This window comes from Streptomyces sp. NPDC044064, from assembly GCF_056434245.1.
This window is the reverse complement of record NZ_JBWKFN010000049.1, coordinates 1-55,689: the sequence shown is the minus strand read 5'-3', so window position 1 is coordinate 55,689 and position 55,689 is coordinate 1. Positions and strand designations below refer to the sequence as shown.

Genomic DNA, 55,689 nt, shown 5'->3' with positions numbered 1-55,689 from the left:
ACCAGGGTGACGGCGTACGACTCGAACAGGTCGGCCGCCATGCCGGCGCAGTCGCCGACGTTGTCGCCCACGTTGTCGGCGATGGTCGCGGCATTGCGCGGATCGTCCTCCGGAATGCCCTGCTCGACCTTGCCGACCAGGTCGGCGCCGACGTCGGCGGCCTTGGTGAAGATGCCGCCGCCCACACGCATGAACATGGCGATCAGGGCGGCACCGAGGCCGAAGCCCTCGAGCACCTTCGGCGCGTCGGCCGCGTACACCAGCACCACACAGGAGGCGCCCAGCAGGCCGAGGCCCACCGTGAACATGCCGACGACGCCGCCCGTGCGAAATGCGATCTTCATCGCGGTGTGTGAAACGGTGGTGAGATCCTTTTGCGGTTCACCGGGGCCAGGGGTCGCTTGCCGCGCCGCCGCGGCGACCCGGACATTGCTGCGCACGGCCAGCCACATGCCGATATAGCCGGTGGCCGCCGAGAACAACGCGCCGATCAGGAAGAACACCGACCGGCCGGCGCGCTGATTCCAGTCGTCCGCCGGCAGCAGCATGAGCAGGAAGAAGACGACGACGGCGAATACGCCGAGCGTGCGCAGCTGCCGGGCGAGATACGCCTTGGCGCCCTCCTGGACCGCCGAGGCGATCTCTTTCATGCTGTCGGTGCCCTCGCCCGCTGCCAGCACCTGGCGCACCAGGACACCCGCGACCACGAGCGCGGCCAGGGCAACGGCCGCGATCACCGCCACGATGATCCGGTTGTCGTCGGTCAGGACCGCTGCTGCGAAGGTTGTGGGTTGGCCCAACTGATGAGGGGTAGAAAGCCCCGCCATTCGTCCTCCTTGACGCTTGGGCTGAGCTCAAGATGTGGACGGATTGTAGGTACCCGAACGTGATCTAAACAGGGCGCGGTAAACGGAATTGGCCTTCTCGTGCTCTTCAGCAAATGATCGAGGTCGCGCCAGGGAACCCGAAAGTGGTAATGCCTCAAAGGCATTGACGGACACATTGATGCTTGATCGAATTATCAGGCTATCGATCGTGAATTCATTCACGAATTCCAGGGTCGCCGGAAACGGTGCTGGAAGCAACACGAAGGGCCCTGCTCAGCAGGGCCCTTCGATGCGCTGTGCGCGGGGGTCGTTCAGGCGAGTGCCGCGGCCGGCGGGGCAGTGGGCCAGCTCATACGGATCAGCCCACCGTTCTCGCCCGTGGTGACCTCCACGTCGTCCACGAGGCCGCTGATGACGGCGAGGCCCATCTCGTCCTCCTCCGCCTCCACGTCCGCGTCGGCGGCGGCACCGCCGGCCACCCTCTCGGCGGGGGCGGCGTGCGGGGCCTCGTCGCCGACCTCGATGGAGAACTGTTTCTCCTCCTCGATCAGCGCGACCTTCACGGGTGCCGTGATGGCGTTGATCTGGTGCAGTCCGACAGCACGCGAGCAGGCCTCACCGACGGCGAGCCGGACCTCGTCCAGGACGGCCTCGTCCACTCCGGCCCTGCGCGCCACCGCAGCCGCCACCAGCCGGGCGGTACGGACGTGCTCGGGCAGCGCGCTGAAGCGGAGTTCGACGGTGGCCATGCATCCCCCTCACGACTACGGGCGTGCGATCCGGGGGCGGGGCGCCGAGAGCCCACACCCCCTGATGAACTTCTGGGCCCCGGACACACCGGCCCGGGGCGGGACCGACCGGCGCCCGGACCGATGCACGGTCCGGACCCGGCGATCGGCCCGCTGTCAGTCGGTGGCCGCCACCGCTTCCTCGACCGAGGTGTGGATCGGGAACACCTTGGTGAGGCCGGTGATGCGGAAGATCTTCAGAATGCGCTCCTGGTTGCAGACCAGGCGCAGCGAGCCCTCATGGGCACGCACCCGCTTCAGGCCGCCAACCAGTACGCCGAGCCCGGTGGAGTCGAGGAAGTCCACGCCCTCCATGTCGACGACGAGGTGGAAATTCCCGTCGTTCACCAGCTCGACCAGCTGCTCGCGCAGCTTGGGCGCGGTGTATACATCGATTTCGCCACCGACCTCGACGACCGTACGATCGCCGACGGTACGGGTCGACAGGGACAGGTCCACGGATCCTCCAGCACCTTGCTATCGAGCGGTCGTCCCTAGGGCACCTCGGCTTGCGGCCCCCGGGACGCATCGCCAGCCGCGATGGCATTCAATCACTTACTGGCAGGCGTGCACGACGCCTTGGCTCCATTGTCCGCTACGCCAGTGACACACTCGGTGCCGATGGCCAAGAATCACCGACCCGATCGACCCCTGGCGGACCCGGCGTCCCGCCCGTCTCCGGGCACCGTTCTGGACCGGCTCGCCTCCGGGCCGAGCCGCTCCGCGCGCATCACTCATACGGAGCACTTGCCCCCGCGCGCGGGTCGGCATGCCGTCTGGCCTGATCGAATTCGCTCGGAAGTGATCGCGGCCGTGCAGGCGGGCGGCATCGAGCACCCCTGGGCCCACCAGGCGCTGGCCGCCGAGCACGCCCTGGACGGCGATTCGGTGGTCGTCGCCACCGGTACCGCCTCCGGCAAGTCCCTCGCCTACCTCGTGCCCGTCCTGACCGCCCTCCTGGACGGCTCGGAGGCCCCCAACGGCCGTGGCGCCACCGCCCTCTACCTCGCGCCCACCAAGGCGCTCGCGGCGGACCAGTGCCGGTCGGTGAAGGAACTTTCACAACCGCTGGGCACCGCGGTACGCCCGGCCGTGTACGACGGCGACACGCCGTTCGAGGAACGCGAGTGGGTCCGTCAGTACGCCAACTACGTCCTGACCAACCCCGACATGCTGCACCGGGGCATATTGCCGTCCCACCCCCGCTGGTCCTCCTTCCTGAAGTCGCTCAAGTACGTCGTCGTCGACGAGTGCCACACCTACCGGGGCGTGTTCGGCTCGCACGTCGCCCAGGTGCTGCGCCGGCTGCGCCGCCTGTGCGCCCGCTACGGCGCCTCGCCGGTCTTCCTGCTGGCCTCCGCGACCGCCGCCGAACCCGCCGTCGCCGCCCGCCGGCTGACCGGCCTGCCGGTGGTCGAGGTCGCCGACGACGCCTCCCCGCGCGGGGAGCTCGTCTTCGCCCTGTGGGAGCCCCCGCTCACCGAGCTGCACGGCGAGAAGGGTGCGCCCGTCCGGCGTACCGCCACCGCCGAGACCGCCGACCTGCTGACCGACCTCACCGTGCAGGGCGTGCGCTCGGTCGCCTTCGTGCGCTCCCGGCGCGGCGCCGAGCTGATCTCGGTGATCGCCCAGGAGCGGCTCGCCGAGGTGGACCGATCCCTGGTCCGGCGTGTCGCGGCCTACCGCGGCGGCTACCTCCCCGAGGAGCGCCGTGCCCTGGAACGCGCCCTGCACTCCGGGGAACTCCTCGGCCTGGCCGCCACGACGGCCCTGGAGCTGGGCGTGGACGTCTCGGGCCTGGACGCGGTGGTGATCGCCGGGTACCCGGGCACGCGCGCCTCCCTGTGGCAGCAGGCGGGCCGCGCCGGCCGCTCCGGGCAGGGCGCCCTGGCGGTGCTGGTGGCCCGCGACGACCCGCTGGACACCTTCCTCGTCCACCACCCCGAGGCCCTGTTCGACCAACCGGTCGAATCCACGGTCCTCGACCCCGACAACCCGTACGTCCTCGCCCCGCACCTCTGCGCCGCCGCCGCGGAGATCCCGCTGACCGAGGAGGACCTGGACCTCTTCGGCCCCGCGTGCGAAGAGCTGCTGCCGCAGCTGGAGGCCGCGAAGCTGCTGCGCCGGCGGACGAAGGCCTGGCACTGGACGCGCCGGGAGCGGGCCGCCGACCTGACCGACATCCGGGGCGCGGGCGGGCGGCCGGTGCAGGTCGTGGAGGAGGGCACGGGACGCCTGCTCGGCACAGTGGACGCGGGCGCCGCCCACTCCTCGGTCCACGAGGGTGCCGTGCATCTGCACCAGGGGCGCACCTACCTCGTCCGCTCCCTCGACCTGGAGGCCTCGGTAGCCCTGGTCGAGCAGGCCGACCCGCCGTACTCGACGGTCGCCCGCGACACCACGTCCGTCTCCGTCCTGGAGACGGACATCGAGGTGCCCTGGGGCTCCGGCCGCCTCTGCTACGGCTCCGTCGAAGTCACCAACCAGGTGGTCTCCTTCCTCCGCAGACGACTCATCACGGGCGAAGTGCTGGGCGAGACGAAACTCGACCTCCCTCCTCGTACGCTGCGCACACGCGCGGTGTGGTGGACGGTCACGGAGGACCAGCTGGACGAGGCCCGGATCGGCCCGGAGATCCTCGGCGGCTCCCTGCACGCCGCCGAGCACGCCTCGATCGGCCTCCTGCCCCTCTTCGCGACCTGCGACCGCTGGGACATCGGCGGCGTGTCGGTGCCGCTCCACCCCGACACCCTCCTGCCCACGGTCTTCGTCTACGACGGCCACCCCGGCGGAGCGGGCTTCGCCGAGCGTGCCTTCCACACCGCCCGCGACTGGCTCGCCGCCACCCGGGAGGCCATCGCCTCCTGCGAGTGCGACTCCGGCTGCCCGTCCTGCATCCAGTCCCCCAAGTGCGGCAACGGCAACGATCCGCTGCACAAGAGGGGGGCCGTACGGCTCCTCACGGTGCTGTTGCGGGGGGCGCCGCAGGAGAAGCCGGACGAGGGCTGAGGGATGCGGCGTCCGGGGCGTCCGCCGCGCCCGGCACGGCGGACGGCAGGGGTCCCGGCGGCACCGGCCCCGCCGGCCCTGCTCTGGCCCTGACCTCCGCCGCGAACGGCCCCCGTCCCGACGCCGCCGTCACGTCCGAGGTCTCGCCCACGATCGCGCACCGCACCAGCCGGGCTCCCTGCGCGGCCGCCACCCGCTCCGCCCGGGCACAGGCCTCCGCACCGCCGTCGGCCCAGTGGTCGGCCGCCGCGAGCGCCGCCAGATCAGCACCGCCGGCCGCCCGGTGCCGCACGACGACGGCCTGCCCGAGGGCCAGCACGGCTCCGAAGACCGCACAGAGCACGGCGATCGCCCCGAGACTCCAGATGGTGGCCGACCCCCGATCCGAGCCCCGGAGGCCCCGCCTGCGGCGCTTGAGGCCCCTGCCTCCGAGGTCCTCAGGGCCGGGACGGCGATCCTCGGCCCCACCACCAGGGTCCACACGGCCGCCACGGGGCCGGCGCGTCACGGCTCCACCCCTTGGATCCCCGCGGCCAGGGTGGCGTTTCACGCTCCCGCCTCCCCGGTCCCCGAGACCGGGGAGGGCCGCGAATCCGGGCCGGGCCACGAGCCCGGGCCCGCCCTTCACGGCCCCGCCTCCGCGGCCCCCGCAGCCGCGTCCGGCCCCGCTCCGACCGCGTCCTCCGCCGCCGCCACGGCCTCCTCCCGTACCTCGAACGGCAGGCCGGTCAGCAGTGGCGGCTCGGCCACCACCGTCACGTGGATCTGGTCGCCCTCCCGGCCGACCGTCACCCGTGCCCCACGCGGGGCCGCCTCCTGGGTAACCTCCACGACCGCGCCGGGCGGGTCCTGCCGGGCAGCGGCCCGAGCGCCCGTGCGGGCGGCGTCCACGCACTGGATCTGCGCCGCCACCACGAGCAACGCCCAGACCAGCGCCATGGTGAACGCCACCAGCACGGACAGCACGATGGCCGACTCCGCGGTCACGAACCCCTGGTCCGCCCCTCGCTCACATCCGCGCACTGAGGGCTCGCTTCACGATGGCCTGCAACTCCGCCTTGACCTGGCCGCTGGTGACGACCTCGTAGAGCAGCAAGGCGAACCCCACTGCCGCGACGATCCCCATCGCGTACTCGGAGGTCACCATTCCCGCGTCCCCGCGGCACCGCTCCCGCAGACGTAGCCACAGCCGCACGGCCCTGTCCCGCACCTTGAGGTTCCGCACCTCGAACTCCCTTCGTTCCGACTCTGTTGTCCGATGTCCGACTCACCCGCAACCTGCGCCGCCCGTCAGCCCCCACCTCCTCCCACCACTGCGCCGGCCAGCCCGATCACCACGGGCAGCACGCCGATGGCGATGAACGCGGGCAGGAAGCACAGCCCCACCGGCGCGGAGACCATGACGGCCGCCCGGCGCGCCCGGGCCGTGGCATCCCGGGCCCACTCCCCGCGCGCGTCCGCGGCGAGTCGGGCGACAGGCGCCGCCGCCGGCAGCCCCGACTCGTCGGCCCGCCCCAGCAGCCGCGCCAGGGAGCCGGCGCCGGGCAGCGCGGCCAACCGCCGCCAGGCGTCGGCAGGTTCGCCGCCCAGCCGCACCTCCGCAGCCCCCCGTGCCAGTGCGTCCCCGACGGGTCCCCCGAGGGCCTCCCCCACCGCCTGTGCCGCAATCACCGGACCGGCGCCGGCCGCGATGCAGGCCGCCAGCAGATCGGCGGCGAGCGGGAGTTGGCGGGCGGCCAGGCCCGTGTCGGTCTCCTCCGCCGGGCTGTTCTGCGGCTGCCGGCGCCGCCATCGCCACAGTCCGGCGGCGACGCCGAGCCCCACGACCCCACCGGTGACCCCGCCGACCAGCACCCACGCACCGCACACCGCTCCGGCCAGAGGCAGCCACCGCCGTACCGCCGTGCCGATCTCGAAGAACGGTCCCGACTCGGCCGTCTCCAGGGCCAGCAGCTCGGCCGCCCGGCGCCTCGCCCGGCGTCTGCGCAGGGTCATGTCCAGCCGCCGGACCGCCCAGCAGAGGGCCAGCAGAGCCGCCGTGGCCGTCCCCAGCCTGTGGACGACATCCCCGCTCATACCGCCTCAGCTCCCCGCACGATCCGCCCCGCCCACCAGATCCCGGCCCCTTCGAACACCGCCCCGGCCACCAGGCAGCCCAGCCCGGCCCCGCTGTGCAGCAGCACCCGCAGCGGGTCGGCACCCATGGCCGAGCCGAGGAGCAGTCCGAGGGCGGGCAGTGCGGCGAGCAGCAGTGCCGTGGCCCGGGCGCCCGCCAACTGGGCACGCAGGTCGGCCCGCCGGTCCCGTTCGGCGCGCAGGGCCGCGTCCAGCCGGTCGAGCCCGGCGGCGAGTCCGGCGCCCTGGTCCACGGCCACCCGCCAGCAGGCGGCGAGCCCCAGCAGCCCTTCGGCGCCCGGCCGGCGGGCCGCGACGGCCAGCGCACCCGGCACGTCCCCGCCGAACCGCGCCGCCGCGACGACGGCCGCCTGCGCGTCCCCCAGCCCGCCGGAGTCCCGCGCGGCCCGCAGCAGTGCCTCGGCGGGTTGCCGTCCTGCGCGTACCTCGCCGGCGAGCGTCCCGCACAGGCCGATCACCGCATCCGCGCACCCTTCCCGGGCCCGCCCGGCCGCTCGGGCCAGCCGCATCCGGCGCAGCACCGGCACCCCCGCCGCCCCCGCGACGGCCGGAATCACCGAGGAACCCAGCACGGCGAGCAGCAGCCCGGCCGCGAGCGACCACCACTCGGCACCCAACCTCCCGTACAGCCGCCGCAGTTCGGCCGCGGCCTGCTCCCAGGTGGGCGGCCCGGTCGCCACCGTTCCACCGCCGGCCAGCAGCAGCCGCGCCCGCCGCACCCCGTAGTGCCGCCCGCCCAACAGCCAGGCCGCAGCCCCGACGCAGGCCGCAGCCGCGCTCATGGCCGTCTCAGTACTCACTTCCGTCGCTCCTCTCGCTCCCGAACTCACCGCGCAGCAGCTCCCGCAACCGCTCCCAGCCGCGCTCCCGGACGAAGGCCCGCTCGCCCCACCGCAGCGCCGGCACCGTCCGCACCAGCCCCGAGGCGTCCCGCTCCAACACGTGCACCTCGGCGATCCGGCGCCGCCCGGACCGATCCCGTACGAGGTGGAGCACCACGGACAGCGCGGCCGCCAACTGGCTGTGCAGTGCGGCCCGGTCGAGCCCGGCAGCCGTCCCGAGCGCTTCCAGGCGGGCCGGTACGTCGGTGGCCGTGTTGGCGTGCACGGTGCCGCAGCCGCCCTCGTGGCCGGTGTTGAGCGCGGCCAGCAGGTGGACCACCTCGGGGCCGCGCACCTCGCCCACGACCAGCCGGTCGGGCCGCATCCGCAGCGCCTGCCGGACGAGGTCCTCCAGAGTGACCAGGCCGGCTCCCTCCTGGTTCGCCGGCCGGGTCTCCAGCCTTACGACGTGCGGGTGTTCCGGTCTCAGCTCGGCCGAGTCCTCGGCGAGCACGATCCGTTCGCCGGGCCCGACGAGGCCGAGCAGGGCGCTCAGCAGGGTCGTCTTGCCGCTGCCGGTGCCGCCGCTGACGAGGAAGGACAGCCGGGCCGCCAGCAGCGCCCGCAGGATCCGGTCCCCGCCGGGCGGGACGGTGCCCGCCTCGATCAGTTCCTCGAGGGTGAACGCCCGGGGGCGCACCACCCGCAGGGACAGACACGTGCAGCCGACGGCCACCGGCGGCAGCACCGCGTGGAGCCGGGTCCCGTCGGGCAGCCGGGCGTCCGCCCAGGGCCGCGCGTCGTCCAGCCGGCGTCCGGCCACGGCGGCCAGCCGCTGCGCGAGGCGTCGTACCGCCGCCGCGTCGGGGAAGGTCACCGGGGCCCGCTCCAGACCGCCGCCGCGGTCCACCCACACCCGGTCCGGGGCGGACACCAGTACGTCGGTGACGCGCGGGTCGGCGAGCAGCGGCTCCAGGGGGCCGGTACCGACGAGCTCGGACCGTAACTGCTCGGCCGCGCCGAGGACTTCGGCATCGCCCAGCACGCGGCCCTGTTCGCGCAGCGCCTGGGCCACGCGCGCGGGGGTGGGGTCGGCGCCGCTCTCCGCCAGCCGGCGGCGGACTCCGTCGAGCAGGGCCGCGCCGTCGGCCCGGTCCAGTCCGGGAAGCGTCATCGTGCGCCTCCCGCCTCGACCAGCGCCTGCTCCCAGAAGGTGGCGCAGAAGCGGGCCAGGGGGCCACGTCCGGTCGCGCCGGGAGGTTTCGCGGCGCCCTGAGGGCGCAGCAGGGCCGGTTCGACGGGTACCTCGCCGGCCAGGGGCAGACCGAGCAGCCGGGCCACCTCGCGGTCGTCCAGGCCGGGTGCGTACGGCCCGCGGACCGCCAACCGCAGGTCCCGGACGACCATGCCGACCGCCGAGGCCACCCGGCCCGCGGCCGCGACCGAGCGCAGTTCGGCCGGGACGACCAGGAGTGCCAGGTCGAGTTGAGCGAGGGCTTCGGCGACGCCGTCGTCCAGCCGGCGCGGGAGGTCGACCACGACCGTACCGCCGCGCCGCCGGGCGGCGGCGAGCACCGCGCGCACGGCCTGGGGCGGGATGGCGACGCAGTCGCCGCGGTCCCAGCTGAGCACCCGCAGGGAGTGCAGCTCGGGCAGCGACTCCTCCAGGGCGCCACCGCCGACCCGGCCGCGCGAGGCGGCGAAGGCCGGCCAGCGCAGTCCCTCGGCGCTCTCACCGCCGAGGAGTACGTCGAGTCCGCCACCCAGCGGGTCGGCGTCCACGAGGAGCGTGCGCAGTCCCTCGCGCGCGGAGGTGACGGCGAGCGCGCAGGCGAGCGTGGAGGCTCCGGCCCCGCCCCGGCCGCCGATGACCCCGACGGTGAGGGCCGGGCGGCCGACGCCCTCGGCGACGTCGGCGATCCGGTCGACGAGCCACTGCTCGCCGTCGGGCAGCATCAGGACGTGGTCGGCGCCGATCTGGACGGCCCTTTTCCATACCCCGGAGTCGTCCTGGTCGCGGCCGACCAGCACCACACCGCGCCGGCGCGCCGTCCCGCGCACCCGGCGGGCGGCGTCGTCGCCGACCAGGACGAGCGGGGCCGCTTCCCAGCCACCGCCGTGGTCCGGCACGCCGGGGTGGACCTCCGGTGTGGCGCCCGCGGCCGCGCACAGGCGCAGCAGGTCGTCGAGCAGTTCGGCGTCCTCGGTGACGATGAGCGGCCGTCCCGGCCGGCCTCCGTTGGCGGGCGCCGGGTCGTGGGTGACGGTTCCGGTCACGTGTGGTCCCCCTTCGCTGTGTCTTCCGCGCAGCCTCTGCGGCCTCGCGATTCCCAAAGGTGTGAAGAACCGGCAACCGGCCTCCATATGAACGGCCGATAGGAACCGGCCATACGCGCCCGGGCAATCAGAACCGGCCATGAACTCGCCCGGTCGGAGCGCGCAGGAATCACGGTGCAACGAACCGGGAAATCGTGTGGATCTTGGTCAAAAACCGTGGACAACTCAGCGGTTGTGAATATCGCTGTCACCCATACCGGTGACCCGCGTACTGGTCTCTGTGCGACTTCCACAGAGCAGTGCTGCGATTACCGTGAGTAACGACGTCTGGGCGTGACGAAGGGGCGGCCCATGCCGCCCGCTACCGGCCTCACGACCGTTGAAGAGAGAAGAAAACCCACCCGGACATGCGACGACCCCCGCCGGGGGGGAGAGCGGGGGTCGTCCCCACGGCCGACTCGGGGGGGGAGGAGTCGGACCGGGTTAGCACGGTCGCGAACGATCCGTGACTTCCATGGTGTACCCGAGAGCCCTCTCAGGCAAACCCACGCGCCCCACCTTACGCCGAATGGTGGGCGCCTATGCTCAGGGGCGTGGAAAACCACTCCTTGCCCCGCGCAGCAGCCTTCTTTGACCTGGACAAGACGGTCATTGCGAAGTCGAGCACGCTCACGTTCAGCAAGTCGTTCTACCAGGGCGGCCTGATCAACCGCAGGGCCGCACTGCGTACCGCATACGCCCAGTTCGTCTTCCTGGTCGGCGGCCTCGACCACGACCAGATGGAGCGCATGCGCGAGTACATGGCCTCCCTGTGCCGAGGCTGGAACGTCCAGCAGGTGCGGGAGATCGTTGCCGAGACCCTGCACGACCTGATCGATCCGATCATCTACGACGAGGCCGCCTCCCTCATCGAGGAGCACCACACGGCCGGCCGCGACGTCGTCATCGTGTCCACCTCGGGCGCCGAGGTGGTCGAGCCGATCGGCGAGCTGCTCGGCGCCGACCGAGTGGTGGCCACACGCATGATCGTCGGCGACGACGGCTGTTTCACCGGCGAGGTGGAGTACTACGCCTACGGCCCGACCAAGGCCGAGGCGATCAGGGAACTGGCCGCGTCCGAGGGGTACGACCTCGACCGCTGCTACGCCTACAGCGACTCGGTGACCGATCTGCCGATGCTCCGGGCCGTCGGGCACGCGCACGCCGTGAACCCGGACCGCGCGCTGCGCCGCGAGGCCGTCGCGCGGGGATGGCCGGTCCTGGAGTTCCGCCGGCCGGTCCGGCTCAAGCAGCGGCTGCCCGCGTTCTCCGTGCCGCCCCGCACGGCCCTGGTCGCGGCGGCGGCCATAGGAGCGGCGGCCGCCACTGCGGGCCTCGTCTGGTACGCCAGCCGACGCCGCGGCGTCACATCCTGACCGATTCACCCCCGTTTGAACCCTAAAGTAAAGAACTGCAGGCAGGGGTTCCGCTTGCTTCGGGGCTGCAGTACAAAGGACTCAACGGCCCGCGTGACCAAAGGACATCCGAGAGGATCACCTACCACTACGCACATGGCCCCACGGACCGCGTATGGGCATTGGGCACCCACGCGACGTCGACCCGTCGATTACGGGCCAGCCGCACCAGGTGACGGGCAAAGCTCCCGACCTGATGGGCGACATATCGAGGACGCTTGGTAACCCGGTGAACATGCCAGCGGCGGTACGAGTCCTCGTACCGCCGCAACTCCTGTCCGGGAGGATTTCTCAGGCCGCCCCGCGCTGCAGCGCCTCGCACACCGCGGTGGACTCGCGCACGCCCAGTTCGACCGCCCGGCCGCAGTGGGCGATCCAGGCAGCCACGCCCTCGGGGGTACCGGAGACGTACCCGTCCAGTGCGGCGAGGTAGGAGGCGCGGCCAAGTTCGGCATGGCCCACCTCGGCCGGGCAGACCGCCTTCGGGTCGAGGCCGCTGCCGATCAGGACGATCCGCTCCGCCGTGCGCGCCACCAGGCCGTTGTGCGAGGTGAAGGGCCGCAGCGCGAGCAGTTCGCCGTGCACCACGGCGGCCGTCACCAGCGCGGGCGCGGAGGTCCCCGCGATGATCAGGTCCGCCAGTCCCTCCAGGCGTCCGGACACCTCCCGGGCGTCCGGCAGCGGCAGCTCGATCAGCGGCTCGTCGACCGGCTCGCCTGCCTGGCGCGGCCGTCCGACCTCGTCGCTCTTGTCCGCGGCGGCCACCAGGTGCAGCCGGGCCAGCACCCTGAGGGGCGACTGCCGCCAGATGGACAGCAGCTGGCCCGCCTCGGCCGTCAGCCGCAGCGACGCACCCATGACACGCGCCTCGGCGTCGACGCTGAAGTCGGTGCGCCGCCGCACCTCCTCCAGGGCCCAGTCGGCGCCGGACAGCGCCGCCGAACCGCGGGCGCCGCGCAGCGCGGCCTCGGAGGTGATCGCGTTGCTGCGGCGCCGCATGACCCGGTGCCCGTAGACCCGGTCCACGGCCTTGCGCACGGACTCCACGGACTCGGCCACGCCGGGCAGCGAGCCCAGGGCCCCGAGCGGATCGGCGGTCGCGCCTGTCGTACTCATGAGTACGACACTACGCACCCCGGCCACCCGCCCCACGAAGGAGTGGTCTTCTTCACTCCGACTGACACATACAGCTATCACCTGACTACGCTTGGTGAACATGAAAATTGCTTTCGTCGGAAAGGGCGGCAGCGGCAAGACCACGCTCTCCTCCCTCTTCATCCGCCACCTCGTGGCCGCCGGCGCCCCGGTGGTCGCCATCGACGCGGACATCAACCAGCACCTCGGCCCCGCGCTCGGCCTCGAGGAGGCGGAGGCCGCCGCGCTGCCCGCCATGGGCGAACGGCTGTCGCTGATCAAGGAGCATCTGCGCGGCTCCAACCCGCGCATCGCCTCCGCCACGACGATGATCAAGACGACCCCGCCCGGCGAGGGCTCACGGCTGGTCCGGGTGCGGGAGCCGAACCCGGTGTACGACGCCTGCGCGCGCCCGGTGGAACTCGACGGCGGCGCCGCCCGTTTGATGGTCACCGGCCCCTTCACGGACGCCGACCTGGGGGTCGCCTGCTACCACTCCAAGACGGGAGCGGTGGAGCTGTTCCTGAACCACCTCGTCGACGGCCCCGACGAGTACGTCGTGGTCGACATGACCGCCGGTTCGGACTCCTTCGCGTCCGGCATGTTCACCCGCTTCGACATGACGTTCCTCGTCGCCGAGCCGACCCGGAAGGGGGTCTCCGTCTACCGTCAGTACAAGGAGTACGCCCGTGACTTCGGCGTCGCCCTGAAGGTCGTGGGCAACAAGATCCAGGCACCGGACGACGTCGACTTCCTGCGTGCGGAGGTCGGGGACGACCTGCTCGTGACGGTCGGACACTCCGACTGGGTGCGCGCCATGGAGAAGGGCCGTCCGCCCCGGTTCGACCTGCTGGAGGAGGCCAACTCCCGCGCCCTGCAGACCCTCCGGGCGGCCGCCGACGCCACGTACGAGCTGCGCGACTGGGAGCGCTACACGCGCCAGATGGTGCACTTCCACCTGAGGAACGCCGAGTCGTGGGGCAACGAGCGCACCGGGGTCGACCTGGCGGCGCAGGTCGACCCCGGGTTCGTGCTCGGCGAGAGCGTGGCAACTCCCGCCTGACGCCTACTGCTTGACCGCCGGCGCCCCGGGGACTCCCTTCGGCGCCGGAGCCTGGTGACCGGAGAGGAAGGACGCCCAGCCCTGCCGGGGCGCCTGGCCCACCTCCAGGGTGCGCAGCTTCGCCAGCGTCTGCGGATCCTGGGCGTCCAGCCAGTCGACGAGCTGGTGGAAGGAGACGCAGCGCACCTCGGACTTGTTGCACACCTCCTTCACCACCTCGTCGACGGCCCGCATGTAGGTGCCGCCGTTCCAGGACTCGAAGTGGTTGCCGATGATCAGGGGCGCGCGGTTGCCGTCGTAGGCCCGGTAGAAGCCCTTGAGCAGGCCGTCGCGCATCTGGTCGCCCCAGTAGTCGTACATGTCGGGGTCGCCCTGGGTCTGCGTGCCGGACTGGTTGACCATGAAGTTGTAGTCCATGGTCAATTGCTCATAGCTGTGCCCCGGGAAGGGGACCAGCTGCATCGACACGTCCCACAGGCCCTGCTTCTTCTTGGGCCAGACCTGGTCGTTGACTCCGCTGGAGTCGTAGCGGAAGCCCAGCTGGCGGGCCGCCTTCGTGAAGTTCTTCTGCCCTTCCAGGCAGGGGGTTCGAGCGCCGATCAGCTCCTTTTCGTAGTCGAAGGGAAGCGGGGCCGTGTTCTTCATCGCGGTGTTGGTCTTCCAGGTCTTCACGAACTCCTTGGCCTGGGCGATCTCACTCTTCCACTCCTTCACCGACCACTCGCCGACCCCGCCGTCGGGGCCGCAGAAGTGGCCGTTGAAGTGGGTGCCGATCTCGTTGCCCTCCAGCCAGGCCAGCCGTACCTGCTTGAGGGTGTCGGCGATGCCCTGCTCGTCGTTGAAGCCGATCTCCGAGCTGCCCGGCGAGTGCTGCGGGGGCCGGTAGAGGTCGCGCTTCTCCTCCGGAAGCATGTACACACCGCTGAGGAAGTACGTCATCGTCGCGTGGTTCTCCTTGGCGACCTTGCGGAAGTGGGAGAACAGCTTCTGGCTGTCCTCCCCCGCTCCGTCCCAGGAGAACACCACGAACTGCGGGGGCTTTTCACCGGGCTTCAGCCGCTCGGGGCTGGGCAGGTGCGGTTGCGCACCGGTGAACGCGGTCGATCCGTCGCCGATCAGACGCAGCACGCTGTTGGGCGCCGGCACTCCCTTCTGCGGGCCGGACGACCCTTCCTTCGAGCCGCTGGAACTCGCGCAACCGGCGAGCGAGGCGGCGCACGCCGCGGCGACCATGGCGCCGGCGGCGATCCTCTGGTTGGCGGCCATGTTCCGCCCACCTTCTTCCTTCTCTCAGGCAAACGCTGGCGAGGGCGTTTTGTGGTGATGTGCCGGTTGATGCCGACAGCGCCGCCAAGGTCGCACGAGGCCGAGAAGGAATTAGTACGACAAGCCGATGAAATGCTCGCTTCACTCGTCGGAGTGACCTGATGCGCTATTTGCCCCGAAAAGTTATGTAAGTTCTTTGCATCGCATTACGGTTCATTTACCAAGCATTGATTTCATCCCGCCGCTGCACGCCGTGACCCCATGGCCGCGACCCTGCCCCCACCCCGCGGGGCACCCCAAGTCCGCGACCGCGCCGCCCGGAGGAGACGGGACCATGCCAGCCAGCGCACCCCATCGCACCCACCACCCCCACCCGCCGCACAGCCCCCCGCCTGCCCCGCGCCGCCGCTTTCTCGTCGAAGGCACCGATCTGTCCGCGTCTGTCGCGGTGTTCCTGATCGCCCTTCCCCTGTCCCTCGGTATCGCCCTCGCCACCGGCGCCCCGCTCCAGGCCGGCCTGGTCGCCGCCGCCGTCGGCGGACTCGTCGCCGGCCGGCTCGGCGGCAGCCCGTTGCAGGTCAGCGGCCCCGCCGCCGGGCTCACGGTGGTCACCGCCGACCTGATCCACCGCTACGGCTGGCAGGCCACCTGCGGCATCACCGTCCTCGCCGGGCTCGCCCAACTGGGCCTCGGCTGCCTGCGCGTGGCCCGCGGGGCACTCGCCGTGAGCCCCGCCGTGGTGCACGGCATGCTCGCCGGCATCGGCGTCACCATCGCCGTGGCCCAGCTGCACATCGTCCTGGGCGGCAGCCCCGAGAGTTCCGTCCTCGCCAACCTGCGTGCCCTGCCGGCCCAGTTGGCCGGCCTGCATCCGGCCGCCGTGTCGATGAGCGTGCTGACCCTGACCCTGCTGCTGGCCTGGCCGCGCGTCCCCGGCCGCGCCGGCCGTCTGCTGCGCCGGGTCCCGGCCGCCCTGGTCGCCGTCGCCGGGGCCACCGCCACCGCCGCACTGACCGGGCTGACCCTGCCCCGGGTCGACCTGCCGTCCTGGAGCAGCCACGCCCTGGCCGGGCTGCCCGAGGGCCCGGTGCCCGGCATCGCGGCCGCCGTACTCACCACCACCCTGGTGTGCAGCGTGCAGTCACTGCTCGGCGCCGTCGCCGTGGACAAGCTGGTCGCCGCCCGGTCCGGGGCCCGGACCCACGTCGGGCGCTCGGACCTCGACCGCGAGCTGCTCGGCCAGGGCGCCGCCAACATCGTCTCCGGGGCGCTCGGCGGACTGCCCGTCGCGGGGGTGGCCGTGCGCAGTTCGGCGAATGTGAGATCAGGTGCCGTGAGCCGGAACTCCACGATGCTGCACGGCGTTTTCGTAGTAGTCGCCGCGCTGCTGATGGTCCCGCTCCTGGAGCAGATCCCGCTCGCCTCGCTCGCCGCCCTGGTGATGGCCGTCGGCATCCAGATGGTGTCCCTGCACCACATCCGCACGGTGACCCGCCACCGCGAAGTGCCGGTGTACGCCGCCACCACACTCGGCGTGGTGTTCCTGGGCGTCCTGGAGGGTGTGGCCCTCGGGGTCGCCGTGGCGGTCGCCCTCGCCCTGCACCGCCTCACCCACACCCGCATCACGCATGCGGAGAAGGAAGGAGTCCATCACGTACATGTACGAGGCCAGCTGACGTTCCTCGCGGTGCCCCGGCTCAGCAGAACCCTGCATCTCGTACCCCAAGGCGCCCACGCCGTCGTGGAGTTGGACGGGTCGTTCATGGACCACGCGGCGTACGAGTCACTGCAGGACTGGCGGAGCGCCCACACCGCGCGAGGCGGTTCCGCCGAGCTGGCGGGCCGGCGCAGCGGAGTGACGACCGCCGACCCGGCCCCGTCCGCCCTGTGCCGGTGCCGGCCCTGGACGCCCTGGCGCAACCACCGGGCCTGCTTCGCCGGGACCCCCTCGGCACCCTCGGCCCCCGCCGCCCCGGCGGCCCGTGAACTGGCCCGTGGCATCAGCTCGTTCCAGCGCAACACCGCCCCGCTGGTGCGGGCGGAGCTGGCACGGCTGGCACGGGAGGGGCAGCAGCCCGCGCAGCTCTTTCTCACCTGCGCCGACTCCCGGCTCGTCACGTCGATGATCACCTCCAGTGGTCCCGGCGACCTGTTCGTCGTCCGCAACGTGGGCAACCTGGTGCCGCCGCCGGGCGAGGAGCACGGGGACGACTCGGTGGCCGCCGCGATCGAGTACGCGGTGGAGGTGCTCGGGGTCCGGTCCATCACGGTGTGCGGGCACTCCGGGTGCGGAGCGATGCAGGCGCTGCTGACCGCCGAGCCCGGTGGGCCGCAGACCCCGCTGAAGCGGTGGCTCAGGCACGGGCTGCCGAGCTTGGCGCGGCTGGCAGGCGACCGCCGCGTCGGGCCCCGGCTGGCCGGGCGGGCGCCCGCCGACGCGGCGGAGCAGCTGTGCCTGACCAATGTGGTCCAGCAACTGGATCATCTGCGGGCGCACGACTCGGTCGCGCGAGCCCTGGCGGCCGGTGCGCTGGAGCTGCACGGAATGTACTTCCACGTGGGCGAGGCGCAGGCGTATCTGCTCGGCAGAACCGGCAAGGTGTTCGAGGACGTGAAAGACGACGGGAGCGCGGCGGCGGAGCTGCGCAGTCCGGTGTGACCTGCCGCCCCAGACAGGTCTAAACCAATTTGGCCGTCGACCCTTGTCATCGGACCCCCGCGTCTGATGAGCTGTGGCCTGGGACACAACGGACACCCTGGGAAAGGGAGATGTCGTGAGCAACGAAAGCCTGGCCAACCTCTTGAAGGAGGAGCGACGCTTCGCGCCGCCGGCTGACCTGGCCGCGCACGCCAACGTCACGGCAGAGGCGTACGAGCAGGCCAAGGCTGACAGGCTCGGCTTCTGGGCCGAGCAGGCCCGCAGGCTGACCTGGGCCAAGGAACCGTCGGAGACGCTGGACTGGTCGAACCCGCCGTTCGCGAAGTGGTTCAAGGACGGCGAGCTGAACGTCGCGTACAACTGCGTGGACCGGCACGTCGAGGCCGGGCACGGGGACCGCGTCGCCATCCACTTCGAGGGCGAGCCCGGCGACAGCCGCGCGATCACCTACGCGGAGCTGAAGGACGAGGTCTCCAAGGCCGCCAACGCGCTGCTGGAACTCGGCGTCCGAAAGAGCGACCGGGTCGCGATCTACATGCCGATGATCCCCGAGACCGCGATCGCGATGCTGGCCTGCGCCCGCATCGGCGCCGCGCACTCGGTCGTCTTCGGCGGCTTCTCGGCGGACGCGCTCGCCACCCGGATCCAGGACGCGGACGCCAAGGTCGTCATCACCGCCGACGGCGGCTACCGGCGCGGCAAGCCGTCCGCGCTCAAGCCTGCGGTCGACGACGCGATCGACCGGGTGGACAACGTGGAGCACGTGCTCGTCGTCCGCCGCACCGGGCAGGACGTCGCCTGGAACGCCGAGCGGGACGTCTGGTGGCACGAGCTGGTGGAGCAGCAGTCCGCCGAGCACGCCCCGGAGGCGTTCGAGGCGGAGCACCCGCTGTTCATCCTGTACACCTCCGGCACGACGGGGAAGCCGAAGGGCATCCTGCACACCTCCGGCGGCTACCTGACGCAGGCGGCGTACACGCACCACGCGGTGTTCGACCTCAAGCCGGAGACGGACGTCTTCTGGTGCACGGCGGACGTCGGCTGGGTCACCGGGCACTCGTACATCGTGTACGGGCCGCTGGCCAACGGTGCGACGCAGGTCATGTACGAGGGCACCCCGGACACCCCGCACCAGGGCCGGTTCTGGGAGATCGTGGAGAAGTACCGGGTCACGATCCTCTACACCGCGCCGACCGCGATCCGGACGTTCATGAAGTGGGGCGACGACATCCCCGCGCAGTTCGACCTGTCGTCCCTGCGGGTCCTCGGCTCCGTGGGCGAGCCGATCAACCCCGAGGCGTGGGTCTGGTACCGCAAGCACATCGGCGCCGACAGGACGCCGGTCGTGGACACCTGGTGGCAGACCGAGACCGGCGCGATGATGATCTCGCCGCTGCCCGGCGTGACCGAGACCAAGCCCGGTTCGGCGCAGCGCCCGCTGCCCGGCATCTCCGCGACCGTCGTCGACGACGAGGCGAAGGAGGTGCCCAACGGCGGCGGTGGCTACCTGGTCCTCACCGAGCCGTGGCCGTCGATGCTGCGCACCATCTGGGGCGACGACCAGCGGTTCATCGACACCTACTGGTCGCGCTTCGAGGGCAAGTACTTCGCCGGTGACGGCGCGAAGAAGGACGACGACGGCGACATCTGGCTGCTGGGCCGGGTGGACGACGTCATGCTGGTGTCCGGGCACAACATCTCCACCACCGAGGTGGAGTCGGCACTCGTCTCGCACCCGTCGGTCGCCGAGGCGGCCGTCGTCGGCGCCGCCGACGAGACCACCGGCCAGGCCATCGTGGCCTTCGTCATCCTGCGCGGTACGGCGTCCGAGGACGACAAGCTGATCGGCGATCTGCGCAACCACGTCGGCGCCACCCTCGGTCCGATCGCCAAGCCGAAGCGGATCCTGCCGGTGGCCGAGCTGCCGAAGACCCGCTCCGGCAAGATCATGCGCCGGCTCCTGCGGGACGTGGCCGAGAACCGCCAGCTGGGTGACGTCACCACGCTGACCGACTCCTCGGTCATGGACCTCATCCAGAACAAGCTCCCCGCAGCGCCGAGCGAGGACTAGGGCCCACGGCCGAAGGGGCGCCCGGCGACGACTCGCCGGGCGCCCCTTTTGCACGCAAGGCGCATATCGTACGGATCGCCGGATGCATCCCGCGGCAACCTTAGGTAAACTAAACAAAGCCCCAACGCGAAACGATCCTCCAGGTGTGCCGGGAAGTCTGGTCGGCAAGCGCTCCGTCCTGCCCACCGACCCGGAGGTCCCCACCGTGGCCGCGCCCCGCACCCCGAACACCGCCCGCAAGGCTCTCGGACGTCTGTCCCTGCCCGAGCGGACCTTCGTCGCGGACGCGCTGCGCACCGAGACCGTCGGCGGTGTCCTGCTTCTCGTCGCCACGGTGGCCGCGCTGATCTGGGCGAACATTCCCGCCCTGCACCACAGCTACGAGGCGGTCAGCGACTTCCACTTCGGCCCGAGCGCCCTCGGCCTGAACCTGTCCGTGGCCCACTGGGCCGCCGACGGCCTCCTCGCCGTCTTCTTCTTCGTCGCCGGCATCGAGCTCAAGCGCGAGCTGGTCGCCGGGGACCTGCGCGACCCCAGGGCGGCGGTGCTGCCCGTGGTGGCCGCACTGTGCGGGATGGCCGTACCGGCGCTCGTCTACACCCTCACCAACCTCACCGGGCACGGCTCCACCCAGGGCTGGGCGGTGCCCACCGCCACCGACATCGCCTTCGCGCTCGCCGTCCTCGCGGTCATCGGCACCTCGCTGCCCAGCGCCCTGCGCGCCTTCCTGCTCACCCTCGCGGTCGTCGACGACCTGTTCGCGATCCTGATCATCGCGATCTTCTTCACGGAGCGGATCGACTTCGCGGCGCTCGGCGGGGCCGTCGCCGGGCTGGCGGTCTTCTGGCTGCTGCTGCGCAAGGGCGTGCGCGGCTGGTACGTGTACGTGCCGCTGGCCGTCGTCGTCTGGGCGCTGATGTACAACAGCGGCGTGCACGCCACCATCGCCGGCGTGGCGATGGGCCTGATGCTGCGCTGCACCACCCGTGAGAGTGAGGAGCACTCGCCGGGCGAGCACGTCGAGCACCTGGTGCGGCCGCTGTCGGCCGGGCTCGCCGTACCACTGTTCGCGCTGTTCAGTGCAGGGGTGGCGGTCTCCGGCAGGGCGCTCGCGGATGTGTTCACCGAGCCGGAGACGCTCGGCGTGGTGCTCGGACTGGTCGTCGGCAAGACGCTCGGCATCTTCGGCGGCACCTGGCTGACGGCCCGCTTCACCCACGCGGAGCTCAGCGAGGACCTGGAATGGGCCGACATCTTCGCGGTGGCCTCCCTCGCCGGGATCGGCTTCACCGTCTCGCTGCTCATCGGCGAGCTGGCCTTCGCGGGCGACGCGCTGCTGACCGACGAGGTGAAGGCGGCCGTCCTGACCGGATCGCTGATCGCCGCCCTGTGTGCCACGGTGCTGGTGAAGATACGCAACGCCCGCTACCGCGGACTGTGGGAGAACGAGGAGCGCGACGAGGACCGGGACGGCATCCCGGACATCTACGAGCAGGACGACCCGGCCTACCACCTGCGGATGGCGGACATCTACGAGCGCAGGGCCGCCGAGCACCGCCGCATCGCCGCCGAGAAGGCCGCCGCGGCGCGCCACGGGGGTGCGGAAGTACCGGGCGGGGCAGGCGAGGAGCACGGTCGTCCGGCATGATCTGACGAGACGGTACAAATCAAGACGGCAGATACGACTTCAGAGGGAGAACGCGATGAGCGCACCCGACGGCAGCCCGGTCGGCGCCGAACGCAGCATCGGCCAGCTGGTCGCCTCGGCGACGACCGAAATGTCGGCGCTGGTGCACGACGAGATCGCGCTGGCCAAGGCGCAGCTCAGGCAGGACGTCAAGCGCGGCGCGACCAGCGGTGGTGCGTTCGGGGCGGCCGGCATGGTGCTGCTGTTCTCCCTGCCGATGCTCAACTTCGCTCTGGCGTACGGCATTCGGACCTGGAGCGGCTGGAACCTCGCTGTCTGCTTCCTGCTGTCCTTCACGGCGAACGTACTGGTCGCCGGCCTGCTCGCGCTCATCGGCATGATGTTCGCGAAGAAGCTCAAGAAGAGCCAGGGGCCGCAGACGGTCGCCGCGTCGATGAAGGAGACGGCGGGCGTCCTGCAGAACGCCAAGCCGCACCCGCGCCCGGAGCTGCCGCACGACCGGGCACCCGAGGCCATCGAGGCTGTGGCACGCTCGTCGTCATGACGGAGCCCGCCGCGACATCGGCCGTAAGGATCGACCTCCCCCACGGGGAGAAGGTGACGCACCGGGACGTCGCCGCCAACGGCGCGCGCTTCCACATCGCCGAACTCGGCGACGGACCCCTGGTGCTGCTGCTGCACGGCTTCCCGCAGTTCTGGTGGACGTGGCGGCACCAGCTGGTCGCGCTCGCCGACGCGGGGTACCGGGCGGTGGCCATGGACCTGCGCGGTGTCGGCGGCAGCGACCGCACCCCGCGCGGGTACGACCCGGCCAACCTCGCCCTGGACGTCACCGGCGTCATCCGCTCGCTCGGCGAGCCGGACGCCGCACTGGTCGGGCACGACCTGGGCGGCTATCTGGCGTGGACGGCTGCGGCGATGCGGCCCAAGCTCGTACGACGGCTCGCGGTCGTGTCGATGCCGCACCCCCGGCGGTGGCGCTCCGCGATGCTCCGGGACGCCCGGCAGACGGCGGCCGGCTCCTACATCTGGGGCTTCCAGCGGCCGTGGATCCCGGAGCGTCAGCTGACCGCCGACGACGGCGCGCTGGTGGGCCGGCTGATCCGGGAGTGGTCCGGGCCGCGGCTGCCGGAGGACGCGGACGTGGAGACGTACCAGCGGGCCATGTGCATCCCGTCCACCGCGCACTGCGCGATCGAGCCGTACCGCTGGCTGGTGCGCTCGCTGGCCCGCCCGGACGGCATCCAGTTCAACCGCAGGATGAAGCGGCCGGTCCGGGTGCCGACGCTCCATCTGCACGGCTCACTGGACCCGGTGGCCCGGACGCGCAGCGCGGCGGGCTCGGGCGAGTACGTCGAAGCCCCGTACCGCTGGCGCCTGTTCGACGGTCTCGGCCACTTCCCGCACGAAGAGGACCCGGCGGCTTTCTCCACCGAACTCATCAACTGGCTGAAGGATCCCGAGCCGGACCGGTAAGCGGCCCGGTGAGTGGAGTTTCCGCTTCCTGGACAGTTGTCCCTCGAACGGCCACATGCCTGCCGCATAGGCCAATTGGGGGGCGCGGAGGCGGTTATCGACCTTGGGGCGGGGGCACACGTCGGGGTATGGGCTGGACGCACGACTACAGTGACGCACCGCGCAACCGCCGCTCGGCCGCCGGGCCGAGCTCCTCGCAGCGAGGCGCTCCGCAGCTGGCGGAGGCGGACCTCAGGGTGGGAATTCCGCGCATCCTGCGGCGCCGGGCCCGCTGGGTCTCCGTGCGCCTGCGTCACCCGCGCGGCTGAACCGCGCGGGACGCATCCTCAACACCCTTACAGGGCACAGCTGTCGGTGCCCACCTGCTCGTTCGCCGCACGCCCCCGGCTGATGTCCTGCCGGATCTCGTCGGCCGTGAGCGCGTAGCCGGTGTCGGCATCGTCGAGGGACTTGGCGAACACCACGCCGTACACCTTGCCGTCGGGTGTGAGCAGCGGGCCGCCGGAGTTGCCCTGGCGGACGGTCGCGTACAGGGAGTAGACGTCGCGGCTGACCGTGCCGCGGTGGTAGATGTCCGGGCCGTTGGCCGTGATGCGCCCGCGCACCCGCGCGGCACGGACGTCGTACGAGCCGTTCTCCGGGAAGCCCGCGACGATCGCGCCGTCGCCGCCGGCCGCGTCCTGGTTGGTGAACCGGAGGGCGCTCGCCTTCAGGTCCGGTACGTCGAGGACGGCGATGTCGCGCTTCCAGTCGTACAGGACGACCTTCGCGGCGTACTTGCGGCCCTCGCCGCCGATCTGCACGGAGGGTGCGTCGACGCCGCCGACGACGTGCGCGTTGGTCATGACGCGGCGGTCGGCGAAGACGAAGCCGGTGCCCTCCAGGACCTTGCCGCAGCTCTGGGCGGTGCCGGTGACCTTGACGATGGAGCGCTGGGCCCGGTTGGCGACCGGGCTGTTCGCCAGGGCCGGGTCGGGCGGCTCCACGTCCTTGATCGGCTCGTTGGAGAAGGGGCTGAAGACCTGCGGGAAGCCGTTCTGCGCGAGGACCGAGGTGAAGTCCTTGAACCAGGTGTCGGCCGCGGCGGGCAGCGCCTCCGACACGCCCAGGAGCACCTTGGAGTTGCGGACCTCCTTGCCGAGGGTCGGCAGCGTGGTCTGGGCGAGCGCGGATCCGATCAGCCAGGCGACGAGCAGCATGGCGACGACGTTGACGAGTGCGCCGCCGGTGGCGTCCAGGGCGCGTGCCGGGGACCAGGTGATGTAGCGGCGCAGCTTGTTGCCGAGGTGGGTGGTCAGGGCCTGGCCGATGGAGGCGCAGACGATGACGACGACCACGGCGACCACGGCCGCGGTGGTGCCGACCTCCGCGTTGTCGGTCACTGCGTCCCAGATGACGGGCAGCGTGTACACGGCGACGAGACCACCGCCGAGGAATCCGATCACCGACAGGATGCCGACGACGAAACCCTGGCGATAGCCCACGACCGCGAACCACACGGCGGCGACCAGCAACAAGATGTCCAGCACATTCACGGACGACACCCTGTCATGACCGCCAGTCGAGCGGGACCTCGTTACCCCTGTTCCAAGGCCGCTCCCAGCCCGCGTAGTGCAGCAGGCGGTCGATCACTCCGGCCGTGAAACCCCAGACCAGGGCCGATTCGACCAGGAATGCCGGTCCCCGGTGACCGCTGGGGTGGACGGTGGTGGCGCGGTTGGCGGGGTCCGTGAGATCCGCCACGGGGACGGTGAAGACACGGGCGGTCTCGTTCGGGTCGACGACACCGACCGGGCTGGGCTCGCGCCACCAGCCGAGCACGGGCGTGACGACGAAGCCGCTGACCGGGATGTAGAGGGCGGGCAGGACGCCGAAGAGCTGGACGCCGAGGGGGTCGAGGCCGGTCTCCTCCTCGGCCTCGCGCAGCGCGGCGCGCAGCGGCCCGTCGCCGCGCACGTCGCCGTCCTCCGGGTCTAGGGCACCGCCGGGGAAGGACGGCTGGCCGGCGTGGGAGCGCAGGGAGCCGGCCCGCTCCATGAGCAGCAGCTCGGGGCCGTGCTCGCCCTCGCCGAACAGGATCAGCACAGCCGACTGCCGGCCCGAGCCGTTCTCCGGCGGCAGGAAGCGGCTGAGCTGGAGCGGCTCGACCGTCTCCGCGGCCCGCACCACCGGGTCCAGCCAGCCCGGCAGACCCTCCTTGCTCAGCGTGACCGGACCTCTGTGCGTGTCGTGCGTGTACGTCATCGCCACCCCCGTCCTGCCGTGTCCAACGCCGCGGAGCCCTGGGATCGTTCCGTCATCCGGCCCCCAGCGGCGGCGCCGGCCTGCCACCCGCGTCCAGGTAGGCCTGCGGAGGGTTCAGGCGCTGGCCCGGATGGCCGCCCTTCTCGTACTTCAGGAGCTTCTGCGCCTTCTCCGGGTCCGTCTCGCCCTCGCCGTAGGCCGGGCAGAGCGGGGCGATGGGGCAGGCGCCGCAGGCGGGCTTGCGGGCGTGGCAGATGCGACGGCCGTGCCAGATCACGTGGTGGGACAGGTCGGTCCAGTCGATCTTCGGGAACAGCGCGCCGACGGCCGCCTCGATCTTGTCGGGGTCGGTCTCGTCGGTCCACTGCCAGCGCCGCACCAGCCGCTGGAAGTGGGTGTCCACGGTGATTCCCGGGCGCCCGAAGGCGTTGCCGAGGACGACGAAGGCGGTCTTGCGGCCGACACCGGGCAGCTTGACCAGGTCCTCCAGCCTTCCGGGGACCTCGCCGCCGAAGTCCTCGGTGAGGGCCTTGGAGAGCCCTATGACCGACCGGGTCTTGGCCCGGAAGAAGCCGCAGGGGCGCAGGATCTCCTCGACCTCCTCCGGGTTGGCGGCGGCCAGGTCCTCGGGGGCGGGGTACTTCGCGAAGAGCGCCGGGGTGGTCTGGTTGACGCGCAGATCGGTGGTCTGGGCGGACAGGACCGTGGCGACCAGCAGCTGGAAGGGGTTCTCGAAGTCCAGCTCGGGGTGGGCGTACGGGTAGACCTCGGCCAGCTCGCGGTTGATGCGGCGGGCACGGCGGACCAGGGCGGTGCGGGACTCGTTGGCAGCCGGTTTCTTACGAGGTACCTTTTGTCCTGATTTCATACTTTTGTTATTTCCGCCAGAGCTATGTTCGCCCACAGCGGAATCCCGACGTACAACCACCCGCCCAGCCCCCTTGGCCTGTGCTCTCACCGGCGTTTTGGACACCCGGCCAGCCTAAAGCCAGGCACCGACATCCGCCCCGGACCCGGAAGATCAGCCCCCGATTGGACCCCTGCCGCTTACCTTGGGACACCTGTGCGGCATCCTTGTGACAGATCACACTGTTTGGATCGTCCGGCAAAATGGGGAGCACGGTCCCCTGGTACCAAGGGGGAGCAAGATCCCCTGAGCAGGTCGACAAGGAGAGAACTCGTGGACGACGTTCTGCGGCGCAACCCGCTCTTCGCGGCTCTTGACGACGAGCAGGCCGCGGAGCTGCGCGCCTCCATGAGTGAGGTGACCCTCGCACGCGGCGACTCGCTGTTCCACGAGGGCGACCCCGGCGACCGGCTGTACGTGGTCACCGAGGGCAAGGTGAAGCTGCACCGCACCTCCCCCGACGGCCGCGAGAACATGCTCGCCGTCGTCGGCCCCAGCGAGCTGATCGGCGAGCTGTCGCTGTTCGACCCGGGCCCGCGCACGGCGACCGCGACCGCGCTGACCGAGGTCAAGCTGCTCGGTCTCGGTCACGGCGACCTCCAGCCCTGGCTGAACGTCCGCCCCGAGGTGGCCGGCGCCCTGCTGCGCGCCGTCGCCCGCCGACTGCGCAAGACCAACGACGCCATGTCCGACCTGGTCTTCTCCGACGTTCCCGGCCGTGTGGCGCGCGCCCTGCTGGACCTCTCCCGCCGCTTCGGCGTGCAGTCCGAGGAGGGCATCCACGTCGTCCACGACCTCACGCAGGAGGAGCTGGCCCAGCTGGTGGGCGCCTCGCGCGAGACCGTGAACAAGGCGCTGGCGGACTTCGCCCAGCGTGGGTGGCTCCGCCTGGAGGCGCGCGCCGTGATCCTGCTGGACGTCGAACGGCTGGCCAAGCGGTCGCGCTGAGGTCTCCGGGGGCGCTGCCGCCCCCGGCCCCCTGCTTTTTCGGCCCGACCGGCCTCGTCCTCGAACGCCGGACGGGCCGGTCGATGCCGACAGGCACCGAAAATCATGCCTGTTCACCGTGCCCGTCGGGGCACAGTGAACACGTGGCCGAACCCCCCGTCCCCCACGGGCTCGACGCCCGGGGCTTCATCGAGCGCGAAGGTTCCCTCGCGCGCGTGCCGCACACGTTCCGTCCGATCGTGGCCGCCGCGCGCGACCGGCTGCTGGACGCCTTCGGGACACGGCTGCACAGCGCCTACCTCTACGGGTCGATCCCGCGCGGCACCGCGCGCGTGGGGCGCAGCGACCTGGACCTGCTGGTCGCGCTGTACGAGGAGCCCGCCGACGCCGACCGGGAGGCCGTCCGTGCCCTCGGCGAGGCGCTCGACAAGGAGTACCCGCAGATCGACGGCGTGGGCACGCTGCTGTACGGCCGGGCCCGGCTGCTGAGCGACCTGGAGACGTACGACCTGGGCTGGTTCGTGGCCTGCCTGTGCACCCCGCTGCTCGGGGACGACCTCGCCGAGTACCTGCCCCGCTACCGCCCCGACTCCCTGCTCGCCCGGGAGACCAACGGCGACCTCGCGCTGCTCCTCCCCCGCTGGCGGGAGCGGATCGCCGCCGCCGCGGACCGTGAGGACGCCCGGCGGCCCCTGGTGCGCAGCATGTCCCGGCACCTGGTCCGCACCGGCTTCACCCTCGTCATGCCCCGCTGGAACGGCTGGACCAGCGATCTGCGGGAGATGGCCGAGGTGTTCGGCGCCTACTACCCCGAGCGGGCCGCCGAGCTGCGCAGGGCGGCGGAGTACGGCTACGAGCCCGTCGGCGACCCGGACGTCCTGCGGTCGTACGTGGACGGCCTCGGCCCCTGGCTGGCCGCGGAGTACGCGCGCGTGCACGGCGTCAAAGCCCAACGGCCGGACCAGAGCCAGAGCCTTACCGGCCGGACCCTCGGCAGGACTAGATCAGCCCGTGCTCGCTGAGGTAGTCCATCTGGGCCCGCACGGACAGCTCGGCAGCGGGCCACAGGGAGCGGTCCACGTCGGCGTACACATGGGCGACGACCTGGGCCGGGGTGCCGAAGCCGTCCTCGACGGCCGTCTCCACCTGGGCGAGACGGTGGGCGCGGTGGGCGAGGTAGAACTCGACCGCGCCCTGGGCGTCCTCCAGGACCGGCCCGTGGCCCGGCAGGACCGTGTGCACGCCGTCGTCCACGGTCAGGGACCGCAGGCGGCGCAGGGAGTCCAGATAGTCGCCCAGGCGACCGTCGGGGTGCGCCACGACCGTCGTACCGCGCCCGAGGATGGTGTCCCCGGTCAGCACGGCCCGGTCGGCCGGGAGATGGAAGCACAGGGAGTCCGCGGTGTGCCCGGGGGTCGGTACGACCCGCAGCTCCAGGCCGCCGAGACCGATCACGTCCCCGGCGGCCAGGCCCTCGTCACCGAGCCGGAGCGCCGGGTCGAGGGCACGCACGCGCGTGCCGGTCAGATCGGCGAAGCGGGCGGCGCCCTCGGCGTGGTCGGGGTGGCCGTGGGTGAGCAGGGTGAGGGCGATCCGCTTGCCGGCCTTCTCGGCCGTGTCGACGACACTGCGCAGGTGTGTGTCGTCCAGCGGACCCGGGTCGATCACCACGGCCAGCTCGGAGTCGGGCTCGGCGACGATCCAGGTGTTGGTGCCGTCCAGGGTCATCGCGGAGGCGTTGGGCGCCAGCACGTTGACGGCCCGTTCGGTCGCGGGCCCCGAGAGCACACCGCCTCGCGGCTGGCCGGGCAGGGCTGCGGCGTCGGTCATGCGGGGCCTCCTCCGGTGCTCGGGACGGTCGGGATGTGCTTGGTGAACTCGTCGTGCCCCGGCCAGGACAGCACGATCTCGCCGCCGTCCAGGCGGGCCCGCGCCAGTACCGGGATCATGTCGCGCGCGGGAGCGGCGGCGAGCGCCTCGGCGGCGGTGTCGTACGGGAGCAGCTGGCGCAGGGTGGAGATGGTGGGCGGCATCATCAGCAGCTCGCCCTTGTCGTACCCGGCCGCGGCCTCCTCGGGGCGGATCCACACCGTGCGGTCGGCCTCCGTGGAGGCGTTGCGGGTGCGCTGGCCCGCGGGGAGGGCGGCGACGAAGAACCAGGTGTCGTAGCGGCGGGACTCGAACTCCGGGGTGATCCAGCGGGTCCAGGCGCCGAGGAGGTCCGAGCGCAGCACCAGGCCGCGGCGGTCCAGGAACTCGGCGAAGGAGAGGTCGCGGGCGACGAGGGCGGCGCGGTCGGCCTCCCAGTCGTCCCCGGTGGTGTCGCCGACGACGGAGTCCGGGTCGGGACCGGCGAGCAGGACGCCCGCCTCCTCGTAGGTCTCCCGGACGGCCGCGCAGACGATCGCCTGGGCGCCGGCCTCGTCGACGCCGAGCCGGTCGGCCCACCACGCGCGCGTGGGGCCCGCCCAGCGCACCTGACGGTCGTCGTCGCGCGGGTCGACACCACCGCCGGGGTACGCGTACGCGCCTCCGGCGAAGGCCATGGAGGCGCGTCTGCGCAGCATGTGGACGACCGGGCCGGCCGCGGTGTCCTTCAGGAGCAGCACCGTGGCCGCGCGCCTCGGGGACACCGGGGTGAGGGTGCCGTCCGCGAGCGCGCGGATGCGGTCGGGCCACTCCTCGGGGTACCACTGACCGTTCGCCATGGCCGGAGGCTATCCCGTGTAGGGCGAATGTTCGAGGGGTGCCCGAGGCCGGCGGGGCCGAGGGAACTCAGGGAAGCAGCTCGACCTGGATCTCGACCTCCACCGGCGCGTCCAGCGGCAGCACCGCGACGCCCACCGCGCTGCGGGCGTGCACGCCCTTGTCGCCGAGGACCTCACCGAGCAGCTCGCTGGCGCCGTTGACGACACCGGGCTGCCCGGTGAAGTCGGCGGCCGAGGCGACGAAGCCGACGACCTTCACCACGCGCGCGATGCGGTCCAGGTCGCCGGTGACGGACTTCACGGCGGCCAGCGCGTTCAGCGCGCAGGTGCGGGCCAGCTCCTTGGCCTCCTCCGCGGTGACCTCGGCGCCCACCTTGCCGGTGACCGGGAGCTTGCCGTCCACCATCGGCAGCTGGCCGGAGGTGTAGACGTACACACCGGAGCGCACGGCCGGCTGGTACGCGGCCAGCGGCGGGACGACCGCCGGCAGGGTCAGACCGAGTTCGGCCAGCTTGGCCTCGACCGCGCTCACGCCTGCTTCTCCCGCTTCAGGTAGGCCACGAGCTGTTCGGGGTTGTTGGGCCCGGGCACGACCTGGACGAGCTCCCAGCCGTCCTCGCCCCAGGTGTCCAGAATCTGCTTCGTGGCATGGACGAGCAGCGGCACGGTTGCGTATTCCCACTTGGTCATGGGCCGACTGTATCCGCTGTGACCCACGGGACAGGCGGACGGCCTGAGCGCCGTTTATCCACAGCCTCCCGCGTGACCGTCGGCGGGACTGGTTAGTCTCGAAGGCGTGAGCAGGCTCCAGGTCGTCAGCGGCAAGGGCGGGACCGGAAAGACGACGGTCGCCGCCGCACTCGCGCTGGCCCTCGCGACCGAGGGGAAGCGGACGCTTCTCGTGGAGGTCGAGGGCCGGCAGGGCATCGCACAGCTCTTCGAGACAGAGGCGCTGCCCTACGAGGAGCGGAAGATCGCGGTCGCTCCGGGCGGCGGGGAGGTGTACGCCCTCGCCATCGACCCCGAACTGGCCCTTCTGGACTATCTCCAGATGTTCTACAAGCTCGGCGGCGCGGGCCGGGCCCTGAAGAAGCTCGGCGCGGTCGACTTCGCGACGACCATCGCGCCGGGCCTCAGGGACGTCCTGCTCACCGGCAAGGCGTGCGAGGCGGTGCGCCGCAAGGACAAGTCCGGACGGTTCGCGTACGACTACGTCGTCATGGACGCCCCGCCCACCGGGCGCATCACCCGCTTCCTCAACGTCAACGACGAGGTCGCCGGGCTCGCGAGGATCGGCCCGATACACAATCAGGCGCAGGCGGTGATGCGGGTGCTGAAGTCGCCGGAGACGGCGGTGCACCTGGTGACGCTGCTGGAGGAGATGCCCGTCCAGGAGACCGCCGACGGCATCACCGAACTGCACGCGGCACGGCTGCCGGTGGGCAGGATCATCGTGAACATGGTCCGGCCTCAGGTGCTCGACGCGACCGACCTGGAACTCGTGGGGACCGTGCCGCGTTCCTCCTTCGCGCAGGCCTTGTCGGCCGCGGGGCTCGGCGGGGCCCGGCGGGGCGGGAACGCCGAGCGGCTGGTGGACCCGCTGCTGGCGCAGGCCGCGGAGTACGCCGAGCGGCACGCCCTGGAGCAGGAGCAGCGCTCGGTCCTCGGCGAGCTGGACCTGCCGATGCACGAACTGCCGCTGCTCGCGGAAGGCATGGACCTCGCGGGCCTGTACGAACTCGCCACCGAGCTGCGGAAGCAGGGGTTGTCATGAGTCCGGACCCGGCCGAGGCGCAGGACACCGCCCGCCCGCACCTCTCCGCCGCGCGCGTGCTCGACATCGACCCGCTGCTGGACGACCCGAAGACCCGGATCGTGGTGTGCTGCGGCTCGGGCGGGGTCGGCAAGACGACGACCGCGGCGGCGCTGGGCCTCAGGGCGGCCGAGCGCGGCCGCAAGGTGGTCGTCCTCACCATCGACCCGGCCCGCCGGCTCGCCCAGTCGATGGGCATCGACTCCCTCGACAACGTGCCCCGGCGAGTGAAGGGCACCGAGGGAGACGGCGAGCTGCACGCCATGATGCTCGACATGAAGCGCACCTTCGACGAGGTCGTCGAGGCGCACGCGGACCCGGAGCGGGCGGCCGCGATCCTGGCCAACCCCTTCTACCAGTCGCTCTCGGCGGGCTTCGCGGGCACGCAGGAGTACATGGCGATGGAGAAGCTGGGCCAGCTGCGGGCCAGGGACGAGTGGGACCTGATCGTGGTCGACACCCCGCCGTCCCGCTCGGCACTGGACTTCCTGGAAGCGCCCAAGCGGCTCGGCTCCTTCCTGGACGGCCGCCTGATCCGGCTGCTGACCGCTCCGGCGAAGCTCGGCGGCCGCGCGGGGATGGCCTTCCTGAACGTCGGCATGTCGATGATGACCGGCACGCTGGGCAAGCTGCTGGGCGGCCAGCTGCTGAAGGACGTACAGACCTTCGTGGCCGCGATGGACACCACGTTCGGTGGTTTCCGCACGCGCGCGGACGCCACGTACAAGCTGCTCCAGGCGCCCGGTACGGCGTTCCTGGTGGTGGCGGCCCCGGAGCGGGACGCGCTGCGCGAGGCCGCGTACTTCGTGGAGCGGCTGGCCGCGGAGGACATGCCGCTGGTGGGACTCGTACTCAACCGGGTCCATGGCAGCGGCGCCGGCCGGCTGTCGGCCGAGCGGGCGCTCGCCGCCGCGGAAAATCTTGAGGAGCCCCGCATTGTGGATCAGGGGGGCGGGAAAGCTGGACTTCGTAACTCTCCCGACACGTACGGCAGTTCAGAATCTCCCGCTTCCGCAACACCGGCTCCGGACGACGGCTCCCCCGCCTCGGACGACGGTTCACCGGCCGTGGACAGCGACTCACCGGACACCGGTTCCCCGCACACCAGCTCCCCGGACGGGGACATGGAAGCGGACACGGAGCGCTCCGTCGACCAGCTGACCGCAGGCCTGCTGAGGCTGCACGCGGAGCGCATGCAGCTGCTCTCCCGCGAGCAGCGCACACGTGACCGCTTCACCGCCCGCCACCCCGAGGTGGCGGTCGTCGAGGTGCCCGCACTGCCCGGTGACGTGCACGACCTCACGGGCCTGCGCGACATCGGGGACCGGCTGGCGGCGGGGCCGACGGAGCTGCCGTAGCGCTCACCGCGGACGGCTCGGCCGCCCGGGCCCCGGCCGTATACGGGCGCACACCTGACCGAGCTGTGCGCCGATTTCGTACACGCCTGCCGAGCGGGCGTCGCCCCGAGGGCACGCCCACGCACAGCAGGTGTTCTCAGCGGGTGTGCCCCGAGACACACGTCCGACCGTTGCTTCCCATGCCTCATGGCCGGTCGGAGTGGCCCCTGGATACACGCCGGGGGCAATGCCCTCAGCTCACCGCCGCATAGTGCTCGTACACCTCGTCGCTGTCGAGGGGCACGATGCCGACGCCACGCTCGTACTCCAAGCGGGCGGTTTCCAACAACCTGCGCCAGGAGGTCACGGTGGGCCGCCGGCGCAGCAGTGCGCGGCGCTCCCGCTCCGTCATACCTCCCCACACGCCGAACTCCACACGGTTGTCCAACGCATCAGCCAGACATTCGGTGCGTACCGGACACCCGGTGCACACCGCCTTGGCCCTGTTCTGTGCTGCTCCTTGAACGAACAGCTCATCCGGATCGGTAGTGCGGCAGGCAGCCTGCGCACTCCAGTCGGTTACCCAGCCCATACCGGCGCCGTCCTCTCCCGAATCGAGGCTCCCCCACGGCGGCAGCGGCATATTCACCGCCGCCAGTTGAGGACGTTACGGAAGGCGGGGACAGCGCAACACCCCCTTCGGGCCCAATCTTGAATGGCCCGAACGGACTATGGGTAAGCGGCAGATCACCCGCGGGAGTGAGCTGGCGACATGCGTGATCATCCCGGCAAACCGGGACGGCTGTGGTGCGCCACAACGGGCGCCAGGTGACACACAAGGCGGATTCGGACACGTCCCCACCAGAAAGTCGGGGTACTTCCGGAACGATTCGGGGTCGTCGGACGTATTGATACGTGGCCGCACTGCTGTGACAGTTGAGAGCAGCTTAGGCCAAGGCCTGCGCGCATGTCCGGCGAATGAGAAGGAACGCGTTCTGCTTTGCCGTGCCGTGATGGAACGCTCATCACAACGGTTTAGGCTGCCCCCATGCCAAAGAAGCGCTCGGGCGGTGGCCTGTCGGCAACGCAGCAGGCCGCCAAGTTCCTCGGTGTCAGTGTGCTCGCGGGAGCCGTGATGGCGGGCATCGCGCTGCCCGCTGCCGGTGCGCTCGGACTCGCGGCCAAGGGCTCGGTGAAGGGCTTCGACGAGATCCCGGCCAACCTCAAGAGCCCCCAGCTCAGCCAGCGCACGACCATACTGGACAGCCGGGGCAACCAGCTCGCGACCGTCTACTCCCGTGACCGCACGGTGGTGGACCTCAAGGACATCTCGCCGTACATGCAGAAGGCGATCGTCGCGATCGAGGACTCCCGCTTCTACAAGCACGGCGCGATCGACCTCAAGGGCGTGCTGCGCGCCCTGAACAAGAACGCGCAGAGCGGCGGGGTCTCCCAGGGCGCCTCCACGCTCACCCAGCAGCTGGTGAAGAACTACTTCATCGAGGAGGCCGGCGACGACCCGACCAAGGTCGCCGAGGCCACCCAGCAGACCCTCGGGCGCAAGGTCCGCGAGCTGAAGTACGCGATCCAGATCGAGGAGAAGCTGGGCAAGAAGAAGATCCTCGAGAACTACCTGAACATCACCTTCTTCGGCGAGCAGGCCTACGGCGTCGAGGCCGCCTCCCAGCGTTACTTCTCCAAGCACGCCAAGGACCTGAACGTGCAGGAGTCGGCGCTGCTGGCCGGCATCGTCCAGTCCCCGAGCCGCTACGACCCGGTGAACGACGAGGCCGAGGCCACCAAGCGGCGCAACACCGTCCTGCAGCGCATGGCCGAGCTCGGTGACATCTCCCAGGCGGAGGCCGACCGCGCCAAGGAGAAGCCGCTCGGCCTGCACGTCAGCCAGCCGAAGAACGGCTGCATCACCGCCACCAAGAGCGCCGCGTTCTTCTGCAAGTACGTCGAGAACGTGTTCCTGACCGACCCGACCTTCGGCAAGACCCGCGAGGCGCGCGCCCAGCTCTGGAACCGCGGCGGCCTCACCATCCGCACGACGATGGACCCGCAGGCGCAGGAGTCCGTACGGGCCTCCCTGAAGGAACACGTCTACAAGTCCGACAGCGTCGCGGCCGCGGCCACCCTGGTCGAGCCCGGCACCGGCAAGGTCCTGGCGATGGGCCAGTCGAAGCCCTTCGGCTACGGCAACAACGAGACCGAGTACAACTTCTCGGTCAACCGGGACATGGGCGGCTCCAACTACGGCTTCCCGACCGGTTCGACGTTCAAGCCGTTCGTCGCGGCGGCCGCGATCGAGGGCGGCAAGCCGGCGACGCAGGCGTACTCGGCGCCGTACAAGATGAACTACCCGAGCCCGGTCCAGCGGTGCAGCAGCAGCCCCTACGTCAACACCAAGGGCGAGACGGTAGAGAACGAGAACGAGTCCGAGAAGGGCCCGTACCGCATGAAGGAGGCGATGGCGAAGTCCATCAACACCTACTTCGTGCAGCTGATCTCCGACATCGGTCTGTGCCCGGTGGTGAAGATGACCGACGCGCTGCACGTGGTGCAGGGTGACGGCTCGAAGCTCCCGGAGACCCCCTCGATCGCCCTCGGTTCGATCGGCCTCTCCCCGCTGACCATGGCGAACGCCTACGCCACCTTCGCCGCGCGGGGCATGTACTGCACCCCGATCGCCATCGAGTCGATCACCCAGAAGATCGGCAACGAGCAGAAGTCGCTCGAGGTCCCCAAGTCGACCTGCTCGCGCGCGATGAGCGAGAAGACCGCCGACACCGTCAACACCCTGCTGCGCGGTGTGGTCGACTCCGGTACCGGCCAGCAGGCGGGCCTGACCGACCGGGAGAGCGCGGGCAAGACGGGTACGACGGACGAGCGCAAGAACGCCTGGTTCGTCGGCTACACGCCCAACCTGGCCGGTGCGGTCTGGGTCGGCAGCGCCAGGCAGAACGTGAAGATGACCGGGATCAGCATCGGCGGGGTCTACCACGATCTCGTCTTCGGCGGTCAGGTCCCCGGCCCGATCTGGAAGGACGCCATGACCGGTGCCCTGGCGGGCAAGGCGGCCCCGGACTTCAACCTGATCGACATCCCCGACGACGACATCAACGGGAAAGGCCGGGGAAAAGGCCGGGGGAACGACGGCGGCAAGAACGGGGACAACACGGGCGGGCTGATCGGCGGACTGATCGGCGGCCTCACTGACGGGGGCACGACCGGCGGAGGCGCCACGGGCGGCACCGACGGCGGCACCTTCCCCACGCCGACGATCTCCCTCCCCGGCAACTTCATCGAGGGACAGACCAACGGCGGGAACAACAGGAACGGGGGCACGCGGGGCTAGCCCCGGCAGGCCTCACCCGGCACGGCGGCGGGGCCGCACCTCCCGGATGGAGGTGCGGCCCCGCCGCCGTACTCGTACGTCTCTGTTTCCGGTTCTCAGCCCTGGAGGAGCTTCTTCACCACGGCGGCGACACGGCCGCCCTCGGCCTGGCCGGCCACCTTCGGGTTCACGATCTTCATGACGGCACCCATGGCCCGTGGTCCCTCGGCACCGGCCGCCTTCGCCTCCCCGACGGCCTGGGCGACGATCGCGTTCAGCTCGTCGTCGGACAGCTGCTTGGGCAGGTAGGCGGCGAGAACCTCGCCCTCCGCCTGCTCCCGCTCGGCCTGCTGGGGACGACCGCCCTGCGCGAAGGCGTCGGCCGCCTCACGGCGCTTCTTCGCCTCGCGGGTGATCACCTTCTGCACCTCGTCGTCGGAGAGCTCGCGCTTCTCCTTGCCCGCGACCTCCTCCTTGGTGATCGCGGCGAGCGTCAGCCGGAGCGTCGAGGAGCGGAGCTCGTCGCGCTCCTTGATCGCGGCGTTGAGGTCGGCGTGCAGCTTCGACTTGAGCGTGGTGGTCATGCGGCCGATTGTCTCAGGTACGACGGCGGGGGCGCCCGTGCATTTACGCGGCGGCCGGCCCATCGGTCACACGGCGGCCGGTCTCGACGGGCCGGCGTGGTCTGACACGATGGTCATATGCGCGCGCGATACGGAGTACCCCTGGGAATCATGGCGGCAGGTGCCGCCGGACTGGCGTACGCGGCGGGCTTCGAGGCCCGCTCGTTCCGCCTCCGACGAGTGACGGTCCCGGTCCTCCCGCCGGGTATGCGCCCGCTGCGCCTGCTCCAGGTCTCCGACATCCACATGGTCGGCGGCCAGCGCAAGAAGCAGCGGTGGCTGCAGGCGCTGGCGGGCCTGCGTCCCGACTTCGTGATCAACACCGGCGACAACCTGTCGGACCCCGAGGGCGTCCCCGAGGTCCTCGACGCACTCGGCCCGCTGATGGAGTTCCCGGGCGCGTACGTCTTCGGCTCCAACGACTACTACGGCCCCAAACCCAAGAACCCCGCCCGCTACTTGCTGGAGAAGGCCAGCGGCCGCCACGGCCTGAACGGCAACGCCCCGGCGGTGGGCGTGATCCACAACCCCTGGGAGGACCTCAGGGACGGCTTCGACGCGGCGGGCTGGCTGAACCTGACCAACACGCGCGGTGCGCTGAAGATCGACGGCATGTCGATCGAGCTGACCGGCCTGGACGACCCCCACATCAAGCGCGACCGCTACGCCCGGGTGGCAGGCGGCCCCTCCGGCACCCACGACTTCTCGATGGGTGTCGTCCACGCCCCCTACCTGCGCGTCCTCGACTCCTTCACGGCGGACGACTACCCCCTGGTCCTGGCCGGCCACACCCACGGCGGCCAGCTGTGCATCCCCTTCTACGGCGCCCTGGTCACCAACTGCGACCTGGACACGGACCGCGTGAAGGGCCTGTCCACGCACACGGCGGAGGGCCGTACGTCCTACCTCCACGTGTCGGCGGGGTGCGGGACGAACCGCTACACCCCCGTCCGCTTCGCCTGCCCTCCGGAGGCGACGCTGCTGACGTTGGTGGGGCGGGAGTAAGGGAGCCGGGGGCTGTCCCCTCGGGGAACCTGGCGGCACCGAGGTCACCAGCGAGGTCACTGATGGCATCCCGGGACCGGGGTAACCCGCCTGGAGTAGCCCGAATGGCCCCTTTCATACCCCCTGCCTAGCGTGGGGGCATGACCGCCCCCATACCCAGGGAGATCCCGGACCTGCCCGCGATCCCGGGCCCGCCTCTCCTGCTGCCCGCCCCGGTCCCGGCCACGGCGGTGGTCGCCCCGGCCCGCCGCCCCCTGGCAGCGATCTTCCGCCTCCTGACCGCCCTCGTCGCGGCGGCCGGTGTCGCCCTGCAACTCCTGCTGGGCGGCCCCGCCCGGACCCTGAGCTACTTCAGCGTCCAGAGCAGCATCCTGCTGGCAGTGGTCATGCTCCTGTCGGCATCCAGGGCCTGGCGGGCACGCCGCCCGCTCCCCTCGTCCGTGACTGGCGCCACACTTCTCTACGCCGTGATCACCGCGCTGGTCTACCACCTGCTCCTCGCGCACACGACGCCCCCGTTCTCCATGACGGACGCGACCGCGCCCCCGGCCCGCTGGCACGCCCAGTGGGCAGCCCTTCAGCTTCTCCACACGGTGGTCCCCCTGGCGGCCGTCCTGGACTGGCTCCTGCTCACCCCGGCGGCCCGCCTGCATCTCCGCCAGGCGGCGGGCTGGCTCCTCTACCCCCTGGCCTACCTGGCCTTCTCTCTGATCCGGGCCGGTTTCGTCGCCCCGGCCACCCCCGCCCGCTACCTCTATCCCTTCCTCGACGTCGAGGCCCACGGCTACCGCAGCACCCTGGCGAACGCCCTCCTCGTCGGGCTCGCGATGTACGCCCTGGCAGTCCTCCTGGTCGCCCTGGACCACACCCGCCCGACCCCGGTCCGCCACGGCGCCTAAACCGGATTTCGTCTCCGGCCACCGGTGGGCTAAAGTAAACGACGTCGCCGCGACAAGCAGCGACATCGGGGTGTAGCGCAGCTTGGCAGCGCGCTTCGTTCGGGACGAAGAGGTCGTGGGTTCAAATCCCGCCACCCCGACAGCCGTAACATCAGGTGGACCACCTAGGAACGTTCCTAGGTGGTCTTCTTGTTTCTGCCTGCGTGTCTATCTGCGTGACTACCGCTTCCCGCGTGCCTACGGCCGCCGTTCCTGCGTGCCGAAGATGCCGTCCATGACCACGGCGCCGGTCTGGATCACGGGCCGAATCTGCTTCCGGTAGACCTCCTCGGTCACGGCCGTACCCGAGTGCCCGACGAGCCGGGAGATCTCCTCCAGTGGGACGCCCCGGTCGGACAGCAGGGACACGAAGCTGTGCCGCAGCTCCCTCGGAGTCCACTCGTCGGCATTGATCCCGTCGATCCCCTTGAGCGCCTGGCGGAAGGCACGGCGGACGTTGGCGGCATCAAGCGGCTTGCCCATGGCCGACGAGAAGACCAGGCCGTGTTCCTCCCACTCCTCATCAGCGGCGAGCCGGTCCCACCCCTGATCCTCGAACTGCTGCCAGAGGGCATCCACGCAGCGCGCCGGCAGAGCGAGCGTGCGCCGGGACTTCCGGGTTTTCGTGTCCCCACTCCTCCGCACCGACCGCCAGACCGCGATGTGCGGAGGCTGCGGCGGGTCGAGGTCCGGCCGGCCTTTCAGGAAGACGTGGTCCCAGGTGAGAGCCCGGAGTTCTTCCGTACGGGCGCCGGTCAGGAGCGCGACGACGATGTACGCGTACATCGAGGTTCCCTCAGCGCCCTTGAGCGCGGCGTCCGCCTGGGCGAACGTGAGCGCCTTGGACGGCCACCCGCCCTGCCCCTGGGGCACCGAGCACAATTCGACGACATTGCGCTTCACCTTGTCCCGCGCCATGGCCCGTTTGACCGCGCGGTTGAGGCAGGAGTGAATCCCCTGAAGCGTGCGTGTGCTGAGTGATTCGGCCTTGGTGGCCAGCCAGCGATCTACGTCCTCCGCGCTCAGGTCACGCAGCTTGCGCGCGCCGAGAGACGGGATGACGTGATTCCGGCTCAGGAGCGCGACCGTCTCGACGGTGCTGGGGTCGAGGCCTGCCAATCCGAACTCCAGCCAGTCAGCCACGGCGTCCTTGACCGTGTAGTTGGTGGGCGCGATGGCAAGGCCGTCTTCGTGATCCCGCAGCACCTCCTTGAGCTTGTTCTTCGCCTCCGTCTTGGTCTTGCCGCTCCCCCGCTTCACGATCCGCTTGCCGCTCGGATCGAAGCCGAGGTTCGCCGTGGCGATCCACCGCTGCCGCTTCTCATCCCAGTGCAGGCCGCCGTCACCGCGGCTCCGACGCTTGGTCATCAGGCCGCACGCTCCATCTGTCCGGCGATGAACTCGCCCAGGGCGCAAGCTGGGATGCGCCGGCACCGGCCGATGGCGACGGAAGGCAGGCGCCGGGTGCGGATCAGGTCGTAGACCGTCGACCGCCCGACTTTCAGGCGAGCCATGACATCGGCCACGGTCAACAGCTCGTCGTCACGCATGCGTTGGTTCTCCTTCTGTTCCGGGCGCGGGTTCGAGGGATTCGGCCAGCCAGGCTTCGGCGTCGGTGAGGCCGGTCCCGGCGTAGACCCAGTGGGCGAGGACGAGAGTTGTGTCCTGCTTGGCCTGCGAGTCGGCGGCGGCTTGCGCGCGGCGCCACTCGGCACGTGCGTCGCGAAGGGGCGTCCTCCGACTGCGTGTGCGCAGGCGCCAGTCACGGGATGGGCGAGGAGGTGCTGAAGGCACCGCTGCCCGACGTACCGGACTGGTCATGTGCTCCGGCGCCGGTGTGGCGGCCAGGGTCCGGCAGCGTGGAGATCGGCCGCATGCAACTGCGCATCGCCGGCCGAAGCCCATACAGCCGACACGGCATACGCGTTCACCCGCCGTCAGCCGCATGGACAACTCGAACGGAGCGGAGACTGGAAGAGACGGAAGGGGAGTCGGTGGCGGAGAAGGAAGCGGTGGCCCGTGTCATGGCGCAGTTCGCTGACCATGTGCAGTGGGTGCGGACGTGGCCGGACAAGCCGACCTGGCATGACCGATTCCGCCGATGGGCGTCCCCCGAGTCCTACCGCTTCGACCCGACCGCCACCCCGCCGAAACCCTGGGTCGACCGGCCCGCCGGGCACTATGAGCGCACAGGTTGGCGCATCCGAGCGGCCTACCACGGATCCGAACTGGCTTTCGAGGTCGAGTACGTGGTGTGCGATCAATGCAAGATCGGCTGGGTGGAATCGCCTTACCCCTATGAGGGCTACAAGCGCTGCGGCCTGGCCTCAGCCGCCTCCGGTCTCTGCGCCGCGTCTATCCCGGGCTCCAGTGGCACACGGGAGGCGGGCACTTCCGGGAGTCCGAGCCCTTCTGGGAATCCGTCAGCGTGGACGTTCCCGGGGGCTACACCCGGCGGGAAAGGTGTCATCACGTGGAACCGTGACGAGCGCGGTGAGCTCCGTTGGCAGAAGCCGCGGGGCGATCAACTGATCGTTTCCGGCCCCCAGCGCTCAGGCCCCACTCCGCGCCAGTCGATCCACGGCGACTCCGCCACCTCCGCCGGGTCGACCTCCAGCCCAGCCCGGCGGAGGAACTCAGGGTGAAGTCGGCCGTCTATGGGCCGTACGAGGCCGCGCGACGCCAACCGACCACGACAGCCGTGGGAGGTCTGCCCGGCGCCGGAGCTGTTCCGCTGACATCCAGCGGTGACATCAACGAGGGCGGACAGCCGCGACATTCGGCAGTCACGTCCGACACCTGCGCGCGCGGTGGACCGCAGCTGCGCCGGAGCGGGATCGAACTCCTACAGCGGTGCTCGGCATTAGGGAGCCGTCGGCATCTGTGCATTGAGCACCCTCCGGGCCGCCTCATCGTCCCGCCCGCTGCAGGTAACCCGCCACCCGGGCTCTGCTCGTTCGAGAAGCCAGGCCCCGGACTAGGGCGCGTCCGGCGGACGGGTCGGCTCCGCTCGCCGCCGCAGGTGACGGCGTGGGACGTCGTGGGAAATCGAGGGACGGCGACGGCTGGCGGAACATCGGCAGGGAACGGCAGGGTGAGAAAGCCGGCGGCGATCAGAACCATCCCTGTGTATCCGGCGCTTCGGCGCCGCGGAAAGGAACCATCGATGCATGCACGCAGGCGCATCGCTGTCCTCGCGACGGCAGCGGCGCTGTTCGGCGGCGGTGTGGCCGCCGCCCCGGCCGCGCAGGCCCAGACGTACACCTGCCACTACACGAACCAGGGCAACGTCCTCTACGCGGGCTACTACAGCGGCAACACGGTCGTCCCTTCGTCCACTTCGGTGACCGAAGCCGGCAAGGAAGCCCAGTGTCTGCTGAAGTCGGCCGGGTTCGACCCCGGGACCGTCGACGGTGTCTTCGGCGCCAACTCCCAGTCGGCGATGAAGAACTACCAGCGGTGGTACAACGGCCAATTCTCCCCCGACGTCACCGTGGACGGCCGCCCGGGCCCGGAGAGCTGGCCGGCGCTGCGCGTCTTCCTGGGCTGACCACCCGGTTCCCCGTCCCGCACGGCGGCGGCCGCGCCTGCGGCCGCCGCCGCGTTCGTCACCCGGCCGCGCGGCATCTCGTGTGATCGCGGTCGTAGAATGCGATGCGCTGTTGGCGCTGGTCCGGGTGGGGAAAAGAGAGTTCGGCGCGGGGGACGGGATCCGGGCGGTCCCGGTGCTCGTCCTGCGCGGCTCCTCTGCGCCCTGTGTTCCTCGGGACCGGGGAGAGAAGAGGGGTGGGGGATGGGGGAGCAGGAATCCTCGCTGCCGCGCGACGCACGGTCCACCGCGGACGCGTCCGCGGAACTCGTCGCCGAGTTGCAGGAGGCGAGGGACCGGTCCGGGATCGGTCCGAAGGTGCTCGCAGACGGAACCTCGTACGGCAGGCCGTCGTGGGATCGGTTCCTCACGGGCCGGCAACTGCCCCCCGAGCAGGCGGTCATCGAGTTCGCCGCGCTCACGGGAGCGGACACGGACCGGCTGCTGGGCCTCCTGTCGCGGGCCCTCCCGGCGAGCACGGCGCAGGGACCGGCCGGCGCCGGCCGGCTCATGGCCTCTGCCGGGGAAGAGGCAGGCGCGGTGCGAAGACCCGGCCCGCTGCGGCGGCGTGCGGCGCTCATCGCGGCGACCGCGGCGGGAGCCGTCATCGGCGCACTGGCCGTCGCCGCCGTCGGACCGCTCGACGGCCGGACGGCAGGTCCGGCAGCCACCGCCGTTGCGGCACCGGCCACCGCGACGGCCCGCAGCTACTCCTGCCGGTACACGACCCGGGACGGTCGTCTCTACGCCGGGCAGAGCACCACCACAACCACGCTGCTGGAGTTCGGCAGCGTGCATATGGCGGTGGCCGAGGCCCAGTGCCTCCTCGCCCGTCACGGCATCTCACCCGGTCCGGTCGACGCCGTCTTCGGCGAGCGCACCGAGGCCGCCGTGAAGCAGTTGCAGCGATCCTCGCACCTGGTCGTCGACGGGATCATCGGCCCGCACACCTGGGCCGCGCTGCGGGAGCCGACCGCCTCCGCGGCCACGGCGGACGAGGGCCGCTGAGCAGTGGCGAGATGGAAACCGCTGCCGGAGGGACTCGATCCGGCCGTACTGCGGCTGGTCGTCCGACTGCGGGTCCTGAAGGACCGCACCGGGCTGAGCCTGGTGGCGCTGGGAAACAAGACGCCCTACAGCAAGTCGTCGTGGGACCGGTATCTCAACGGCAGGCAACTGCCGCCGAGGCATGCCGCGGAGGCGCTGGCCCGGCTGGCCGGAGAAGAACCGGATCCGCTGTCGGTGCTCTGGCAGCAGGCGGACGACGCCTGGAGCGGCAGGACCGCCCTGACCTCGGAACAGACACCCACCCAGGCCGCGCGGCAGGGAACGACGAAGCGCCCGATGCCGACCGGGCCGCCCGCGGAACCGGAACGGGCGGAACGGGGGCCGGACCCGGCAGAACGGGAACCGGCCCCGGACCCGGACCCGGCAGAACGGGACCCGCCCCCGGACCCGGCAGAACCGGAAAGGGACCGGTTTCGGCGCCTGGCGAGACCGGGGGTGTTCGCGGCCGTCGGCGTCCTGGCCGTGGCGCTCGCGGCCGTGCCGCTGGTGGCCCGGCTCCGTACCGCGGACGACACGCGTCCGGACCCGACGGCGTCCTTCGTCACCTGCCGGGGCGGGGACTGCACCGGCAAGGATCCGCTGGCGCTGCACTGCGCCCCCGACGCCTGGACCTCTGCCGCCCTGCCGGCGGACGGCGCGTACCTGGAACTGAGGATCAGCGACGGCTGCGACGCGGCATGGGCACGCATCTCCGGGTCCGCCGTGGGCGACCGGGTGTGGGTGGAGACCGACGGTGTACGCGGCCGCATCGTGACCATCGCCGACGCGGCATCCACGCAGAGGTACGTCGCCACGCTGATGGTGCCACTGTCCCGGCCCGCCGACACCCGGGCGTGCGTGATGCACGACAACGAGCAGATGAACTGCACTCCCTACGGCGGCACGAGCCCCGTACCGGTACCCACTCCTTCGATCGCCGCCGACCGCTGACGCGAACTGCTCGCGGGACGACGTCGATCGCAGGCGGAGGGGCGGCACCCCTGCACGGGCGCGAGGCCCGTCTGAGGCGCAGGACCTGCTCCCAGCGGCCGATGAACCCCCTCGGCTTCTGGCTCGAGGGTGCTCCTGCTCAAGCGCCTCGTACGCGGCGCGGGTCTGCGTGAGGGCAACGCCCCGGTCGATCTGCGGGCTCAGCCGTCCACTCGTGATCAGCTCGCTGATGGAGTCGAGTCCGTCACGGTCCGGCTCGACGATGAAGAACACTCCGCGTGTGGCAGGGTCCTGAGCCGCGCCGGGGTCGGGGGGCGCGACGATGCTGACAAGGACGCCGCCCGGCCGCAGAACGCCCCATGAGCGGGTCTGGGTGTCGCCGCCCACCGTGTCGAACACTACGTCCACGTCGGCCACCTGGTGCCAGACGCGTACCGGATCGTGCGGGGAACCCCATCCGCAGTCCACCAAGCGTCTACGTCCCTCCGCCGCAGGTGAGGCCTGGATCCAGCCCTGGATGCCCGCGCCTGGTCGGTCGACTGACGCACCGTCGTGGCGGGCTTTCGTCGGCCGAGGATCGGACGGACCGCGACGACGGTGCCGGCCATCAGCCGAACCGCGCTGTTGCTGAGCCGCCCGGCGGATCCGTACGAGCCTCAGGACATGTTGCCCCGGCACACCGTCCCCGGGGCCGGGGTGCGGCTCGTGCGGAGGTAGTGGTCGACCCTCTCCCTGACGCAGCGGTTCTGCGGGTATGTGCCGTGGCCGTCCTCCTGGGCCGTCAGGAGGACGCCGACGTCGTCGCCCAGGGCGCGGGCCATGTGGCGGGCGCCGGGGTAGGGGGTGATCGGGTCGCCGGTGCCGCCGACCACCAGGACGGGGGCCGCGCCGTCGGCGTTCACCTGGAGCGTGGCGCGCTCGCCGTCGAACGGCCACTCGTAGCAGAGGTAAACGCCGGTGGACCAGGCTGTGCCGAAGACGGGTGAGGCGGCTTTGATGCGGGCCTCGTCCCGGTCGAGGCGTTCGAAGCCGGGGCGCAGGCTGGAGTCCGCGCAGGTGATCGCGGTCCGGGCGGCGCGGCTCTTGTCGCGCGGGGTCGCCGCGCTGTCGGCGGAGCCGATGTCGTCCGCGCCCTTGCTCAGCGGACGGCCGTCGTTGTGGTCGATCAGCGCGGTGAGGGCCTTGGCGAGCGACGCCCAGCCGTCCGCGCCAAGGCGGAGATGGTCGCTGATGGCGTACGCGAGGTCGTCGGCGTCGAGGCTCCTTCCGGCACCGGCCGGGGCGGGCTTCTTCTTCAGGCGGTCGGCCAGGCGCGTCATGCGCCGCGCGGCCTCCTCGGGCCCGTCACCGGTCGGACAGTGGCGGATACGGGCCGCGCAGTGCGCGGTGAACCGGTCGAACGCCGCCTGGACCGCCTTGACCTGCGACAGCATCTTCTCGTCGAGGTCCTCGGTCGGATCGACGGACGCTTCGAGGACGAGCCGTCCGACGTGCGACGGGTACAGGTGGGCGTAGACCGCGCCGAGCGCCGTTCCGTACGAGACGCCGAAGTAGTGCAGCCGCTCGTCGCCGAGGAGGTAGCGCATCAGCTCGAGGTCGCGCGCGGTGTGCGAGGTGCCGATGTACGGGAGGAGCGCCCCGGAGTGCTCGGCGCAGGCGGCGGCCCCGTCGTAGCCGATGTCGTCCGCCGTCTTCCCGCATCGCACGGGGATGGTCGCGCCGACGCCGCGCGGGTCGAAGGAGACCAGGTCGTAGCGGTCGAGGAGCGGCTCGTACTGGTTGAGGAGTTCGGGCAGTCCGCTCACGCCGGACACACCGGGGCCGCCGAAGTTGAGGACGAGCGAGCCGATGCGCCGGGTGTTCGGGCCGGTGGCCTTGCGGCGGATCAGGGCGACGTCGATCGTCCTGCCGTCCGGTTTCCGGTAGTCGAGGGGGGCTTTCATGGTGGCGCAGTCGTAGCCCGTGCGCGCGGTGGGCGGCGTGGTGCAGCTGGACCAGTGGAGGTGCTGGCCGGTGGTGAGCGCGGTGGGCAGACCGGCGGGCGGGTTGTGCGCGGTGAACTCCGTACGCGGCTCCGCACTCCGGCCGGGAGCGTCGTGCTGGAGCCAGGCGCCGACGGCCCCCATCACGGTGAGGACGACCACGGCGATGATGCGCGCGCCGACGGAGAGGCCCGGTCCATGGCTCTGTATCGGATGTGCGCCACTCATCGAAATCCCCGCGCTCCCGCCCCTGGACACCCGCCCCGTGCCCGCATGCCCGTATCCGTGATCGTCCGATCGTCGAATGCGTGCAGGATACAAGCCGCTTCCGACAGCACGGCCGGACGCCCGGCGTGCGATGTCCGGGGCCCAAGTCGGGAACCTCCGGGGCCTCCCGCGACAACCGGCGACGACCAATGACGACTGCTGACGCACGTCAGAGGGCCTGGTGCGACTTGCGCACCAGGCCCTCTGACCAGGGCTCAGGCCTGCTCGGTCAGCGGGACGCGGGCGGGATGCTCTGGTCGTACTGGAAGACGTTGTGCGGGTCGTACTTCGTCTTGATCCTGCGCAGCCGGTCGAAGTTGGATCCCCAGTAGGCGGTCTCCCAGTCCTGCAGGCTGATGTTCGGCACGTTGACGTAGGCGCCGTTCACGTAGGGGCGCAGTGCCTGGCTGAACTCGGCGATCCAGGCCTGGGCCCGCGGGGTGAGCGGGTCGCAGATGCCCGGCTGGTGACTGCGCTTGCCCCAGCCGACGCCGGGCTCGGCGTAGAAGAGCGCGTCGCGGTGCGGGAACGCGGTGCCGCCGCGGGGGCTCTTCCTGACGTTCCCGCCGAACGCCTGGAGGAAGTAGTTGCTGTCGTCCGTGGGGGCGTCCTTGATGAACGCGGAGACGATGTCGATCGCCTTGGTCGGGAACGGCTTCCGGGTGAACTGCGAGTAGAACTTCCAGTTCGCGGGTTCGATCTCGATCGGGACCTGGAATCCCGCGTAGACGTCGCCCCAGTTGCCCACCTGCGTCGTGACCTTGGGGCTGCCGATCGACAGGATCGGGGCCAGCAGCTTCTTCGCCTCCGCGGGCGTTCCTTCGGGGAGAACCCCGAACAGCAGGGTCTGGTTCGGGTGGGCTTCGAGCTGGGTGCCGAGGCGGGCGTCGGTGTGCGGCGCGGTGCGCTGGTAGGCCTCGAAGAGCCTGCGCAGGTCGCCGGTTCCGTCCCACGTGGCCTGCAGATACGTGACGCTCTTCAGCGGGGCCAGCTTGTAGGTGAGCGAGGTGACGATGCCGAAGTTGCCGTTGCCCGCTCCGCGCAGCGCCCAGAGCAGGTCCGAGTTGTGGTTCAGGTCGGCCTTGATGACCTTGGCGCACTCGCCGCCCTCGGCGACGACGATCTCGGCGCCGATCAGGCTGTCGCAGGCCATGCCGAGCCAGCGGGTGAGGAAGCCGAAGCCGCCGCCGAGCGTGGCGCCGGAGAGGCCCACACTGCCTTCGGTCCCTGTTGTCACCGCGAAGTTGTGCTTCGCGAGGGTGGTCACCGCTTCCAGCTGGTTGAGTCCGGAACCCACCGTCGCGATGCGGGAGGCGGTGTCGATGTGGACCGACTTCAGTTCGCTGATGTCGATCACGAGGCCGCTGTCGACGTTCGACCAGCCCTCCAGGGCGTGGCGGCCGCTCCGGATCCGCACCGCCACGTCGTTCTGCCGCGCCCACGTCAGGGCGTTGACCACGTCCTGGGTGTTCTGGGCGAAGACGATGACGAGCGGGTAGTGGGAGAAGAGCTGGTCCCAGCCGAGGCGCGCGTCCGTGTACCCGGAGTCCTCGGGGCGGACGATCCGGCCGGTCAGCTTGGCCGGCCCGCAATGCGTCCCGGACACCTCGTTCCCGGGTACCCCGGTCACGGCACTCGCACCAGGGGCTGCGGCGGCCGCGGCGCCCGACGCGACGACCGCGCCGGCACCTGCGACCGCCGTCGCCTTGAGCACTCCCCGACGGGAAAAGTCGTTCATGGTCCGTGTCCTCTCGACCACTGACGGTCGCAAATCGGTCTTTATTGATCATTTACGCAAAGTGGACAGTAACAAGGGCGGCCACGGTGGACTGTCGCGACACGCTCGCGACCACGGCCGGGACGCCGACCGGCCTGCCCAGCGCACCTCAATGGCCGTCCGGCCGACAGTTGTGGGGGCCCGCTCACGCCGGCTGCGTTTTCGGTCGGCTCCGAGACGCGAGATTCTGGTAGCAGGCCTACCGCGGAGCCTCGAACAAATGCAGGCTGGAGCGCATCTCACGCTTCGTAGAGCCCACATCAGCTCCTACGGCCCTCAGCGCGACGGGCACCGTCGCGACTTTCCGAAGGAGGCCAGGTGATGACACTCCCGTCGTACCGTGACCGCAGAAGCACGACAGCACCGCCGCGGCTCCCCAGCGGAGCCGGGAACGCAAGACGACTGGGCGCCACCGCCGTGGCGGCGATGCTCCTGGCGGGCTGGAGTACGCACACCCCCGCAGCGACGTCCTCCGCTCCGGACCGCGCCACAGCCGCCGCCTGCACGAACAGCGCGAAGCTGGCCGGGTGGTCGAACCGCCGGCTGGCCATGCTGACCATCGCCGTCCCGGTGCCGGAGACCTCGGTGTCCGATGCCACCTCCGAGGTGAGCGCCGGTGCGGGCGGTGTGATCCTGTTCGGCAGCAAGGCACCGTCCGACCTCGGCTCCCGGCTGACCACCCTGAAGAGCCACGTACCCGGCCACCTGGGCCTGCTGGTGATGACCGACGAGGAGGGCGGCGGCATCCAGCGCATGGCGAACCTCGTCGGATCCCTGCCCTGGCCCGCGTACATGGGCGCGCACTGGACCCCGGCCCAGATCCAGCAGAACGTCACGAAGGTCGCCGCCAGGATGTCGGCCGCCCAGGTGAACATGGACCTCGCACCGGTGGTCGACGTCGACGGCAGGAACGAGGCCCCCAGCAAGACCAACCCCGACGGATGGCGGTCCTTCAGCGGCAGCACCTCGGTGGTCTCCAAGGACGGCGTCGCGTACATGAACGGGCTGCGCGCCGGACAGGTGATCCCCGTCGTCAAGCACTTCCCGGGCCTCGGCGGCTCCAGCTACAACTCCGACTTCGGCCCCGCCCGCACCCTGCCCTGGTCCACCCTGCAGAAGGTGGCCGTCCCGCCGTTCACAGCGGCCATCAAGGCCGGCGCCCCGGCCGTCATGGTCTCCAACAACATCGTTCCGGGCCTGGGCACCAATCCGGCGAGCCTGTCACCGACCGACATCAACACCGTGCTGCGCGGCCGGCTGGGCTTCAAGGGGCTGGTGCTCACCGACTCCCTCAGCGCCAAGGCGATCTCCGCCGCCGGCTACAGCGTCCCCGCCGCCGCCGTCCAGGCCCTGCGCTCGGGTGCCGACATGGTCCTGTTCGACCTGGGGAGCAATGTCGGCTCCCAGACGTCCGCGATCGCGACGGCGATCACCAACGCGGTGGCCGGCGGACACCTCTCCCGCAGCCGGCTCATCGACGCGGCGGGGCACGTCCTGGCCGTACGGCACGTGAATCTCTGCTCCTGAGTACTGCGGCCCGGGGGTCACTGCGGTGCCTCGTCGTCGAAGACGAAGAGCGGTTTGGCCCCATGGCCGGGCGCCTCGGCGAACGCGACAGCTTCGGCGAAGCGTTCGAGCGGGAACGGCCGGCCCTCGGGGATGCTCAGCACTCCATCGGCGACGAGGCCGCGGACCTCGGACAGCGCGCGCAGCGCATCCGTGGGTGAGGCGGTGCCGAACCAGCGGTTCAGCCAGAAGCCACGGACCACTTTGGTCTCGTAGATGACCGAGCGCGCCGACAGCGGAATCGCCAGCGCCGCGGGGTCGGTCTGCCGATGGGTGGAGAGAGCGCCGTAGACCACCGTCTCTCCACCTGGAGCCAATGCCTGGGAGACCTGGGCGCCCACATGGCCCGCGACACAGTCGACGGCCTTGCGCACGCCGGCCGGTCCGGCGATCTCCGTCACACGCCGCACCAGGTCCTCGTCCTCGGTGCAGATGACCTCGTCGCCACCGAGCGCCTCGATCTCCTCGACGGCAGCACGACGCCGGACCACGTTGATCGTGCGAATACCCAGATGCCCGGCCAGCTGAATGACGAGCCGGCCGACGGTGGAGCCCGCCGCCGTCTGCAACAGCCACTCTCCCGGCTGTACGTCGAGTTCGCGGGTCACCAGGAGCAGCGCGGTCAGCGGGTTGACGGCGAGCTGGCAGGCGCTGGAGTCGCTCAGACGGTCGGGGACCGGCAGCAGCCGGTGGGCATCGGCGACAAGGTATTCCTGCCAGGTGCCGGACACCCTCGGCCCGGGTACGGCCGGGACGGCAACGGCCACCACGCGCTCGCCGGTCTTCAGTCCCCCGGTGTCCGGACCCAGGGCCTCGATGCGGCCCACACATTCCATGTGCCCGCCGACGGTGGGGAACTCGGGGGAGAAACCGTAGCGACCACGCAGCACGTGCAGATCGCTGGCGTGGATCGGAGTCGCCCTCACACGGATCAGCGCCTGGCCGGCCTCCGCCGTGGGGACGGGCCGGGACTCCAGCCGCAGGACGTCGTTCGGCTCGCCGACCTGTCCGGCCACGAGCGCGCGCATGGATCGCGGCATGAGTGACCCTTCGTCTCTCGGCACCCGACGAACCCGCGGCACCCGACGAACTCCGCGGACGTTCCGGCCGGGAACGTCCGCCCTGCACTCCTCCCAGCTTGCGCGCCTTCGCGAGCGCTGTCATGTCGTGGGCAGCGGGCGGACGGTCGCCCGGCTTCGTGCGGCACTGCCGTCACTGGCGGCTGACGTTCCTGGTCACGCCGGTGATGACCGTCGTGGCAAGGATCCAGCCGGTGACGATGAGGGCGTAGGACAGTGCCTGGTACCAGCCGTCCGGCGCGAAGGCCTCTTCCTGGCCGAAGGAGATCACGGGCAGCAGCAGGTCGAGGGTGTAGAAGACCGGGTTGAAGTGCGGGGCCTCGGACGCCTTGAGGGGGCGGGGGTGGTGCAGTGCGTACGCGACCGAGCCGACGGCCAGCAGGGACAGCAGCCAGGCGCAGGCGCGCAGCGGACGGAAGCCGTAGCCGACGGTGGCGTCCTGGGCATAGCCCCACAGGCGCCCGTACCAGGCACGGGTCCCGCGCAGGCGGCGCTGCTTGGCGAGTTGGACGAGACGGGCTGCGTGGTCGTCGCCCGAGCGGCGGTAGGCGGCGGTCAACTGTTCGTAGGCGTCGGGGACGTAGCCTTCGCCGTCGCGCTCCAGCATGGGCAGGCGGCGTTCGGCGGGCTCGTGCGGTGTGAGGGCGGTGTAGACGAGGCCGCTGAGGAACACGTCGGCCGGTACCGCCTCCGGGTCCAGGAACAGCACCTCGATCTGGGCCCGTCGCAGGTTCAGCGCGCCCTCCATGGGCGGGCTCTTGCGCAGCCAGAGCTCCCCGACGGTGCAGCTGCTCGCGCGCAGGGCCGCGTCGCCGGGATTGGACAGGGACGCGTACGACAGGTCGAGCCGCCCGGTGATGCGGGCGCCGCGCAGGCCGATCCAGCCCTCCGTGCGTACGTGCCGCATGTGGAAGTCGCCGTCCACGAGCAGTGTCTGTGCGTCGAGGGCGACGTTGCCCGGATGGCTGAGCCGTGCGTCGTCGAGGCTGGCCGAGCCGGCGATCGAGGTGCTGTTGAGCGTCACCTCCCCGTGCGTCCGAAGTCCGGGAGCCCAGAGGTCGTCGCCGATGGTCGCGTGGCTGAGCCGGAGCGCGGGCCACGCGGTGTCCGGCGGGACGATCTCGGCACCGCTCAGGAAGAGCGGCCCGCCGATCTCCGTCCCGCCGAGCCGAACCGGCCCACCGAACCGGCAGCGCGTCAGGTGCAGGATGCCCTCCACCCGCATGGTGGCGGCGGCCAGGCCGGGCATCACCGAGCCGGTGAGGTCCAGTTCGCGGAGCCGGGAGGCGTACAACTGGGGCACGTCCTCGAAGAAGCAGTGGCGCAGCCGTACGAGACGGTCGACCGTGCCGTACTGCAGGTCGAGCACGCCGGTGATGCGCGCGCCGTCCAGTCTGAGGGCGGCTATCTCCCCGTCGTCCTGCGGTCCGCCCAGGAGAAGCGCGCGCAACACCGCTGCCCGGACGGTCCGTTCAGGGCCCCGGTCCTCCCCCTGGGCCGGGTCCTCGTTCTCCGACGTGCGGAAGTCCACCGCCGTGCCCCGGGAAAAGGCACGCCAGACTCTCAGTTCGGCAGGCGAAAGATCGTTCATGTCCATCAGCCGGGACTCTGGCGTCACGCCCTGACGGTGTCAACTCCCTTGTGTCTCGGCCTCCCTGTCGTCCGGCGCAAGCGCGCGGCGGCATCCAGGCCGCCGCCCGGGGCCGGGTGCAGGCCGATGTCCGCGCCGGAGGCGCGGACGAGGTGGCGGACGATGCGCAGACCGAGCCCGGTGCCGTCGTTGCGGGAGCCGGGCGCGCGATGGAGGGTGATGGTGGTGCCGGGCGGGGAGACCCGCAGGGCGTTGGCGACCAGGTTGTCGATGATCTGGTCCAGCGCCCCGGGGAGCGCCCAGACCCGGCCGGCGGGGCGGCCGGTGACGGCGAGGGCCACGTACTGTTCGGCGGCCAGCGACTCCCACATGGCGACGCGGTCGGCGATGACGGTGTCCGGGTCGACCGGTTCCGGGGTGGTCGCGCCGCTCTCCAGGCGGGCCAGGGTACGCATGAACCCGTCTCCGGATGTCGGGGGTTCGGGGATCCGGGAGCCGGACCACCGGGGGACGGGAACGACCCTGGGAAGACGCTGTCGAGAGCCCGCCCAGCAGACGGAGAGCGCGCGCCCAGCAGCTGTCCAAGGTTTCGCCACCTGTGCCGGAAAGGCCCGGGGAGCCCCGGGGAGCGGGGAGGCCCGCCGGGGGGGGCAGGTGATCCGCTGCGGGGAGCAGTGGGGCGAGGGACAGTGGGAGGAGAGAGCCTCCCCGGGAGGTGGGCACAGTGTGGTACTGGCATGGCGGTGGCTGGGCCTTCATGGCCTTCATGCCCATCGTGTGGATCGTGCTGCTCGGTCTCGTCGTGTGGGCGGTGTTCCGGCTCACGCAGCACTCCACGGGGCGGGACAGCGGGCCGGGTCCGGGGTGGCAGCCGCGGGAGACGCCCGAGGAGATCCTCGACCGGCGCTTCGCCTCGGGTGAGATCGACGCGGACACCTACACCGAGGCACGCGAACGCCTCGCCGCCCACAGGCCGAAGCCCCAGTGAGTGCGGCGAGGCGGTGGGCGTGGGTCAGTGGCCGCTGACCGTGAGTTCGTAGTCGCCGATCAGGTCGCCGAGGAGGGTTCCGGCGGTGAGGTCGCCGGAGACGTGGCCGGCCGTGTAGAGGCGGGAGTAGAGGACCTCGTCCTGCATCCACCGGTAGTCCTCGGCCCGGTGCGGGGAGAGGGCGGTGAGGAAGGTGACGGCCGCGGCGTCGTCCGCTACCTCACCGAGTCCGGCCCGCACCGCCGAGCGGGCCGGCGTGCCCTGACCTGCGACGCGGCGGACACCACCGTCGACGTCGACGCCCGCTGGCTGGTGCCCGCCATCGGCAACCTCCTCGCCAACGCCCTGCGCCACGGACACGGGACCGTCCGGCTCACGGCCGCAGTCCACGAGGGCAGGCTGCGGCTGTCCGTCACGGACGAGGGGCCGGGCTTCCCGCCGGAGTTCCTGCCCCGGGCCTTCGACCGCTTCGCCCGTGCCGAGGCGAGCCGCACCAGCGAGGGGTCCGGCCTGGGGCTCGCCTTCGTGCAGGCGGCGGCCGCGGCGCACGGGGGCACGGCGCGCGCGGAGAACTCTGCGGGCGGGGCGACGGTGACGCTCGACCTGCCCTGCTGGGGCACCCCTTCAGGACGCTCGGCCGCGGCGGACGAACGCCACCGCCGCTCCCGCCCCCACGAGAATTCCCAGCGCGCCGAAGCCGTAGGGCAGCGAAGCACCGGAGGCCACCGCGGCCACCAGCAACGGCCCGCCCGCGTCGCCGAGTTCGCGGCCCAGTTCCGCCGCGCCCATGGTCTGGCCCAGCCGCTCCTGGGGCGTCGAGGAGGCCAGCGCGGCGAAGCCCAGCGGGGTGATCAGGCCCGTGCCGAGGCCGATCAGGGCGGCGCCCACGAGGATGCCGGTGAGTCCCGGCAGCATCGCCGAGAACAGGCCGGCCGCGTTGACCGCGAGTCCCGCGGCGAGTCCGGACCGGGTCGTGAGGCGCCCTTCGTCCAGGGCCCGCCCGGCGCGCGGCTGCACCACGGCGGCGCAGGCGGCGAGCAGCGACACCGCGGCCCCGGTGGCCACCGTGCCCAGTCCGGCGGCGCGGCCGGAGACGGGCAGGAAACCCACACCGGCCGAGAGGGCGGCGGTCGCCGCGGCGAGCGCGCCGGTCGGGGCGAGGAACGCCGGGTCGGCGAGCCGCCGGGCCAGGTCCAGCACCGTCTGCCGGGCCTTGGGCAGCGGGGGTACGACGGGGACGGCGAGCGCGGCCCAGACGGCGACCGCCGCGCCGAGCACCGCCAGGACGGCGAACAGCAGCCGCAGGCCCCCGGCCCACACGAGGACGCCGCCGAGCAGCGGGCCCAGGGTGTAGCCGACGGACTTGCAGAAGCCGTAACCGCCGAAGGCGCGGCCGCGCTCGGCGGCCGGGTTGAGGCGGGCCACCAGGGCGGAGGCGGACGGCGAGAAGGCGGAGGCCGCGGCTCCCTGCCCGAGCCGGGCCGCCCACAGCCAGCCGGGGCTGTCCGCGGCGACGTAGAGCGCGGACGCGAGGGCGAACCCGGCGAGCCCGCCCAGCAGCACGGGGCGGGCGCCGACACGGTCGGCGAGGGTGCCGAAGACCGGCTTGAGGAGCACTTCGGCGCCGTCGTAGAGGGCGAGCAGCCCGCCCAGCACCAGCAGGGAGGTGACCGCGTCCTTGGATGCACCGCCGAGGCTGGCGGCGATGCCGTGTGCGCCGAAGGCGGTGGTGAACCCGGCCGCGTACAGCGGCCACATCCGCCGGGCCGGGGCCGCCCGCGTGGTCACCGCTCCGCGTCCGGTGCCCGGTGCGGAGCGGCGGAGGCCGGCTCGTTCGACACGATGCCGAATGTAACAGCCGTCACATCGGGCCGATGTGCCCGGCGATTCGCCCTGCGTGCGCGGATGTCCGCCAAGTCCTGCCGGGCAGGCGGGCCGAGACCCATCGCACACCCAGGGTTACTTGCGCAAGGCCTAAAATGTTCTCCGTGGAGATGACCGACGTGACGGGCTGGGAGATCGCGGTGCTCGAGGGCGGGCCCGCGGACGGAGTGCGGATGAAGGTCTCCGGCCGGCCGCGCGTGATCCAGGTGACGTACCCCTGCCAGGTCGAGGCCTCGCCGCCCGGTGTGCGCGCGGAAGCGGTGCACCTCTACCGCCGGGACTACACCGTGAACGACGAGCCGCTGCGGTACGGCTTCGACGTCGCCAGCCCCTGACCGGCGCGGACGAACGGGTCTCAGCGCACCGTGTCGCCTGCGCTGTCGTCGTCCTTCATGGCCTTGGCCTCGCTCTTGAGGATGCGCATCGACTTGCCGAGCCCGCGAGCGGCCTCCGGCAGCTTCTTCGAGCCGAACAGC

52 protein-coding genes, 1 tRNA gene and 4 pseudogenes (1 of these 57 only partly in view) are annotated in these 55,689 nt (G+C 71.4%); 24 read left to right on the top strand and 33 right to left on the bottom strand.

From position 1 onward, the window contains the following. The 3 genes from AC07DS_RS44110 to bldG all read right to left on the bottom strand — a co-directional run. Nucleotides 1–827, bottom strand: partial view of a sodium-translocating pyrophosphatase gene (locus AC07DS_RS44110; protein ID WP_479154362.1) — the 5' end (the start) only. It extends 1,579 nt beyond the left edge of the window; only the first 827 of its 2,406 coding nucleotides appear in the window; it begins with the start codon at nt 825–827; the stop codon falls past the left edge of the window. 311 nt (nt 828–1,138) lie between these two features. Next, nucleotides 1,139–1,576, bottom strand: a complete 438-nt coding sequence (locus AC07DS_RS44105) for an ATP-binding protein (RefSeq protein ID WP_145885864.1) — start codon at nt 1,574–1,576, stop codon at nt 1,139–1,141. A 156-nt stretch (nt 1,577–1,732) separates the two neighbouring features. Next, nucleotides 1,733–2,074, bottom strand: a complete 342-nt coding sequence (gene bldG, locus AC07DS_RS44100) for an anti-sigma factor antagonist BldG (protein WP_010986038.1) — start codon at nt 2,072–2,074, stop codon at nt 1,733–1,735. A gap of 81 nt (nt 2,075–2,155) precedes the next feature. Here bldG and AC07DS_RS44095 point away from each other — a divergent pair, with 81 nt between their 5' ends. After that, nucleotides 2,156–4,624, top strand: a complete 2,469-nt coding sequence (locus AC07DS_RS44095) for a DEAD/DEAH box helicase (protein ID WP_479154361.1) — start codon at nt 2,156–2,158, stop codon at nt 4,622–4,624. On the opposite strand, the gene AC07DS_RS44090 is transcribed toward AC07DS_RS44095, so the two are convergent. The 7 genes from AC07DS_RS44090 to ssd form a co-directional block, all read right to left on the bottom strand. Beyond that, a complete protein-coding gene (locus AC07DS_RS44090) occupies nt 4,575–4,991 on the bottom strand; it encodes an Rv3654c family TadE-like protein (protein ID WP_479154367.1) in 417 nt (138 codons plus the stop codon). The genes AC07DS_RS44095 and AC07DS_RS44090 overlap by 50 nt on opposite strands. A 257-nt stretch (nt 4,992–5,248) precedes the next feature. Further along, nucleotides 5,249–5,611 (bottom strand): TadE family type IV pilus minor pilin, encoded by a 363-nt coding sequence (locus AC07DS_RS44085; protein ID WP_479154360.1) that lies wholly within the window; start codon nt 5,609–5,611, stop codon nt 5,249–5,251. A 22-nt stretch (nt 5,612–5,633) separates the two neighbouring features. Then, complete coding sequence (locus tag AC07DS_RS44080) at nt 5,634–5,849, bottom strand: DUF4244 domain-containing protein (protein ID WP_391338732.1); 216 nt, start codon at nt 5,847–5,849, stop codon at nt 5,634–5,636. 65 nt (nt 5,850–5,914) lie between these two features. Next, nucleotides 5,915–6,700 carry a type II secretion system F family protein gene (locus tag AC07DS_RS44075; protein ID WP_479154359.1) on the bottom strand — a complete coding sequence of 262 codons (786 nt, stop codon included), beginning with the start codon at nt 6,698–6,700 and terminating at the stop codon, nt 5,915–5,917. After that, nucleotides 6,697–7,542: a type II secretion system F family protein gene (locus tag AC07DS_RS44070; protein WP_479154366.1), complete on the bottom strand. Its 846-nt coding sequence runs from the start codon at nt 7,540–7,542 to the stop codon at nt 6,697–6,699. The genes AC07DS_RS44075 and AC07DS_RS44070 overlap by 4 nt, the downstream gene beginning before the upstream one ends. A 7-nt stretch (nt 7,543–7,549) precedes the next feature. After that, nucleotides 7,550–8,755, bottom strand: coding sequence for a TadA family conjugal transfer-associated ATPase (locus tag AC07DS_RS44065; protein WP_479154358.1), 1,206 nt, complete (start codon nt 8,753–8,755; stop codon nt 7,550–7,552). After that, nucleotides 8,752–9,858 carry a septum site-determining protein Ssd gene (gene ssd, locus AC07DS_RS44060; protein ID WP_479154357.1) on the bottom strand — a complete coding sequence of 369 codons (1,107 nt, stop codon included), beginning with the start codon at nt 9,856–9,858 and terminating at the stop codon, nt 8,752–8,754. Before ssd ends, AC07DS_RS44065 begins: the two co-directional genes overlap by 4 nt. Nucleotides 9,859–10,439: 581 nt before the next feature. Here ssd and AC07DS_RS44055 point away from each other — a divergent pair. Beyond that, complete coding sequence (locus tag AC07DS_RS44055) at nt 10,440–11,273, top strand: HAD family hydrolase (RefSeq protein WP_479154356.1); 834 nt, start codon at nt 10,440–10,442, stop codon at nt 11,271–11,273. Nucleotides 11,274–11,603: 330 nt separating this feature from the next. On the opposite strand, the gene AC07DS_RS44050 is transcribed toward AC07DS_RS44055, so the two are convergent. Continuing rightward, nucleotides 11,604–12,428: a Fic family protein gene (locus AC07DS_RS44050; RefSeq protein WP_479154355.1), complete on the bottom strand. Its 825-nt coding sequence runs from the start codon at nt 12,426–12,428 to the stop codon at nt 11,604–11,606. Nucleotides 12,429–12,528: 100 nt separating this feature from the next. On the opposite strand from AC07DS_RS44050, the gene AC07DS_RS44045 reads away from it, so the two are divergent. Further along, nucleotides 12,529–13,509 (top strand): ATP-binding protein, encoded by a 981-nt coding sequence (locus AC07DS_RS44045; RefSeq protein WP_479154354.1) that lies wholly within the window; start codon nt 12,529–12,531, stop codon nt 13,507–13,509. Between the two features lie 3 nt (nt 13,510–13,512). On the opposite strand, the gene AC07DS_RS44040 is transcribed toward AC07DS_RS44045, so the two are convergent. Beyond that, nucleotides 13,513–14,775, bottom strand: a complete 1,263-nt coding sequence (locus AC07DS_RS44040) for a polysaccharide deacetylase family protein (RefSeq protein WP_479154353.1) — start codon at nt 14,773–14,775, stop codon at nt 13,513–13,515. Nucleotides 14,776–15,109: 334 nt separating this feature from the next. Here AC07DS_RS44040 and AC07DS_RS44035 point away from each other — a divergent pair, with 334 nt between their 5' ends. From AC07DS_RS44035 to AC07DS_RS44010, 6 genes are all read left to right on the top strand, one after another. Beyond that, nucleotides 15,110–17,434 (top strand): SulP family inorganic anion transporter, encoded by a 2,325-nt coding sequence (locus AC07DS_RS44035; RefSeq protein WP_479154352.1) that lies wholly within the window; start codon nt 15,110–15,112, stop codon nt 17,432–17,434. Nucleotides 17,435–17,549: 115 nt separating this feature from the next. Beyond that, on the top strand, nt 17,550–19,505 hold the full coding sequence (acs, locus tag AC07DS_RS44030) for an acetate--CoA ligase (protein WP_479154351.1): 1,956 nt from the start codon (nt 17,550–17,552) through the stop codon (nt 19,503–19,505). A 205-nt stretch (nt 19,506–19,710) separates the two neighbouring features. Continuing rightward, nucleotides 19,711–21,153: a Na+/H+ antiporter NhaA gene (gene nhaA / locus AC07DS_RS44025; protein ID WP_479154365.1), complete on the top strand. Its 1,443-nt coding sequence runs from the start codon at nt 19,711–19,713 to the stop codon at nt 21,151–21,153. Between the two features lie 55 nt (nt 21,154–21,208). After that, nucleotides 21,209–21,697 (top strand): phage holin family protein, encoded by a 489-nt coding sequence (locus AC07DS_RS44020; RefSeq protein WP_479154350.1) that lies wholly within the window; start codon nt 21,209–21,211, stop codon nt 21,695–21,697. After that, the gene (locus AC07DS_RS44015) at nt 21,694–22,629 is read left to right on the top strand and encodes an alpha/beta fold hydrolase (protein WP_389188732.1); all 936 of its coding nucleotides are present in this window, start codon (nt 21,694–21,696) and stop codon (nt 22,627–22,629) included. Before AC07DS_RS44020 ends, AC07DS_RS44015 begins: the two co-directional genes overlap by 4 nt. A 128-nt stretch (nt 22,630–22,757) precedes the next feature. Beyond that, complete coding sequence (locus AC07DS_RS44010) at nt 22,758–22,937, top strand: hypothetical protein (protein WP_479154349.1); 180 nt, start codon at nt 22,758–22,760, stop codon at nt 22,935–22,937. Between the two features lie 27 nt (nt 22,938–22,964). Here the strand turns inward: AC07DS_RS44010 and AC07DS_RS44005 are convergent, their stop codons facing one another. The 3 genes from AC07DS_RS44005 to nth are packed head-to-tail and all read right to left on the bottom strand — an operon-like array spanning nt 22,965 to nt 25,777. Continuing rightward, the gene (locus tag AC07DS_RS44005) at nt 22,965–24,164 is read right to left on the bottom strand and encodes a MarP family serine protease (protein ID WP_479154348.1); all 1,200 of its coding nucleotides are present in this window, start codon (nt 24,162–24,164) and stop codon (nt 22,965–22,967) included. Between the two features lie 13 nt (nt 24,165–24,177). Further along, entirely contained in the window at nt 24,178–24,873 is a 696-nt protein-coding gene (locus tag AC07DS_RS44000; RefSeq protein ID WP_479154347.1) for an NUDIX hydrolase, read from the bottom strand. A gap of 52 nt (nt 24,874–24,925) precedes the next feature. Continuing rightward, a complete protein-coding gene (gene nth, locus AC07DS_RS43995) occupies nt 24,926–25,777 on the bottom strand; it encodes an endonuclease III (RefSeq protein WP_479154346.1) in 852 nt (283 codons plus the stop codon). Nucleotides 25,778–26,053: 276 nt separating this feature from the next. On the opposite strand from nth, the gene AC07DS_RS43990 reads away from it, so the two are divergent. Together AC07DS_RS43990 and AC07DS_RS43985 are read left to right on the top strand one after the other, a co-directional pair. After that, nucleotides 26,054–26,728: a Crp/Fnr family transcriptional regulator gene (locus tag AC07DS_RS43990; RefSeq protein ID WP_094218401.1), complete on the top strand. Its 675-nt coding sequence runs from the start codon at nt 26,054–26,056 to the stop codon at nt 26,726–26,728. Nucleotides 26,729–26,871: 143 nt separating this feature from the next. Continuing rightward, nucleotides 26,872–27,750, top strand: coding sequence for a nucleotidyltransferase domain-containing protein (locus tag AC07DS_RS43985; protein WP_479154345.1), 879 nt, complete (start codon nt 26,872–26,874; stop codon nt 27,748–27,750). Here AC07DS_RS43985 and AC07DS_RS43980 read toward each other — a convergent pair. The 4 genes from AC07DS_RS43980 to AC07DS_RS43965 form a co-directional block, all read right to left on the bottom strand. Next, nucleotides 27,728–28,558, bottom strand: coding sequence for an MBL fold metallo-hydrolase (locus AC07DS_RS43980; RefSeq protein WP_479154344.1), 831 nt, complete (start codon nt 28,556–28,558; stop codon nt 27,728–27,730). The genes AC07DS_RS43985 and AC07DS_RS43980 overlap by 23 nt on opposite strands. After that, complete coding sequence (locus AC07DS_RS43975) at nt 28,555–29,436, bottom strand: NUDIX hydrolase (RefSeq protein WP_479154343.1); 882 nt, start codon at nt 29,434–29,436, stop codon at nt 28,555–28,557. Before AC07DS_RS43975 ends, AC07DS_RS43980 begins: the two co-directional genes overlap by 4 nt. 67 nt (nt 29,437–29,503) lie before the next feature. Then, nucleotides 29,504–29,968, bottom strand: coding sequence for a RidA family protein (locus AC07DS_RS43970; protein WP_145887591.1), 465 nt, complete (start codon nt 29,966–29,968; stop codon nt 29,504–29,506). Further along, complete coding sequence (locus AC07DS_RS43965) at nt 29,965–30,126, bottom strand: Sp36 family protein (protein ID WP_003975360.1); 162 nt, start codon at nt 30,124–30,126, stop codon at nt 29,965–29,967. Before AC07DS_RS43965 ends, AC07DS_RS43970 begins: the two co-directional genes overlap by 4 nt. A 106-nt stretch (nt 30,127–30,232) precedes the next feature. Here AC07DS_RS43965 and bagA point away from each other — a divergent pair, with 106 nt between their 5' ends. Then, the gene (gene bagA / locus AC07DS_RS43960) at nt 30,233–31,210 is read left to right on the top strand and encodes an ATPase BagA (RefSeq protein WP_479154342.1); all 978 of its coding nucleotides are present in this window, start codon (nt 30,233–30,235) and stop codon (nt 31,208–31,210) included. After that, nucleotides 31,207–32,607, top strand: coding sequence for an ATPase BagB (bagB, locus tag AC07DS_RS43955; protein ID WP_479154341.1), 1,401 nt, complete (start codon nt 31,207–31,209; stop codon nt 32,605–32,607). Before bagA ends, bagB begins: the two co-directional genes overlap by 4 nt. Nucleotides 32,608–32,839: 232 nt before the next feature. On the opposite strand, the gene wblA is transcribed toward bagB, so the two are convergent. Beyond that, nucleotides 32,840–33,178 carry a transcriptional regulator WblA gene (gene wblA, locus AC07DS_RS43950; protein WP_023547781.1) on the bottom strand — a complete coding sequence of 113 codons (339 nt, stop codon included), beginning with the start codon at nt 33,176–33,178 and terminating at the stop codon, nt 32,840–32,842. A gap of 456 nt (nt 33,179–33,634) precedes the next feature. On the opposite strand from wblA, the gene AC07DS_RS43945 reads away from it, so the two are divergent. Further along, nucleotides 33,635–35,947, top strand: a complete 2,313-nt coding sequence (locus AC07DS_RS43945) for a transglycosylase domain-containing protein (RefSeq protein ID WP_479154340.1) — start codon at nt 33,635–33,637, stop codon at nt 35,945–35,947. Nucleotides 35,948–36,042: 95 nt separating this feature from the next. Here AC07DS_RS43945 and AC07DS_RS43940 read toward each other — a convergent pair whose 3' ends face one another. Next, entirely contained in the window at nt 36,043–36,510 is a 468-nt protein-coding gene (locus AC07DS_RS43940; RefSeq protein ID WP_479154339.1) for a GatB/YqeY domain-containing protein, read from the bottom strand. A 117-nt stretch (nt 36,511–36,627) separates the two neighbouring features. On the opposite strand from AC07DS_RS43940, the gene AC07DS_RS43935 reads away from it, so the two are divergent. From AC07DS_RS43935 to AC07DS_RS43925, 3 genes are all read left to right on the top strand, one after another. After that, nucleotides 36,628–37,554, top strand: a complete 927-nt coding sequence (locus AC07DS_RS43935; RefSeq protein ID WP_479154338.1) for a metallophosphoesterase — start codon at nt 36,628–36,630, stop codon at nt 37,552–37,554. 140 nt (nt 37,555–37,694) lie between these two features. After that, entirely contained in the window at nt 37,695–38,453 is a 759-nt protein-coding gene (locus AC07DS_RS43930; RefSeq protein ID WP_479154337.1) for a Pr6Pr family membrane protein, read from the top strand. A 66-nt stretch (nt 38,454–38,519) separates the two neighbouring features. Beyond that, a tRNA-Pro gene (locus AC07DS_RS43925) sits at nt 38,520–38,593 on the top strand. A gap of 97 nt (nt 38,594–38,690) precedes the next feature. Here AC07DS_RS43925 and AC07DS_RS43920 read toward each other — a convergent pair. From AC07DS_RS43920 to AC07DS_RS43910, 3 genes and pseudogenes are all read right to left on the bottom strand, one after another. Beyond that, entirely contained in the window at nt 38,691–39,860 is a 1,170-nt protein-coding gene (locus tag AC07DS_RS43920) for a site-specific integrase (protein ID WP_479154336.1), read from the bottom strand. After that, on the bottom strand, nt 39,860–40,042 hold the full coding sequence (locus AC07DS_RS43915) for a helix-turn-helix domain-containing protein (protein WP_479154335.1): 183 nt from the start codon (nt 40,040–40,042) through the stop codon (nt 39,860–39,862). The genes AC07DS_RS43920 and AC07DS_RS43915 overlap by 1 nt, the downstream gene beginning before the upstream one ends. Then, nucleotides 40,035–40,241, bottom strand: a pseudogene (locus AC07DS_RS43910) (replication initiation protein); the annotation flags it as partial. The gene AC07DS_RS43915 and the pseudogene AC07DS_RS43910, both read right to left, overlap by 8 nt. A gap of 1,417 nt (nt 40,242–41,658) precedes the next feature. Between AC07DS_RS43910 and AC07DS_RS43905 the strand changes: the two are divergent. The 3 genes from AC07DS_RS43905 (at nt 41,659) to AC07DS_RS43895 (ending at nt 44,079) form a co-directional block, all read left to right on the top strand. Continuing rightward, nucleotides 41,659–42,042 (top strand): peptidoglycan-binding domain-containing protein, encoded by a 384-nt coding sequence (locus AC07DS_RS43905; RefSeq protein ID WP_479154334.1) that lies wholly within the window; start codon nt 41,659–41,661, stop codon nt 42,040–42,042. A 243-nt stretch (nt 42,043–42,285) separates the two neighbouring features. Further along, on the top strand, nt 42,286–43,089 hold the full coding sequence (locus AC07DS_RS43900) for a peptidoglycan-binding protein (protein ID WP_479154333.1): 804 nt from the start codon (nt 42,286–42,288) through the stop codon (nt 43,087–43,089). Between the two features lie 3 nt (nt 43,090–43,092). After that, nucleotides 43,093–44,079 carry a helix-turn-helix domain-containing protein gene (locus AC07DS_RS43895; RefSeq protein WP_479154332.1) on the top strand — a complete coding sequence of 329 codons (987 nt, stop codon included), beginning with the start codon at nt 43,093–43,095 and terminating at the stop codon, nt 44,077–44,079. Nucleotides 44,080–44,220: 141 nt separating this feature from the next. Here AC07DS_RS43895 and AC07DS_RS43890 read toward each other — a convergent pair. From AC07DS_RS43890 to AC07DS_RS43880, 3 genes and pseudogenes are all read right to left on the bottom strand, one after another. After that, nucleotides 44,221–44,487 (bottom strand): annotated as a pseudogene (locus AC07DS_RS43890) (zinc-binding dehydrogenase); the annotation flags it as partial. A gap of 248 nt (nt 44,488–44,735) precedes the next feature. Further along, nucleotides 44,736–46,289: an alpha/beta hydrolase gene (locus AC07DS_RS43885; protein ID WP_479154331.1), complete on the bottom strand. Its 1,554-nt coding sequence runs from the start codon at nt 46,287–46,289 to the stop codon at nt 44,736–44,738. Nucleotides 46,290–46,557: 268 nt separating this feature from the next. Then, complete coding sequence (locus AC07DS_RS43880; RefSeq protein WP_479154330.1) at nt 46,558–48,066, bottom strand: FAD-binding oxidoreductase; 1,509 nt, start codon at nt 48,064–48,066, stop codon at nt 46,558–46,560. A gap of 360 nt (nt 48,067–48,426) precedes the next feature. Between AC07DS_RS43880 and AC07DS_RS43875 the strand changes: the two genes are divergently transcribed. Beyond that, complete coding sequence (locus tag AC07DS_RS43875; RefSeq protein WP_479154329.1) at nt 48,427–49,632, top strand: glycoside hydrolase family 3 N-terminal domain-containing protein; 1,206 nt, start codon at nt 48,427–48,429, stop codon at nt 49,630–49,632. A gap of 17 nt (nt 49,633–49,649) precedes the next feature. Here the strand turns inward: AC07DS_RS43875 and AC07DS_RS43870 are convergent, their stop codons facing one another. The 3 genes from AC07DS_RS43870 to AC07DS_RS43860 all read right to left on the bottom strand — a co-directional run bounded on the left by AC07DS_RS43870 (nt 49,650) and on the right by AC07DS_RS43860 (nt 52,796). Beyond that, nucleotides 49,650–50,711 carry a zinc-dependent alcohol dehydrogenase family protein gene (locus tag AC07DS_RS43870; protein WP_479154328.1) on the bottom strand — a complete coding sequence of 354 codons (1,062 nt, stop codon included), beginning with the start codon at nt 50,709–50,711 and terminating at the stop codon, nt 49,650–49,652. 172 nt (nt 50,712–50,883) lie between these two features. Beyond that, the gene (locus AC07DS_RS43865) at nt 50,884–52,347 is read right to left on the bottom strand and encodes a membrane-associated oxidoreductase (RefSeq protein WP_479154364.1); all 1,464 of its coding nucleotides are present in this window, start codon (nt 52,345–52,347) and stop codon (nt 50,884–50,886) included. Nucleotides 52,348–52,364: 17 nt separating this feature from the next. After that, a complete protein-coding gene (locus AC07DS_RS43860) occupies nt 52,365–52,796 on the bottom strand; it encodes a sensor histidine kinase (protein ID WP_479154327.1) in 432 nt (143 codons plus the stop codon). Between the two features lie 269 nt (nt 52,797–53,065). Here AC07DS_RS43860 and AC07DS_RS43855 point away from each other — a divergent pair, with 269 nt between their 5' ends. Continuing rightward, complete coding sequence (locus tag AC07DS_RS43855) at nt 53,066–53,329, top strand: SHOCT domain-containing protein (RefSeq protein WP_479154326.1); 264 nt, start codon at nt 53,066–53,068, stop codon at nt 53,327–53,329. 24 nt (nt 53,330–53,353) lie between these two features. Here the strand turns inward: AC07DS_RS43855 and AC07DS_RS43850 are convergent, their stop codons facing one another. Beyond that, complete coding sequence (locus tag AC07DS_RS43850; RefSeq protein WP_479154325.1) at nt 53,354–53,719, bottom strand: hypothetical protein; 366 nt, start codon at nt 53,717–53,719, stop codon at nt 53,354–53,356. Here AC07DS_RS43850 and AC07DS_RS43845 point away from each other — a divergent pair. Beyond that, a pseudogene (locus AC07DS_RS43845) lies at nt 53,642–53,878 on the top strand (sensor histidine kinase); the annotation flags it as partial. The gene AC07DS_RS43850 and the pseudogene AC07DS_RS43845 overlap by 78 nt on opposite strands. 75 nt (nt 53,879–53,953) lie before the next feature. On the opposite strand, the gene AC07DS_RS43840 reads toward AC07DS_RS43845, so the two are convergent. Beyond that, complete coding sequence (locus AC07DS_RS43840; RefSeq protein WP_479154363.1) at nt 53,954–55,087, bottom strand: MFS transporter; 1,134 nt, start codon at nt 55,085–55,087, stop codon at nt 53,954–53,956. A 221-nt stretch (nt 55,088–55,308) separates the two neighbouring features. On the opposite strand from AC07DS_RS43840, the gene AC07DS_RS43835 reads away from it, so the two are divergent. Continuing rightward, entirely contained in the window at nt 55,309–55,548 is a 240-nt protein-coding gene (locus AC07DS_RS43835; RefSeq protein WP_479154324.1) for a hypothetical protein, read from the top strand. Between the two features lie 29 nt (nt 55,549–55,577). Here the strand turns inward: AC07DS_RS43835 and AC07DS_RS43830 are convergent. Then, nucleotides 55,578–55,688, bottom strand: a pseudogene (locus AC07DS_RS43830) (twin-arginine translocase TatA/TatE family subunit); the annotation flags it as partial. Between the last annotated feature and the right edge of the window lies 1 nt (nt 55,689).

Bases quoted from the DNA above. Each gene is read 5' to 3' on its own strand.
- AC07DS_RS44015 (WP_389188732.1), top strand. From the start codon at position 21,694: ATGACGGAGCCCGCCGCGACATCGGCCGTAAGGATCGACCTCCCCCAC.
- bagB (WP_479154341.1), top strand. From the start codon at position 31,207: ATGAGTCCGGACCCGGCCGAGGCGCAGGACACCGCCCGCCCGCACCTC.
- AC07DS_RS44055 (WP_479154356.1), top strand. From the start codon at position 10,440: ATGCTCAGGGGCGTGGAAAACCACTCCTTGCCCCGCGCAGCAGCCTTC.
- AC07DS_RS43900 (WP_479154333.1), top strand. From the start codon at position 42,286: ATGGGGGAGCAGGAATCCTCGCTGCCGCGCGACGCACGGTCCACCGCG.
- AC07DS_RS44065 (WP_479154358.1), bottom strand. From the start codon at position 8,755: ATGACGCTTCCCGGACTGGACCGGGCCGACGGCGCGGCCCTGCTCGAC.
- AC07DS_RS44000 (WP_479154347.1), bottom strand. From the start codon at position 24,873: ATGACGTACACGCACGACACGCACAGAGGTCCGGTCACGCTGAGCAAG.
- AC07DS_RS43920 (WP_479154336.1), bottom strand. From the start codon at position 39,860: ATGACCAAGCGTCGGAGCCGCGGTGACGGCGGCCTGCACTGGGATGAG.
- AC07DS_RS44045 (WP_479154354.1), top strand. From the start codon at position 12,529: ATGAAAATTGCTTTCGTCGGAAAGGGCGGCAGCGGCAAGACCACGCTC.
- AC07DS_RS43945 (WP_479154340.1), top strand. From the start codon at position 33,635: ATGCCAAAGAAGCGCTCGGGCGGTGGCCTGTCGGCAACGCAGCAGGCC.
- AC07DS_RS44070 (WP_479154366.1), bottom strand. From the start codon at position 7,542: ATGAGCGCGGCTGCGGCCTGCGTCGGGGCTGCGGCCTGGCTGTTGGGC.
- AC07DS_RS44095 (WP_479154361.1), top strand. From the start codon at position 2,156: ATGGCATTCAATCACTTACTGGCAGGCGTGCACGACGCCTTGGCTCCA.
- AC07DS_RS44075 (WP_479154359.1), bottom strand. From the start codon at position 6,700: ATGAGCGGGGATGTCGTCCACAGGCTGGGGACGGCCACGGCGGCTCTG.
- AC07DS_RS43965 (WP_003975360.1), bottom strand. From the start codon at position 30,126: ATGACCAAGTGGGAATACGCAACCGTGCCGCTGCTCGTCCATGCCACG.
- AC07DS_RS43915 (WP_479154335.1), bottom strand. From the start codon at position 40,042: ATGCGTGACGACGAGCTGTTGACCGTGGCCGATGTCATGGCTCGCCTG.
- AC07DS_RS43835 (WP_479154324.1), top strand. From the start codon at position 55,309: ATGTTCTCCGTGGAGATGACCGACGTGACGGGCTGGGAGATCGCGGTG.
- AC07DS_RS43840 (WP_479154363.1), bottom strand. From the start codon at position 55,087: ATGTGGCCGCTGTACGCGGCCGGGTTCACCACCGCCTTCGGCGCACAC.
- AC07DS_RS44020 (WP_479154350.1), top strand. From the start codon at position 21,209: ATGAGCGCACCCGACGGCAGCCCGGTCGGCGCCGAACGCAGCATCGGC.
- AC07DS_RS44040 (WP_479154353.1), bottom strand. From the start codon at position 14,775: ATGGCCGCCAACCAGAGGATCGCCGCCGGCGCCATGGTCGCCGCGGCG.
- AC07DS_RS43930 (WP_479154337.1), top strand. From the start codon at position 37,695: ATGACCGCCCCCATACCCAGGGAGATCCCGGACCTGCCCGCGATCCCG.
- AC07DS_RS43980 (WP_479154344.1), bottom strand. From the start codon at position 28,558: ATGACCGACGCCGCAGCCCTGCCCGGCCAGCCGCGAGGCGGTGTGCTC.
- wblA (WP_023547781.1), bottom strand. From the start codon at position 33,178: ATGGGCTGGGTAACCGACTGGAGTGCGCAGGCTGCCTGCCGCACTACC.
- AC07DS_RS43865 (WP_479154364.1), bottom strand. From the start codon at position 52,347: ATGGACATGAACGATCTTTCGCCTGCCGAACTGAGAGTCTGGCGTGCC.
- AC07DS_RS44050 (WP_479154355.1), bottom strand. From the start codon at position 12,428: ATGAGTACGACAGGCGCGACCGCCGATCCGCTCGGGGCCCTGGGCTCG.
- AC07DS_RS43860 (WP_479154327.1), bottom strand. From the start codon at position 52,796: ATGCGTACCCTGGCCCGCCTGGAGAGCGGCGCGACCACCCCGGAACCG.
- AC07DS_RS44010 (WP_479154349.1), top strand. From the start codon at position 22,758: ATGGGCTGGACGCACGACTACAGTGACGCACCGCGCAACCGCCGCTCG.
- AC07DS_RS44035 (WP_479154352.1), top strand. From the start codon at position 15,110: ATGCCAGCCAGCGCACCCCATCGCACCCACCACCCCCACCCGCCGCAC.
- AC07DS_RS43940 (WP_479154339.1), bottom strand. From the start codon at position 36,510: ATGACCACCACGCTCAAGTCGAAGCTGCACGCCGACCTCAACGCCGCG.
- AC07DS_RS43905 (WP_479154334.1), top strand. From the start codon at position 41,659: ATGCATGCACGCAGGCGCATCGCTGTCCTCGCGACGGCAGCGGCGCTG.
- AC07DS_RS44105 (WP_145885864.1), bottom strand. From the start codon at position 1,576: ATGGCCACCGTCGAACTCCGCTTCAGCGCGCTGCCCGAGCACGTCCGT.
- AC07DS_RS43935 (WP_479154338.1), top strand. From the start codon at position 36,628: ATGCGCGCGCGATACGGAGTACCCCTGGGAATCATGGCGGCAGGTGCC.
- AC07DS_RS43975 (WP_479154343.1), bottom strand. From the start codon at position 29,436: ATGGCGAACGGTCAGTGGTACCCCGAGGAGTGGCCCGACCGCATCCGC.
- AC07DS_RS43885 (WP_479154331.1), bottom strand. From the start codon at position 46,289: ATGAGTGGCGCACATCCGATACAGAGCCATGGACCGGGCCTCTCCGTC.
- AC07DS_RS43870 (WP_479154328.1), bottom strand. From the start codon at position 50,711: ATGCCGCGATCCATGCGCGCGCTCGTGGCCGGACAGGTCGGCGAGCCG.
- AC07DS_RS43880 (WP_479154330.1), bottom strand. From the start codon at position 48,066: ATGAACGACTTTTCCCGTCGGGGAGTGCTCAAGGCGACGGCGGTCGCA.
- AC07DS_RS43875 (WP_479154329.1), top strand. From the start codon at position 48,427: ATGACACTCCCGTCGTACCGTGACCGCAGAAGCACGACAGCACCGCCG.